This window comes from Thioclava indica (assembly GCF_000714545.1).
Classification (GTDB): Bacteria; Pseudomonadota; Alphaproteobacteria; order Rhodobacterales; family Rhodobacteraceae; genus Thioclava; species Thioclava indica.
The window spans coordinates 57,672-112,673 of record NZ_AUNB01000040.1; the positions used below are offsets into that span (position 1 = coordinate 57,672).

Sequence of the window (55,002 nt, forward strand, 5' to 3'; positions counted from 1 at the left end):
GTGACCTGCGCATGAAGTTGCGACCAAGTCAGCGTTTCGGCCTTATCCTTGGGACCAGAGAGGATCTGGAAAGTAATCGCGGGTCGGTCGCCATGCGTCGCGCAGGTCTCGCTGAGGAAGCCATACATCGTGGTCGCACGTTTGCGCGCCTCCCACGGCTTTTCGGCCTCAACGGCATCGCGGTCGGCGATCGTTGCAAATCGTTGTTGCATGTTAGTCCTCCCCTTAGCGCTACCGCTCCTCTTGCGATCCCGCCCGCGCAGGATGCGGCAAAATCTGCATCAACGGCAAGGGGGAGCGCGAATTGATACGTCACGTCATTGTCTTATGACGTGGGGAAACGCGCGGGGCTTTTCAAGCAAAAGGGCGCCCCGCAAGGCGCCCTGTCGCATCGATGTGATCAAAAGGCGATCAGACCTTGGGGATGCGCAGCACCTGACCGGGATAGATCTTGTCGGGATGGGTCAGCATCGGCTTGTTGGCCTCGAAAATCTTGGGATACAGATTGGCATTGCCCAGTGTTTTCTTGGCAATCGCCGACAGCGTGTCGCCCTTCTCGACGGTGTGGAACACGGCATCGGCGGTGTCGCCGTCATCCTCGGTTTCCACCGAGCCGACACCATCGACATTGCCCACGGCAAGAATGATCTTTTCCTTGGTCTCGGCGTCAATCGCCTTGCCCTTGACCACAACCTTATCGCCGTCCACCGCCAGATCGACGCCCGAGGCATCCAGCCCCAGACCCTTCAACTCAGCCTTGAGCGCGTCTTCCTTGGGGGCCTCAGCCGCCGCCGCTTCTTTGCCAAACAGCGATTTGCCCGCGTCTTTTACAAAATTCCAAAGACCCATTGGTCCCTCCATTCACTAGCCAACTGGTCTTGCCAGTCTTGCGCACAGGATGCCTCAAGGCCGCCCCCAAGGACAGGGGAAAAAGGCGCGCTCTTGCCTCAGAACGCGCCTGCGCGCTACATCCCGTCGGTGAATTGCAGCCGCGCCAGTTCGGCATAGAGCCCGCCCTCAGCCACAAGGCTGTCATGGCTGCCCTGCGCCACGATCTTGCCGTCCTCGAACACCACGATCCGGTCGGCCTTTTTCACAGTCGCCAGACGGTGTGCCACGATCACGGTCGTGCGGGTGCGCGCCAGTTGATCGACCGCCGACTGCACTTCGCGTTCCGAGGCCGCATCCAGCGCCGAGGTCGCCTCGTCCAACAGCAGGATCGGAGCATCGCGCAGGATCGCCCGCGCAATCGCGATGCGCTGTTTCTGCCCGCCCGACAGCATCACGCCGCGCTCGCCAACATAGGTGTCAAACCCGTCGGGCAGCGCGCTTAGGAAGTCATAGGCATGCGCCGCGCGCGCTGCTTCCTCGACTTCATGATCACTCGCATCGGGACGCCCGAAGCGGATATTTTCACGCGCCGAAGCCGCAAACACCACCGGATCTTGCGGCACCAGCGCCACCGCCTGACGGAAATCATGGCGCGCCATTTCGCGCAGGTCATAACCGTCGATCGTGACCTTGCCAGTCTCGGGATCCCAGAACCGCTGGATCAGTTGGATAACCGTCGTTTTGCCCGCCCCCGAAGGGCCGACAAGCGCCACCGTTTCGCCCGGCGCGATTTCCAGATCGACGTGATCCAGCGCAGACACCTCAGGCCGCGAGGGGTAGTGGAAACTCACATTATCAAACCGGATCGCGCCTTGCGCCGGCATCGGCAGCGGCACCGGATGCGCGGGATCGTTGACGGTATCTTCGGTTTGCAACAGCTCCACCAGACGCTCGGTCGCGCCCGCCGCACGCTGCAATTCCGACCAGATTTCCGACAACGCGCCGACCGATCCGGCCACCATCACCGCATAGATCACGAACTGCACCAGCTCGCCCACCGACATCTCTCCGCCGCGCACATCGCGCGCGCCGATCCACAGCACGCCGACGACACCCGCGAACACAAGGAAGATCACGATCACCGTCATCACCGCGCGCGTGCCGATGCGCTTTTTGGCAGATAAGAACGCCTGCTCGGTCACATGGCCGAAATTGTGCCGCGTGATCGCCTCATGGGTAAAGGCCTGCACGGTTTGCGCCGCCAAAAGCGCCTCGGATGCCGAACCAGACGAATTCGCGATCCAGTCCTGGTTCTCACGCCCCAGCGTGCGCAAACGCCGCCCCAATACGACAATCGGAATAACCACAAGCGGCACCACCAACAGCACCAGCCCCGTCAGCTTGGCCGAGGTAAACAGCAACATGATCATGCCGCCGATCAGGATCAGCACGTTGCGCAAAGCGACCGACACGGACGAGCCGATCACCGACAGGATCAGCGTGGTATCAGTGGTGATGCGCGAGATGATCTCACCGGTCAGGATGCGTTCAAAAAACGCGGGCGACATCGAAATCACGCGGTCAAACACCGCCTTGCGGATATCGGCCACGACCCGTTCGCCAAACCGCGTCACAAGGTAATAGCGCGCCCCCGTCCCGATCGCGAGCAGCGCCGCGATCAGCAACGCGGCGGCGAAATACTTATCCAGCAGTGCCGCGCCTTGTTGGAACCCGTCAATCACCCGGCGCACTGCCAAAGGCAGGATCAGCGAAATCGTCGCGGTCGCGATCAGCGCCAACAGCGCCGCCACCGCATAGCCCTTGTAGGGGGTCACAAATGGCGCCAGCCCCTTGAGCGCGCCGATCTTTTTGGTCTTGGGCCGGTCATCCGCCGGGCCGGTGGGTCTGCGAGCCATGAATTCCCCCTCGTTTGCGCCATCGGGTGTAGGGGCAGCGCCGTTAGGGGGCAAGCCTCGATTGGGCCACTATCCCTGCGCGGGGGCGCGCGATGCCCTCACAACCGCTCACATTCCGGTGGTGATTGCGAGCGGGTGTGGTGCGGGCGGCCGGACTTGAACCGGCACGGCCTTTCGGCCCAGGGAGTTTAAGTCCCATGCGTCTACCATTCCGCCACGCCCGCGCTGCCCTTGGCTAGCGCGGCGCGCAGGCGGAGGCAAGTCTCAACGGCCCTCAAATTGCGGCGGGCGTTTTTCAAGGAAGGCCATCACGCCCTCGCGGAAATCATGGCTTTGACCCAAGCTGCCTTGCAACTCGGCCTCTAGTTCAAGCTGGGTGGGCAGATCATTGGCGTAGCCCTCGCGCAACGCGCGCTTGACCGCGCCATAAGCTGCGGTCGGGCCGTTGGCCAGATGGGCAGCCCGCGCGCGCCAGTGGTGATCGAAATCGACCTCGGGCACGGCTTCCCAGATCATGCCCCAATCGACCGCCTGACGGGCGGAGATCTTATCGGCAAACAGCGCCAGCCCCATCGCGCGCGCAAATCCCACCTGACGCGGCAGCCAATAGGTGCCCCCCGCGTCCGGCATCAGCCCAATGCGCGTAAACGCTTGCAAAAACACCGCCGAGTCCGAGGCAATGACCACATCCGCCGCCAGCGCAAGGTTCGCCCCTGCCCCCGCCGCCGCGCCGTTCACAGCGGCAATCACCGGCAAGCGGCAGTCATAGATCGCGCGCAGCATGGGTTCGTATTCGTCGCGCAAGACCCGTTCCAGATCGAGCCCCGCCGCTGCCGCGCCATCGCCCAGATCCTGCCCAGAACAAAACGCCCGCCCCGCGCCGGTCAGCACGATCACGCGGGCCTCGGCCTCGGCGCGTTTCACCGCTTCGAGGATTTCGGCGCGCATCTGGCCGTTCAGCGCATTCATCACCTCTGCGCGGTTAAGCGTGATGATCGCGACGCCCGCGTCGTTTGTGTAGCTGATCGCCTGATAAGACATGACGCGCCTCCCTTTTCCTGTTCGCGCCACGATAACGGGCGGGCGCGAAAGGAAAAGGGGAACGGTGCGTCACATTGAACGGGCTTACTCGCCCATCAATTCCTTGAGCCGCGCCTGTTCGTCGCTGGAAAGCGCGGGCGATGCTGGCCCCTCGCTCGCTTTGCGCCGCGAGCGAATGTAGAAAAAGCCCCCGATCAGCGCCAGAAACAGCGCGCCCGGCCCAAGATACCACAGCAGCAGGTTCGCTCCGGTTTTTTCCGGCTCAAACAGCACGTATTCGCCGTAGCGGTCGGTGACGTAGTCGATCACCTGCGTGTCCGTGTCGCCCGCTTGCAGACGGTCGCGCACGAGCATCCGCAAATCCTTGGAGACGGCGGCATTGGAATCGTCGATGTTTTCACCCTGACAGACCGGGCAGCGCAGCACTTTCGAGATCTCGCGGGCGCGCGCCTCAAGTGCGGGGTCTTTGAGAACCTCGCTGGGCTGGACCGCGTAGATTGGCGCGGCCCAGATAAGCAAAACTAAACTGAGAACGAGTTTCTTAAGCATTGCTTATTCCGCCGGGGTTGCATGGGTCGGCGCAGGGCTGGCCTTGCGTGCCCCCGCCGCGACGCGGTAGCGCCGATCCGAAAGGCTGAGCAAACCACCCAGCGCCATGATGATCGCCCCCGCCCAGATCCAATCCGCGAACGGCTTGATATAAGTGCGCACCGCATAGCCGCCATCCTGTTGCGGATCCCCGATCACCAGATAGATGTCACGCAGGAAGGTGGTGTGAATCGCGGCCTCGGTCGTGGGCATACGCTGCACCGGATAGACGCGTTTCTCGGGATGCATCGTGGCAATCAGCTTGCCGTCCTGTTTGACCGTCATCGTGCCGGTTGAGGACATGTAGTTCGGCCCCTGCACTTCTTGCACCTTGTCGAGCGTAATTTGATAGCCGTCCACGGTGAAGGGTTCGCCAAGTTTGGCCACGCGGATATTTTCGACCGAGCCTGCCATCAGCAAACCAATGCCGATAAAGGTGATGCCAAGACCGGAATGCGCGGTGGCCTTGCCCCAGTCGGCGCGCGGCAGACGGCGCAGACGCGACGGGGTGCGGCCCGCGCGGGTCCACAGCTCGGTTGCAGCGCCCAGCACCAGCCAGCTTCCAAGGAAGGTCGCGATCAGCGCCATCAGCGAGTTGCCCGATTCCAGCGACCACGCCAGACCGCCAATCGCCAGCGCCAGCACGAAGGCCGGAACGAGGTTGCGCATAGTGCGGCCAAGGCGCGCGCGCTTCCACGGCATCATCGCGCCAATCGGCAGCACAAGCGCCAGAATGATCATGAACGGCGTAAACGCCTGATCAAAAAACGGCGCCCCGACCGAGAGTTTGCGACCAAAGAACATCTCGGCCACCAGCGGCCAGACCGTGCCGACGAACACCACCAAAGCGGCGACAGCCAGCAAGATATTGTTTACCACCAGCGCCGTTTCGCGCGAGACCATCGAGAACACGCCCTTGGCCTGCATCGAGGTCGCGCGGAACGCATAGAGCGTCAGCGCCCCGCCCACGAAGAAGGCCAAGATGCCAAGGATAAAGATGCCACGCGAGGGATCAGAGGCAAAGCTGTGCACCGAGGTAATCACCCCCGAACGCACGATAAACGTCCCGATCAGCGAGAAGCCAAAGGCCATGATCGACAGCAAAATCGTCCAGCTTTTCAGCGACTCGCGCTTTTCCACGACAACCGCGGAATGCAGCAGCGCTGCGGCCAGCAACCACGGCATGAACGAGGCATTCTCGACCGGATCCCAGAACCAGAAGCCGCCCCAGCCAAGCTCGTAATAGGCCCACCACGAGCCCAGCGCGATACCGATGGTCAGGAACACCCAAGCCGCCAGCGTCCACGGGCGCACCCAGCGTGCCCAAGCCGCATCAACGCGCCCCTCAAGCAGGGCGGCAACGGCGAACGAAAACGCCATCGAAAGACCAACATAGCCGAGATACAGAAACGGCGGGTGAAACGCGAGACCGGGGTCTTGCAGCAGCGGGTTCATCCCCTCACCGTTAAAGGGCGGCTCGGCGAGGCGCGTAAACGGGTTCGAGGTGAAAATGATAAACGCAAGGAAGGCCACGCCGATCCAGGCTTGGACTGACAGCACACGCGCACGCAAGCGCGGCGGCAAGGCCCCCCCGAAGAACGCGGCAGCAGCCCCGAACAACGCAAGGATCAGCACCCAGAGCAGCATCGAGCCCTCGTGGTTGCCCCAAACGCCGGTCACCTTATACAGCATCGGCTTGTCGGTGTGGGAATTGGCCCAGACCAGTTTCAGCGAGAAATCCGACACCACAAACGCGTGGGTCAACGCAGCAAAGCTGGCCACAAGCAGCAGGAATTGCGCAATTGCGGCAGGATCGCCCACCGCCATCCAGCCGCGCCAGCCTTTATGCGCGCCTACCAGTGGCACAATGCCCTGCACCAGCGCTACACCAAGTGCCAAAATCAGGGCAAAATGGCCAAGTTCATTGATCATCGGGAATCCTCCTGTCGCGTCGGCAGCATAGAGGCAAGTTCGGCTGCGGCCAAGGAGGATGCGCGCCGATGTCGCAACTTGTCACGACTCCGTGAGTGGCCGCTCTTGGCAGGGCGCGCTATGTGACTTTATCCACCTCGTTTATCACCGTGCCATTGCGGTCTTTTCAATGGGTCTTTTGGCGGCGACGGGGCGGATATGGAAGAAGGAAATGTGATGCGTGCGATTATGATCGGATCGGCTCTGACTTTGGCGGCATTAGCCGGATGCAAGGCTGAAACTCCAGACCCGCTTGAGGCGCTCGCGCCCAATGTGATCTGGAAAGTGACCGAGATCGGCGGGGCTGCGGTGCCCTCCACGGTCGAAGTCACGCTGACCCATCCCAGCAAGGGGCTGATCGCGGGCAATTCGGGCTGCAACCGCTATAACGGGCGGATCTCGACGCAAGACGGGCGCGTCCGGGTTGGCGAGTTGGCGGGCACGCGGATGATGTGCCCCCCCGATGTGATGGACGTGGAAGGTGCGTTCCATTCCAATATCGCGCGCGTTGACGCGGTGAAAATGGTTGGCGACAAGCTGCAACTGCTGGAAAATGGCACGCCGGTGATCATCGCCGAACACTAGAGGAGACGGGCGGCGGCGCCGTCGCGAACGTGCCAAGTTCTTCTTGACCGGCGGGGCGGGCGTGGCACACTCGCGCCCATGTTTCCGCTGCGCGATCATAACCCCTCGGGCAAAACACCTTATGTGACTTGGGCGCTGATTGCGATCAATTGCGCGGTCTATGTGATGACCGCCGATTGGGGGCTGGATATGCGCGGGTTCTGGTTGCGCAACGCGCTGTGGCCGGGGGCTGTGACGCAGGGCGAGATGCTGCCCGGGCTGGTGAGCCATATGTTCCTGCATGCGGGAATTTTGCATCTGGCCGGGAATATGCTGTTTCTCTGGGTGTTTGGCGACAACCTTGAAGACCAGTTGGGCCATGTCATTTTTGCCGCCTTCTATCTGGCCTGTGGGCTGGTCGCCGCCCTTGCGCATGTGGTGACCGATCCCGGTTCAATGGTGCCGATGGTGGGGGCCTCGGGGGCGATTGCGGGGGTGATGGGGGGCTATGTGTTGCTATTCCCGCGCGCGCGCATCGACGTGATGTTTTTCTTTGTGCTGATCTACAAAATCTGGCCGGTGCCTGCTTGGGTGGTGCTGGGGCTGTGGTTTGCCCTTCAGGTCGGCAGTGAAATCATCGCCGGAACCAGCGGCGGCGTTGCGCATATGGCCCATATCGGGGGCTTTGTGGCGGGGCTTGCGCTGTGCATCCCGCTGTGGTTGGTCTTGGGTGGGCCGAGGTTCTGGACCCGCACCCACGGCCACCCGCCCCACCCCGCAAGCCGCATCGGGCAAACCCCGATCCCCGTTGTCAGGAGAGAGCGCTAATGTTGCCCGATATTCAAACGCCCCACCGGCTGAGCTGTCATTGCGGCGCGGTGGAGATGGCGGTCACGCTTAGCGATGGGTTGGCGACGGCGCGGCGGTGTGACTGCTCGTTCTGTCGGCGGCGCGGGGCGGTGGCGGTCAGCGCGCCCCTTGATGGTATCCGGATCTTGAAGGGGGCCGAGAACCTGACGCTCTATCAATTCGGCACGATGACGGCGAAGCATTATTTCTGCAAGACTTGCGGGATTTACACCCATCATCAGCGCCGCTCGAACCCCAATGAATACGGGGTGAATGCCGCCTGTCTTGAGGGGGTGAATCCGCGTGATCTGGACCCGGTGCGTTGGGCCGATGGCGTCAATCACCCGCGTGATCGGACCGGATGAAATCGGCGGCGCGCTCGGCGATCATGATCGTGGGCGCGTTGGTATTGCCCGAAACCAGTTTCGGCATCACCGAGGCATCCACCACCCGCAGCCCCGCGATCCCACGCACGCGCAGCTGCGGATCGACCACCGCCATGTCGTCGCGCCCCATCTTGCAGGTGCCCACGGGGTGATAGATCGTATCGGCACGCGCACGAATATCAGCCATCAGCGCCGCGTCCGATCCGTCATGGGAATACAGCTTGCGCCCGCGCCACGGGGCGAGTTCGGGCGCGTCTGTGATGGTTTCCAGCAGCCGCGCGGCGCGCAGCATCAACGCCTGATCGCGCGGGTCTTGGAGGAAAGCCGGATCAATCAGCGGCGCGGCGCGCGGGTCAGCACTCGCAAGGCGCAGCGTGCCGCGCGATTTCGGGCGCAGCGCGCAGATATGGGCCGACCAGCCATCGGCGAGATGGGGTTTGCGCATATGCTGATCGACGATGCCGACGACGAAATGGAGTTGCAGATCAGGGCGGTTGAGGCTGGGATCCGAGCGCAAAAACGCCCCGCCCTCGGCCATAGGGGAGGCAAACAGCCCCTCGCCATGCTTGCGCCAGCTTGCCGCCGCGCGCGCCATCCGCATCAGCCCGCGCGGGTTAAGGCCAACAACATCGCGGCGCGGCGAGGTGTAGCTGATAATGTAATCTAGGTGGTCATGCAGGTTCGCGCCCACGCCGGGCAGATCAAGGATCGGATCAATCCCGTGTTCGCGCAGATGATCGGCGGGGCCGATGCCCGAGAGCATCAAGAGTTGCGGCGAGCCGAACGCACCCGCGCTGACAATCACTTCGCGCCGCGCCGTGATGTGCTGGCGCTTGCGCCCTTGGCGCACCAGCGCCCCGGTGGCGCGGTCGTCCTCGATCAGGATTTTCTCGGCCCGCGCAAGCGTCATCACCGTCAGGTTGGGGCGCGCCATGACCGGATGCAAATAGGCGGCGGCCGCCGAGCATCGCTCGCCCTTGCGCGGCCCGTCCCAGAACTGCGTGACCTGATAGAGCCCCGCGCCTATCTGCTCGGGGCCGTTGAAATCCGCATTGGGCGGGCATTGCACGGCACCGCAGGCCTCGACGAAAGCACGCGAGATCGGGCGCGGGCGGCACTGATCGCCCACTTGCAGCGGACCTTGATCACCATGCAGATCGGACGCGCCGTGCATGTTGCGCTCGCTCGCCAGAAACCACGGCTTGCAACTGTCCCAATCCCAGCCCTCGGCCCCCATCTCGGCCCAGTCGTTGTAATCCTGCGGCTGGCCGCGCAGATACAGCATCGCGTTGATCGCAGACGACCCGCCAAGCCCGCGCCCGCGCGGCTGAAAGCCCCGCCGCCCGTTCAGGCCAGCCTGCGGCGTTGTGTGAAATGCCCAGTTGTGGATTTTCGGGCGTCCCGAGACAAGCGCGGCGACCAGCGCGGGTGCGCGAACAAAGATGTCACGCGCCTCACGGCCCGCCTCGATCAGGCAGACGGTGACGGTTGGGTCAGCCGACAGCCGCGCAGCCAGAACCGCGCCCGCCGAGCCTCCGCCCAAGATCAGGTAATCAAAACGCAAAAGGCCCCTCCCCTTATGGGAAAGAGCCTATCGCGTTTTTCCAAACGGCAAAGGGTGACGCAGCGTCTCTAGCCGCGCAGGCTGCCGCCCGTCGCCTTGGCGACCTTGTCGATGATCTTGGCGCTCACCGCCTCGATCTCGGCATCGGTCAGGGTCTTGTCACTGGGCTGCAAGCGCACCGAGAGCGCGATGGATTTCTTGCCCGCGCCCATCTGTTCCTCGGCCTTGGCACCGGTGAACTGGTCAAACACCTGCACGCTGTCGATCAGCTTTTTATCCGCACCAAGGGCAGCGTTGACAGCGGTGATCGCCTCGACTTTCGCGTCTACGACAAAGGCAAAATCGCGCTCCACCGCTTGCAGATCAGAGCTGCTCAGCGCGGGGCGAGTTGCGCCTTTCTTCTTCGGGAAAGGCACGTTTTCCAGCCAGATCGTAAAGGCGACAGCGGGGCCTTTGACGCCCATTTCGCGCAACGTCTTGGGATGCACCTCGCCAAAGCTGGCCAGCACATTCGGGCCAAGCGCCAGCGTGCCCGCGCGACCGGGATGCCACCAAGCGTCAAGCTTGCGATTGATCTGCGCGCGCGCAGGCGCCCCGATGGCGGAAAGTGCGGCCTCAAGATCGGCCTTGGCGTCATACAGATCGACCGGGCGGCGCGAGCCCCACGGATCACGCGGACCGGCCTGACCGACCAGCAGACCCGCCGCTTGCACCACCTGTTCACCCGGCTCGCCACCACTGAAGGCAGGGCCGACCTCGAACAGGGCCAGATCCGAGAAGCCGCGTGCCTGATTGCGTGCGGCAGCCTGCAAGAGACCGGGCAGCAGATCGGGGCGCATATGGGTCATTTCCGAGCTGATCGGGTTGTCCAGCTTCGTCGCATCCGCGCCACCGCCGAACAGCGTGGCCGAGGCCGCGTCGATAAAGGAATAGGTCACACATTCATTGTAACCAAGGCTGGCAATCATGCGCCGCGCCATGCGGGTGCGCACCTGCATCGGCGTCAGGATCGGGTCCGGCACACCGGAGGTTTCGCGCGCCATCGGTGTGCCTTGCAGCTTGGTGAGCGAGGCGATGCGGGCCACTTCCTCGACCAGATCGGCCGCGCCCAGAACATCGGGACGCCAGCTTGGCGGAGTCGCCATATCGCCGTTCAGCGTAAAGCCCAGCGCCGTAAGCGTTTCGCGCTGCGTGGCCTCGGGGATGTCCATGCCGACCAGCGAAATCACCCGCGCGGGGTCCAGACGATAGGCGCGCGTGGTGTCGGGCACCGCGCCATCCATCGCAATTTCCGAGGCTTCACCACCGCACAGATCCAGCACCATCTGCGTCGCCAGTTCCAAGCCCGGAAGGGTGAACTCGGGGTCGATGCCACGTTCAAACCGATAGCGCGCATCCGAGTTGATTTTCAGCGCGCGGCCCGTGGCTGCAATGGTGATGGGCGTCCAATAGGCGGATTCCAGAAAGACATCGGTCGTGGTTTCATCCGCGCCCGAGGCCTCGCCGCCCATAATCCCGGCAAGGCTTTCAACGCCGTTATCATCGCAAATTACCATGTCGCCCGCGCGCATCGTGTAGGTTTTCTCATCCAGCGCGAGAAATTCCTCGCCGCCCTTGGCAGGCTGGATGCGCAGATCGCCTGCGACCTTGGCCATGTCGAACACATGCAGCGGGCGGTTCAGGTCATAGGTAAAATAGTTGGTGATATCGACCAGCGCGGAAATCGGGCGCAAGCCAATCGCGCGCAGGCGTTTTTGCAGCCACTCGGGGCTGGGGCCGTTGGTGACGCCGCGAATGACGCGACCGGCAAATAGCGGGCAGCCCGTTTCCTTGAGCGCGGGATCAATGCTGACCGAAACGGGGCTGGGGAAGCCGCCGGGCACGGGCTCGACCTCTAGCGGTTTGAGCATCCCCAAACCGCGCGCGGCCAGATCGCGCGCAATGCCGCGCACGCCCAAAGCATCGGGGCGGTTGGGGGTGATGGCGATGTCGAACACCGGGTCCACGGCCTCGGGGCGGTTGGCGGCCAGCCAGTCGGTGAACTTTTGCCCGACCTCGGCCCCCACTGAATCGGCGGGCAGCTCGATGATGCCGTTATGCTCGTCGCTCAGCTCCAGCTCGCGCTCGGACGCCATCATGCCGTGGGACTCGACGCCGCGAATTTTACCAACGCTCAGCGTCACATCAATGCCTGGCACATAATCGCCGGGCTTGCACAGCACGACGGTGATCCCCTCACGCGCATTGGGTGCCCCGCACACGATCTGCTTTTCGCCCTCATCGGTCAGCACCGTGCACACCCGCAGACGGTCTGCATCGGGGTGCTGTTGGGCGGCGGTAACGCGGGCCAGCGTAAAGGCGGCCAGCTTGGCGGCGGGGTCGATGACCTCTTCGACCTCAAGCCCCAGATCGGTCAGCGCATAGGCGATCTCATCGACGGAGGCCGTGGTATCAAGGTGATCCTTGAGCCAGGAGAGTGTGAATTTCATGGGCGTCCCTCGGGGTTACTTGCGCTGCGCGAGCTCCTTGTAATCGCCCATGCGCAGAAGTTTCAACTCCCGCCAGAGCCGGATCGAGGGTTTTGCGGCGAAAAGCACCGATCCGATAAGGAAAAGCCACGTTCCCGGGATCATCAGGCTTTCGAAGAAGAAGAAGATCGAGCCGACGATGAAACAAAACGCCGCGCCGAAATCGACCACGGTGTAGGCGATCTCGGTATAGGCGTAAAAGCGACGCTGTTCGGGGGATTGCTCGTGCGCGGGGGTGTCGAAGATGAGGTTTTGCTCGGTCATGGGCTTCCTTTTTGTGGTGGGTTTGGTGGGGAAGCGTCGGGAGGGGGGCGTAGGTTCCTATTAGTTCTAACCGCAGGTTAAATTAGTCTCTACGCGGAGCGTAAGGAAATTAATTACTTCGCAAGATCACGTTTCATTGCAGCAACGAGTTTCTCCCGCATTTCCCAAACGTCGTCCCGTTTCACAACCGATCGCCGAGTAACGATACCCGTGTTGTGTTTAACTTCGAGCGACACTCGACGTACTAACAGACAGGCCAAATCGAAGACCTCTCGTTCTCCCAATATCTCTAGCTGCCCGAGTACGCCTGTCAGTCGGCGAAACTGAGCCTTTTTATCTGCACCCTCGCGAATCTCACGCTCGAGCAAGAAGTCTTCGAGATGAGAGAGAAACTGTCCGTAACTCTCGCGCTTGTCTCTATTCCAGTCATTCACTCGATCAAAACGTTTCTGACGAGGGTAGGCTACGTACGCGATCCACAATGCTGTGCCAGAGGCTATTACTGCCGCCAACACAGTTAGCGAACCCTGAAGGACCCTCGGATCGAGTTCCTTCAGCCACTCCATTACCGGCTCAACCCACCAAACACCGTCGGCAGGTCCAGCGCATTGAACCCGTAATGCTTCAGCCAGCGCAGGTCGCTTTCAAAGAACGCGCGCAGGTCGGGGATGCCGTATTTCAGCATCGCCAACCGGTCGATGCCCATGCCAAAGGCAAAGCCTTGCCACTCATTGGGGTCGATCCCGCCCGCTTCCAGCACTTTGGGGTGCATCATCCCCGAGCCGAGGATTTCCATCCAGTCGTCACCCTCGCCGATTTTCAGGCTGCCGCCCTTCCATGAGCAGCGGATATCGACCTCGGCCGAGGGCTCGGTGAAGGGGAAATGCGAGGCGCGAAAGCGCAGCTCGACCCCGTCCACCTCAAAGAACGCCTTGCAGAATTCTTCGAGCACCCATTTCAGGTTCGCCATGGAAATATCGCGGCCAATCGCCATGCCCTCAACCTGATGGAACATCGGCGTGTGAGTCTGATCCATGTCCATGCGGTAAACGCGGCCCGGCGCGATCACGCGGATCGGCGCGCCCTGATCCAGCATCGCGCGGATCTGCACCGGCGAGGTATGAGTGCGCAGCACATGCGGCGGGCGGTTATCGCCCTCGGCGCGGTTCATGAAGAACGTGTCATGTTCCTGCCGCGCGGGGTGTTCGGGCGCGATGTTGAGCGCGTCGAAATTGTGCCAGTCATCTTCGATCTGCGGTCCCTCGGCCACGGCAAAGCCCATATCGGCGAAGATCGCGGTGACCTCATCCATGACTTGGCTGACCGGGTGGATGGTGCCCTGACGCCGCGGACGCCCCGGCAGCGTAACATCAAGCCATTCCTCGGCCAGGCGCGCATCCAGCGCCGCATCGGCCAGCGCCGCCTTTTTGGCGCGCAGGGCGGCGTCGATCTCATCCTTGAGAACATTGAGCGCCTTGCCCGTGGTCTGGCGCTCCTCGGGCGTCATCTTGCCCAGCTCGCGCATTTTGAGGCTGATTTCACCCTTCTTGCCCAAAGCGGCAAGGCGGATTTCCTCAAGCGCGGCCTCGTCACTGACCCCGGCCACGGCTTTCAGGTATTTTTCGCGCAGATCTTGCATGTCTTTCCCGCCAAATTCTTTGGCCTAGGGGTTAGCCGCAGGGCGGACCGTTTGCAACCTCGCCTTTATAAGAAGAGGGGCGCTGCCCCCGGCCTGCGGCCATTCACCCCCGGGATATTTCCAACACCTGGAAGCCGGAATGCGTTTGCCCTTCCTCTTGATCGAAATATCCCGGGGGTGAATGGCCGCAGGCCAGAGGGGGCAGCGCCCCTTGCCCAGCGCCCACGCGAGATAAGGGGGCAACGCAAAAGGCCGCCCCGAGGGAGCGGCCTTTCGCAATTTCGATAACGGTGGTCGCGCTTAGGCGGCAACAGCCGTTGCGGCTGCGGCCTTGGCCTGCTCCACGATGGCGGCGAACGCCTCGGGCTCGTGCACGGCGAGATCGGCGAGAACCTTGCGGTCCACTTCGACGCCAGCCAGAGCCAGACCGTGGATGAACTTCGAGTAGCTCAGATCGGCATCGACCAAACGCACGGCGGCGTTGATACGCTGGATCCAGAGCGCGCGGAAGTTACGCTTGCGCGCCTTGCGGTCGCGGGTCGCGTATTGGTTGGCCTTGTCGACCGCCTGCGTGGCGGTGCGGAAGTTGCGCGAGCGCGCGGAGTAATAGCCTTTCGCCTTTTTCAGCACTTTCTTGTGCGAGGCGTGGGTGACTTTACCGGATTTAACGCGTGACATTGTTCAAGTCTCCCGATCAGCGATTGTAAGGCATGTATTTCTTCACGATCTTCGTATCCGCCTCGCACAGCACCATGGTGCCTGCGGTGTCGCGGATGAATTTCGTGGAGCGTTTGATCATGCCGTGGCGCTTGCCGGCGTGACCGACTTTGATTTTGCCGGTGGCGGTGAACTTGAACCGCTTTTTCGCAGCGGATTTCGTCTTCATCTTGGGCATTTACAGCTCCTTTTCAGGGTGTGGAAGCGCGACTCGGCATGCCACTTGGGCCGGACGCGCGGTGGTCGAGCGCGCCTGATAGACGCGCAGGCTGCGCTTGGCAAGGCCAAACTTACGAAATCACAGACTGAACCGCAGCGCGCAACCTAGTTGAACACCCGCGCGACCGTGCGCGCCACTGCATCGGGGATGCGTTCGATCGTGTAGCCGTCGGGTTTGGCGTAAAACGCAAAGACAATCAGCCCGCCCGCCATCAGCACGGCAACTGCGGCGGCGCGGGGCGGGCGATGATCTGAGAATGCCGAGATGACGGCCGGGATCGCGAAGATCGCGATCACCAGACCGATTGTCAGGATCAGATCGGTATCAAGCCCGGCCAAATCCATTCCGTGCCCTTTCGTTTCACTCCCCTACGGGAAGTTTACTCAGGGTCGGTGCGATAAATCAATCTTTCATCGCAAGGGGCGACGCGCAGAATGTTCGTTGTGCCCTGCACGTTAAAGGGCACACCGGCGGTGACGATGATCTGCTGCGTCTCATCGGCAAAGCCGAAATCGCGTGCCGCGCGGGCAGCGTTGACGACGGCCTGCTTGAAACGCTCCAGCTCGCCGCAATGCACGGCATGCACGCCCCAGGTCAGGGTGACACGGCGCAGCGTGGCATCGATCGGCGAGAGCGCGATGATCGGAACGCGCGGGCGTTCGCGCGCGGTCAGCGCAACGGTGGCGCCCGACTGGGTATAGGCGCAAATCGCCGCGATATCGGTGGTCTCTGCGATCTCGCGCGCGGCGGCCACGATCCCGTCAGCAACGGTCTGGCGGTCGGCATTGCGCGAGGCTTCGATGATTTCACGATAGATCGTGTCTTTCTCGACCGAGATCGCGACGTTGTTCATCGTCTCGACCGCCTCGACCGGATAGCGCCCGGCTGCGGATTCCGCGCTGAGCATGACGGCATCTGCACCCTCATAGATCGCGGTCGCTACGTCAGAGACTTCGGCGCGCGTCGGCATCGGGCTTTCGATCATGCTTTCCAGCATCTGCGTCGCCACGATTACCGGCTTGGCGGCAGCGCGACATTTACGGATCAGCTGTTTCTGGATCGGCGGCACAGCCTGCACCGGCAGCTCGACCCCAAGATCGCCACGCGCGACCATGATCCCGTCAGACACCGCCAGAATGTCATCAAAGCTGCGCACCGCCGAGGGTTTCTCGATTTTGCTCAGGATCGCGGCGCGGCCTTTGGCCAGATCGCGCGCTTCGGTGACGTCTTCGGGGCGCTGCACAAAGCTGAGCGCCAGCCAGTCCACGCCCATCTCGCAGGCAAATTCCAGATCCTTGCGGTCCTTGTCCGACAGCGCGGCCACCGGCAGCACCACGTCGGGCACGTTCACGCCCTTGCGGTCGGAAATCGTGCCGCCCACGGTGATGGTGCAATTGGCGTAATCGCTGCCGCAGTCTTCGACGCGCATGCGGATCTTGCCGTCATTGACCAGCAATTCCGAGCCCGACTCGAGCGCTGCGAAGATCTCGGGATGAGGCAGGCGCGCGCGGTGATTGGTGCCGGGCACGTCATCAAGGTCAAAGCGGAACGCATCGCCCTCTTCAAGATCGGCAGCACCGGCAGCAAATGTGCCCACGCGCAGCTTCGGCCCCTGAAGGTCGGCGAGAATGGCGATCGGGCGCGAGAACTCGGCCTCGAGCTTGCGGATGATGGCGTGACGGGCGCGATGCTCGTCATGGGTGCCGTGGCTCATATTGAGGCGGAACACATCGGCACCGGCGACGAACAGCGCCTTGATGCTTTCATAGTCCGAAGAGGATGGGCCCAAGGTGGCCACGATTTTAACATTGCGAAGGCGTCTCATGCGTCCTCGTCTCCTGATCAAATTGGTGTCATTTCGTGGGCCAAGGAGGGGTATGGCGCAAATTGTCGCGGCCTGCAACTGGCCCTTGGGTCAAGTTTCGGTCTAATTGGGGCGATATCGAGCAAGCGTGAAGAGAAGATGACGGATCAATCCCCTTATAGCATTACCCGCCCGGAGCACCCTTCGCGTTGGCTTGTCACCTGCGATCATGCCCGCAATACCGTGCCCGATTGGGTGGCGGGGGGCGATTTGGGGATCGCGGCGACGGATATGGCACGCCACATCGCCTATGACGTGGGTGCGCTGGGGCTGTCCGAGGCGCTGGCCAAGCAGTTGGACGCACCGCTGATTGCGTCGGATTTCTCGCGTCTGGTAATTGATCCCAACCGCGGCGAGGACGATCCAACACTGGTAATGCAGCTTTACGATGGCACGATCATTCCCGCCAATCGAGTGGCGACGCCCGCGCAGATCGAGGCGCGGCTGGAACGGCTCTATCGCCCCTATCATGACGCCTATGCAAAGCTGGCCGCGCAGCGCGACGACACGGTGATCTGCGCCGTTCATTCCTACACGCCCCGCCTGCGCGGGCGGGCGCTGCGGCCTTGGCAGGTCGGGGTGCTGCATGCCCCCGCCGATAGCCGTCTTGCGCTACCCCTGATCGCGCGGCTTTGTGCGGAATCCGATCTGTGCGTGGGCGATAACGAACCCTATCTGGGGCATCTTGAGGGCGACTCGATTGACCGCCATGCGCTGCAAAAGGGGCGCCCTAACGTGTTGATCGAACTGCGCAACGATCTGATCGAAACACCAGCGCAGCAGGCGAAATGGGCGGCGCGGCTTGCGCCGATTTTGCAACAGGTTCTGGCCGAAAGCGGGCTATAGGCGGCAGCAATGCCCACGATTAAACGGGCTTGTTTCGCATCGAGGAACGTGACCTCACAGGCCTCACAAGCGTTGATAGAACCGTGACGCCCCCTCAATACCTTTGATGAATTTCAAGGGGGCCTAGGGGCAATCACCCTCATGGTGGCACTTTTACTTTTGGCATTTCTACCGCTCGCGCTGGCCTTCAGCATGGGCGATGACGACGATGACAATCATGATAGCTCTGACGACTTGGCGGGCGATGACACGATCACCGGCACCGATGGCACCGACAGCGTAACGGGCCTCGCAGGGGATAATCGCATCTTCCTTGAAGGCGGCGATGATCAGGGGGAGGTCACGCTAGCCATCGAAGATGATCTGGATGGCGCAGAGTCGTTCGAGGACTTTCTGGATATCTATGAAAACTCGGGCCTGTTTGGCGCAGTTGGCGGCACTGGCGACGATTATATCGACGGCGGCCACGGAGATGATGCGATCTTCGGCTCGCAGGGCGATGATACGCTATGGCTTGAGGGCGGCGACGATGGCAACGTGCTGGATGAAAGCGCAGCCGATTTCATCTTCTCTGGCAATTCGATCGCCCTTTCGATCTCTTTGCTCGAAGCCAATGACTTCTTCGGTGGCGTAGGCGGGAATGGCAACGACTATATCGACGGGGGCAGCGGAGACGATTCTCTGTATGGCGGTGCGGGCGACGACACTTTGCGCGGCAATACCGGCGATGACATAATTTTCGACAATCTCGGGAGCGACACCTTCAACGGCGGATATGGCGATGACGCGCTCGTCGCGTGGGACAATTATCAGGGATCTTCTGACATCGTGAATGGTGGCGCGGGCGATGATATTTTGTTCATTGATGACGCCGATCAGGCAACGGGCGGCGCGGGTTGGGACAGCTTTTTTCCTCTCGCCAAGCAAGGGCGATGGCGTGGGCCAAGCTGTGACGATCACAGACTTCAATCCGACCCCTTCCGGGGATAGCGAAAACGGGGAAGCGGGCGAGTCCGTCTTGTTCGAAGTCGCCAGTTATAAAGACAGCGACGATTTCACCATCGGGCAGACCGGCGCGGATGTGACCATCTCGATTTGGGGCAAGTCGGTGGCGGTGCTGCAAAATACTCAGCTTTCGGATCTGCAGCCGACGTCGGTCTTGTTGGGTGTCGGCTCTACCCTGAACACCTCATCGCCCGAAGTCTATCTGCCGCGCAAAATCTGATCCCTCGGCGTCCCGAATCGGCGATCTTTAGCGGGTGAAATCAGCACTGGTTTCGCCCGCTTTTGCCTTGCTTTCGCCACTTCGGTTTTGGCTTTGATGCACCCGCTTTACCAATCCCGCCGCCCCGCCGAGATTGGTGAAGCAACGGTAAACAATCACGCCCCAATGCGCACACAAACGCCTTGTCGGTTGCGCCCGTCGCCCACAAACTGCCGCTAACATCCGGGAGTTTGCAGCTATGTTCGCCTTGTTTCTTGCCGTCACGATCGCGCTTGCCCTGTTGGGCTGGGCCGAGTTCGCGCCCCGTCGCGCGGGCAAGGTGGCGCAGGCGCAAGAGGCCACTGACGCTGCGCAAGACAATGACCAAAGCGACGCCCCCAAACCTGCGCGGCGCAAGCGGGTCACGCTGGCGCTGCCCCGTTTTAAGTTGCCCCGCTTCAAGCTGCGCCTGTTCAAGCGCGCAGACACGTCTGAGCCCGACGAGACACTTTCCGATCTGAGCGCGCCCGACGAGACACTTTCCGATCTGAGCGCGCCCGTCGTGCCGCTTGATGAGTTGCGTGAGCCTCCCCGTGAAGACGCAGCGCAGACCGCGCCGCAAACGCCCCCCGTGCCCGATGATCCAGATGCCGATGTGATGGCGCGGATTGAGGCGATGCTCGAGGCCCCCGAGGTGGCGAGCGAGACGCAAGACGACCTGCCCCGCATCCCGAATTTCGCGCCCGGCGATCAGATCGCGCTAGAGATTGACGGCCCTACCCCGCATGCGCGTGAAATCCGCTTTGAAGCCGATCCCACGGGTCGCCACGCGATTGCGCTGATCGCGGATGAGCCGATCTTGCTGATTGAAAACACCGACCCGACGACGCTTACGCCTGCGGTCCTGTCGTTCCGCGCACACGCCGCCTGAATAAGGCAAGGCGCGTGCTAGAAAAGCCCCGGCTGGGCTGGCCGGGGCTTTTTGATGTCTGGCGATCAAGGGCCGATCAGATCGCGGCTTTGAGACTTTCCTCAAGGTAGATTTCGCGCAGACGCGCTGCAACGGGGCCGGGTTTTCCCGCGCCAATCGCCACGTTGTCGACCTCGACCACCGGCATCACAAACGCCGAAGCCGAGGTGAAAAACGCCTCATCGGCGGCTTGCGCTTCGGCGATGGTATAGGGGCGCTCCTCGATCTCCATCTGCGCCTCGGCGGCGTATTTCAGCAGCGAGGCGCGGGTGATCCCGTGCAGGATATCATGGCTAAGCTGGCGCGTGATGATCTTGTTGCCCTTGACGATATAGGTGTTGTTCGAGCTGCCCTCGGTGACAAACCCGTCCTCCACAAACCACGCATCATTCTTGCCCGCTGCTTCGGCGGCCATCTTGGCCATCGACGGATACAGCAACTGCACGGTCTTGATGTCGCGGCGATGCCAGCGCAGATCGGGCAGCGAGATCACCTTGATGCCGGTCTTGGCTTTGGGATCATCGGCGAGGTTCGTTTTGGCCTGCGTATAGAGCACCACGGTCGGCGGCGTGCCCGCGGGCGGGTAGTGGAAATCGCGATCGCCCGCATTGCCGCGGCTGATCTGCAAATAGACCAGACCCTCGTCGATATTATTGCGCGCGATCAGTTCGCGATGGATTTCGATCCATTCTTCGCGGCTCAGATCGCAGGTCATCTCCAACTCGCTGAGCGAGCGGGCAAGACGGTTCATATGGCCTTCGAACTCCAGGATTTTGCCGCCCAGCACCGAGGTCACCTCATAGACCGCATCGCCCATCACAAAGCCCCGGTCAAAGATCGAGACCTTGGCCTCTTCCTCGGGCAGATACGCCCCGTTCAGATAGACAGTCCGGCTCATTTCGATCTCCTTACTCAGCCCCAAAGCTCTGGCTCTGGCGGGTCCATTTCGCTGCCTTTGTAGTGCAACGCTGCGCTGCGGTCTTCGGCCAGAAGCAACGGCCCGTCAAGATCCACGAAATCGGCGCCCTGTGCGACCAAGGCGGCGGGGGCCATCGCAAGGCTAGACCCGACCATGCAGCCGACCATAACGTCAAAGCCCTCGGATCGCGCCAATGCACGCAGGGCCAAGGCTTCGGTCAAACCGCCGGTCTTGTCGAGCTTGATATTGATGACGTCATATTTGCCGCGCAAATGGGCCAGACTTTCGCGGTCATGGCAGCTTTCATCAGCGCAGATCGGCACGAGGCGCTCGATACCCGACAGCGCCTCATCGCCCGCCGCAGGCAGGGGCTGTTCGACCAACACTACGCCGAGCGCATGCAACTCGGCTTGCAGATCAAGGAAGGTCTCCATCTGCCAGCCCTCATTGGCATCAATGATGATGCGCGCCTCAGGCGCGCCTTCACGCACCGCGCGCAAACGCGGCAGGTCATCGGGCGTGCCGAGCTTGATCTTCAAAAGCGGACGATGGGCCTGCGCGGCAGCCGAGGCGCGCATTGCCTCGGGCGTATCCAGCGACAGCGTGTAGGCGGTGATCAGCGGCTCGGGGCGCGCCAGACCGGCGAGTTCCCAAACCGGTTTTCCCGCGCGCTTGGCCTCCCAATCCCACAAGGCGCAATCGACCGCGTTGCGCGCCGCCCCTGCGGGCAGCGCCTCTTGCAGCTCGGCGCGCGTGATGCCCGCAGGCAGGCTTTCGATCTGGGCGGTGACGCTCTCAAGACTTTCGCCGTAGCGCGCATAGGGCACACATTCGCCCCAGCCCTTCGCGCCATCGCGTTCCACCGTGGCGGTCAAGACCTCGGCCGCCGTTTTAGAGCCGCGCGCGATGGTGAACACCTGCGCCAATTTGAACGTGTCGTGCTGAACGCGGATCATCTGCGCCCCTTTCATCTAGCCCGAAATACTCCCGCCGGAGGCTCCTGCCCCCGGCCACCTGCGCATCCGATCAGATTGCAGCGAGCGCGTCCACCAGTTTGCCCGCGCCAAAGCGGAACGGGTCGGTGGCGGGCAGAGACATTTCGGTCTCGACTTGGGCCAGATAGGCGCGCGCTTCATCCTCGGGCATCTTTTGCGTGTTCACCGAAATGCCCACGACCTGACAGTCAGGATTGACCACCCGCGCAAGGCTCAGCGCCATATCGCGCAACGCTTGCAGCGAGGGCAGCGCATAGCCGGGCAGGCCGCGCATATGCGTGCGCGTCGGCTCATGCGACAGGATCAGCGCGTCGGGCGCGCCGCCATGAATCAACGCCATCGTCACGCCGGAATAGGAAACGTGGAACAGGCTGCCCTGCCCCTCGATCAGATCCCAGTGATCGGGGTCATTGTCGGGCGTGAGATATTCGATTGACCCGGCCATGAAATCGGCGATCACCGCATCCAGCGGCACACCGTCGCCGGTGATCAGGATGCCGGTCTGCCCGGTTGCGCGGAAGCTGGCCTTCATGCCGCGATCCAGCATTTCGCGCTCCATGCAAAGCGAGGTATACATTTTGCCGACCGAGCAATCCGTGCCCACCGCCAAGCAGCGCTTACCGGTGCGTTTCTCGCCATTGGCAATCGGATATTTCACCGCCGGGATCCGCACGTCATGCAACTGGCGCCCACAGGCCTCGGCCACCGCGACCAATTCAGGTTCGTCGCGCAGCAGGTTGTGCAAGCCAGAGGCAATATCAAGCCCCTCTTCAAGCGCCTGAACCAGCACCTTTTTCCACGCCTGACTGATCACGCCGCCCCGGTTGGCAACCCCGATCACCAGCGTTTTGCAGCCCGCCGCGATGGCCTCGGCCAAGTCCATGTCGGGAATGCCCATATCGGCTTGGCACCCGTCCATCCGGTATTGCCCGATGGCAAATTCAGGACGCCAATCCTTGATCCCTTGCGCAACTTTTGCGGCCAGCGGGTCGGGCGCGTCGCCAAGAAACAGCAGATAAGGGGTGTCGATCAAGGCCATTGGGGTCTCCTGTTGCAGGTTCGAGAGCGATAATAGGGCGCAGCTGGGGGATTTCTTGGGGATTTTCTTGCAACAAGCAAGGCCATGCGCAATATTATTCGCCTATTTCGCCAGCGCGCCGAAGATTTTCCCGAGGCGCCTAAAAACCATGCTGCATCGCGGCTGACGATTCTGCACGCGCAAAATCGCCTTGCAAGGCGACGCGCAACAATATACCCAATCCGCAACTAGAAACGTAACTTCCTTGCGAAAGGGCCTGCGATGAGCTTCCGCCTTCAACCCGCCTCCCCTGCCCGCCCGAACCGTTGCCAATTGTTCGGCCCCGGCTCTAACACCAAACTGTTTCCCAAAATGGCAGCGTCAGCCGCCGATGTCATCAACCTTGATCTTGAGGATTCGGTTGCGCCCAACGACAAGGCGCAAGCGCGGCGCAATATCATCGCGGCCAGCCACGACATCGACTGGAACAGCAAATATCTGTCGGTGCGCATTAACGGTCTGGATACGCCTTACTGGTATCGTGATGTGGTTGAACTATTGGAAGAGGGCAGCGAGCGGATCGACCAGATCATGATCCCGAAAGTGGGCTGCGCCGCGGATGTCTACGCCGTAGATGCGCTGGTCACCGCGATTGAGACCGCCAAGGGGCGCAAGAAAAAGATCAGCTTTGAGGTGATCATCGAAAGTGCTGCCGGTATCGCACATGTCGAGGAAATCGCGGCCTCCAGCCCGCGTTTGCAGGCGATGAGCCTTGGCGCTGCCGATTTCGCCGCCTCGATGGGGATGCAGACCACTGGAATCGGGGGCACGCAGGAAAACTATTACATGCTGCGCGAGGGCGCGAAATACTGGTCGGACCCGTGGCATTGGGCGCAAACCGCCATCGTCGCCGCCTGTCGCACGCATGGCATTCTGCCCGTTGATGGCCCGTTTGGCGATTTCTCCGATGATGAGGGCTTCCGCGCACAAGCCCTGCGCTCGGCCACGCTTGGCATGGTTGGCAAATGGGCGATCCACCCGAAACAGATCGCATTGGCCAATGAGGTATTCACGCCTTCGGACGCTGCCGTGAACGAGGCCCGCGAAATCCTTGCGGCGATGCAAGACGCCACCGCGCGGGGCGAGGGCGCGACCGTTTATAAAGGCCGTCTTGTTGACATTGCCTCAATAAAACAGGCAGAAGTGATCGTCAGACAGGCTGAGATGATTAAAAATTAAACCATTTTAAAACGAATCGCGCTATAGTGCGTTATAGTGATGAGATCCCGGAGCGCTGGGGAGGGGAGGCCCGAGCGCATGAGGGTATAGGAACGCCCCGGCCCAAAGCTGGGGCGTCTCCGTCTCTCACCCCTTGTTTTCTCCGAATAGCGTGACGCCGGTCAGCCTTTCAGCGGAAACCGGATCTCGGTCACCAGATCCTCGGGCGCGGTGTTGCTGGGGTCGTTCAGATAGACCTCATACATTGCCAGATCGCGGTGTCTCTCGCTCGAATTCGGATACCATTCGTCAATCAGCCAGCGATAGGCATCGGGCAACAACGTGTAAGGCCCCTTCACACGCAAGACCGCGTTACGCCCTGAAGGATAACGGATTTCTTCCAGCGGCGGCACCATCGCAAAGCCCTCGGATACGACAAAACACGCATGCGAGCGCAGATTTTCGGGCGCAACCTCACGCGGGTCGTCATGCCCGATCATCGCGCCCCCCTCGACCTCAACCCATGAAGGTTCGGGGATCAGCGCAGCCAACTCCCGAAAGATCGGCCCGATTGTGGGATAGGGTCCGCGATGCGCCAGCCCGGCCAAACGCACCGAAGGGATATGTTTCAATTCAATCTCAAACGCCATAGCGCCCCCAATCTTACTGTTTCATACGCGCTCCTGAGATCAGCCTAGCAGCCGGACGCGACTTCGCAACCGCGGCATTGACCCGCGCGTGCGGTTGCATTTCCCCAACGCGCGCTTCATAGAATGGGTCAAATTGCGACACTAGGGTGATCCATGACCTATCTCGAATTTGAAAAACCGCTCGCCGAAATCGAAGGCAAAGCCGAAGAGCTGCGCGCGCTGGCGCGGAAAAACGAGGAAATGGATGTCGAGAAAGAGGCCAAGGCCCTCGACAAAAAAGCCGATACGATGCTGCGCGATCTTTACAAAGATCTCAGCGCCTGGCGCAAGTGTCAGGTCGCGCGCCATCCCGAACGGCCCCATTGCCGCGACTATATTGACCAGCTTTTCACCGAATACACTCCGCTCGCAGGGGATCGCAATTTTGCCGATGACCATGCGGTGATGGGTGGGCTGGCACGTCTGAATGATCGTCCGGTGATGGTGATCGGCCATGAAAAAGGCCATGACACGACCAGCCGGATCGAGCGGAATTTTGGCATGGCGCGCCCGGAAGGCTACCGCAAGGCGGTTCGTTTGATGGATATGGCCGCGCGGTTCGGACTGCCCGTCGTCGCGCTGATCGACACGCCCGGCGCCTATCCCGGCAAAGGTGCCGAGGAACGCGGCCAATCCGAGGCCATCGCGCGCTCTACCGAGAAATGCCTGCAAATCGGCGTGCCGCTGATTTCGGTGATCATCGGCGAAGGCGGCTCGGGCGGCGCTGTGGCGTTTGCGACCGGCGACCGCGTCGCGATGCTGGAACATTCGGTCTATTCGGTGATCTCGCCCGAGGGCTGCGCCTCGATCCTGTGGAAAGATGCCGAGAAAATGCGTGAAGCGGCCGAAGCGCTGCGACTGACTGCGCAAGACCTGAAAAAACTGGGCGTGATTGACCGCATCATCAAAGAGCCGATGGGCGGGGCGCAACGCGATGCCAGCGCGGCGATTACCTCGGTTGGCGCGGAAATAGAGCTGATGCTGGGCGAGTTGGACGGGCTAAAGCCTGCCGATTTGATCGCAGCGCGGCGCAAGAAATTCCTCGACATCGGCACCAAAGGGCTGGCGGCGTAAATCGCGCCCTGTCCCGCTTATCACTCTGAAAACAGCTGATTACGCGGCAGGTTCGCCCTGCGGTGCGACGAACCCGGCCTCTGCCATGAGCGCGTCCGACTGCGTTTCGACCCGCTCTTGCAACTCGCTCAGCACGCCGGGCGCGGACAGGCCGGCGGGGATCGGGGGCATGAATTCGACCACGCCAACCCCGGAATGAATCGGCCAGCCGCGCTTGCTCCAGAACAGGCCGACATTGGTGGCGACCGGGTAGACGGGCAGGCCCGTGGCATCCGCAATCACCCCGATCCCCTGCTTGTAGCGCCGCTTTTCTCCCGGGCGGGTGCGCGTGCCCTCGGGATAAATGATAAGCTGGCCAAGCCCTTCTTTTTGCGCCTTTTTCACGCCCTCAAGCATCGCTTTCATCGCCTCAGACCCGCGCGAGCGGTCAATCGGAATGCAACCGGCTTGCAGCGCATACCAGCCCATGATCGGCACATTCATGATCTGCTTTTTCATGATGAACGAACGCTGCGGCATGTGATGGGCGATGATCAGAATGTCGAAAAAGCTTTGATGCTTGGCCCCGACCAGACAGTCGCCCTCGGGCATCTCACCGCGCAATTCATAGCGCAGGCCAAGATAAAACCGCGCCGCCGCTAGCAGATGCCCCGACCAGACCGAGGCCACCTTATGCGCCCCGACCCGGCCGCGGGGCAGTTGGAAAATCAGCCCCCAGATGCCGAAAACCAGCGTCGCCAACGCGATATGAACGTAAAACACCGCAGCACGCACATAGCTGAACCACGTGATCCTGCCGGGAAGATGGGATTTTACAGCGTCGTTCATCAGCGAATTCTCCGAAGCATGCGGGCGGCGGCAAAACGGGTTGCGCCATAGGCGACAATCGCAGCCACCGGCGGAATAATCAGCGGCCAGAACCAGCCCCAGCCGCTAAAGCCGAGCCCCGTCAGAAAGCCCCCCGCCTCATTGGCCGAGGGCAGCGCGGCCATCGCCGCCATTCCCAATAGCACACCCAGCCCCGCCCCTGCGAGACCGCGCAGCGTGAAACGGCGCACGAAAGCGCGTGCGATGAACGTATCGCGCGCGCCAACCAGTCGCAGCGTGGCAATCACCTGACCATTGGCGGCCAAGGCAGCCTGCGCGGCCAGCGTGATCATCCCCGCCATCGCACCGAAGATCAGCACCAGCGACATCAACCCCAGCAGGCGCAGCCGTTCAGCTGCCGCCACCAACGGACGGCGCCAACGGGTGTGATCGTCAAACACCGCACCGGGGGCCTCGGCCTGTAGACGCAGGCGCAGCCCTTCGGAATCGATGCCCGTGTTGGTTTCGGTCACGGCGATCAGCTTGGGCAGCGGCAGCGCATCGACCGGCAAATCAGGGCCGAACCACGGCTTGAGCAGGTCTTTCATCTCGTCATTGCCCAGCACCCGGTCACTGGCCACGCCGGGCGTCGTTTTGAGCACCGCCAGAACGGCGGCGACCTGCGCCTCCATCTGATCGGGCGGGGCCGAAATGCGGATCGTGGCCGAGCGCGCCAGACTATCGGCCCAGCGATCCGCCAGCCGCCCCGTCGCCAGAGACAGCGCCAGCGCAAACACCGCCAGAAACGCCATCGCGGCGGCGGTCAGCAGCGTCAGCCGCGCGGTAAAGCCGGTGGGCGGAACGACACGATCCGCGCCAGGGCGTTCGGATTTCAGCAAGGACAACGGTGCGCGCATCACAGATCGGCCCCCGCATGTTGCAAGCGACGATTCGCGATGCGCAAAACCCGCGCCGAAACCTGCGCCTTGGCTTGCCGGATCAGGTTCAGATCGTGCGTGGCGATTACCACCGTTTTGCCCATGCGGTTCAGCTCCGTCAGCAACGACAAGAGACGTAGCGACATCTCCCAATCAAGGTTGCCCGTCGGCTCATCGGCCAAAATCACATCGGGCGACATGATGATTGCGCGCGCCAGCGCCGCGCGTTGCCGCTCGCCTCCGGAGAGCTGTGCGGGCAGCGCCTCGCGGCGATGTTTCAGCCCGACCCAGCCCAGCAATTCATGCAGCTCGCCCGCATTTACGGGGCGGCGCGACACCGTCATCGGTAGGGCCACGTTTTCTTCAACCGAGAGATGTTCGAGGAACTGGCAATCCTGATGCACGACACCGATACGCTGGCGAATTCCGGCGATATCGTCGCGCGTCATACCTAGCGCATCCTTGCCAAACAGCGTCAGTTGCCCCGTTGAGGGCAGCAATTCCGCGTAGCATAGCTTGAGAAATGTCGTCTTCCCGGCCCCTGACGGACCAGTCAAAAAATGAAACGATCCGGGCGCCAAGCTAAGCGACATGTCGCTTAACAGCTCTTTGCCGCCATAGCTCATCGCCACATGTTGCAGTTTGATCACGGCCAAGCCCTCTATTTTGTGCGCTTCATCGGCCCTATGTGACCAAAATGCTTGGACTTTCGTCCTGCGCTTGCTACAACATAAAAAAGCGGTTGGCCAGAACAGCAAAACGTCAACACGGGCAGGGACAGGATTTAAGATGCGCTTGGTTTGCCCCAATTGCGGCGCTCAGTATGAAGTGGATGACGCGGTCATCCCTCCGAACGGTCGTGATGTGCAATGTTCGAATTGCGCACATAGCTGGTTTCAGCCCTCTAAAGCCATGCTTGACGCCGAGGCTGCAACGCCCGAACCCGATCCGGTTCCCGAAGATTGGGACGCCGAAGGGTGGGAAAGCGCGGCAGATACGCCGGTCGCTGATGCGACTGCACCCGAGCCCGAGCCCGAGACTGCACCGGTCGAAGCAGGCTCAACCGAAGATGCGCCAGATGTAGAAGACGCGTTTGAGGAGAGCGAAGAAGAAATTGATTGGGATTTCGACGCTGAGGAAGGCGCCGAGGAAAGCGACGACACCACCGATCCCGAGACAGACGAAATCGCGCCGCTCTCTGAAGTTGCGGTTCAGGCCGATATGGAAGCCCATAGCGCCGCCGTTGAGTCCGAGCAAACCGAGGCCGCACAGGATACGCAGCCCGTCGAAGACGATGCGCAAGATAAAGACGACACCGATGTCGCGATTGCCTCGCTTTTGGCCGCCGGAGCGGCGGGGGACGCCATTGGCGCGGCCCCGAAAGCGGGTGTAACGCCGCGCAAGCCGCTGGATGACAGCCTGCTGTCCGTGTTGCGCGAAGAGGCCGAACGCGAGGCCGCGTATCGCCGCGCCGAGGGCGTCAGCGAGATGCAGGTGCAAGACGAAATGGCGCTGGATGGCGCACCCGAGGCGAGCGAAGCCCCGATTACGCCCGCAGCTAGGCTGGCTGAGCAGCGCCGTTCGGTGCCAGATTTCTCGGATCTCAATGATCCGGATGCCGAGGACGAAGATCGCGTCGCGGATCTCAATGGCAGCGAGCCCGATGATGCAGCGCGCACGCGCGGGCGCGAACGTCTGCCCAATATAGACGAGATTAACGACACGCTCACCGCGACCACAGATCGCACGGGGGAAACGATTGCGGAAAGCTCGCCCGAGATGGCGGCGCGGCGGCGGTCGGGGTTCTCGCGCGGGTTTGTCTTTATGCTTCTGCTCGCGGCAATATGTGCGCTGGCCTATATTTTTGCGCCTCAAATCAGCGCGCGCGTCCCGGCTGCGGCCACCCCGATGGCGGGCTATGTCGCGACGGTCGATCAGGGGCGGGTCTGGCTGAATGATCAGATGAGCGCGATCACCGAGAAGTTGCAAGGCGATCAGACGAGCGCACAGTAAGCCCGTTTGTGCCTTGCAAAATCAACGATTCAAAGTCGATTTAATGCCCCGCAATTGCCTTAGCCGGCATTGCCAAACTGATCGAGCAAACGCTTGAGATAGTCGAGTTCTTCCTCGGGGCGCAGCCTTTCGCCTGAACGCCGACGGATCTCATCAAGCAGGTTTTGCGCGCGCCGATACACGTCCTCGCCTTGCAGCATTTCGCGATCGGTGCCGAGTTGATTGCCATCGCCTTGCGCGCGCCCCAGCGGATCGCGCGCCATGCCGTTAGGACCATTCTGCCCTGGAGTTCCGGCCTGCCGACCGCTTTCGCCGGGCTGACCCTGCTGGCGCGCCTGCTCGCCCCGCATCGCTTCACCAAGCGCACGCATCCCCTCGCGCAGCGCCTCAATAGCGTCGGCCTGACGGTCGATGGCGGTGCTGTTATCGCCTTCACGCAGCGCTTGTTCCGCCTCATCCATCGCGCGACCGGCATCGCCCAGACGTTTGTCAGCCTCTTCACCCGCCTCGCCGCCATAGCCCGGAAGCAGACCTTTCTGGCGGTCCAATTCGCGGCGCAAATCGCGTTGGCGCTCGGCAAGGTTTTGCCCCTGCGTGCCGCCCTGTCCGCCTTCAAGCCCGGGCTGGTCGCCTTGGCCTTGACCGTCGCGCTGCGCCTGACCTTCTCCGCCCGGTCCGGTGCCTTGCTGATCGCCCGGCTGGTCGCCCTGACCTTGCTGGCCCTGGCCTTGTTGACCTTGGCCCTGTTGACCTTGCTGGCCTTCTTGTCCTTGGCCTTGCTGGCCCTGTTCGCCTTGCCCCTGTTGGCCCTCGCCTTGCTGACCCTGCTGACCTTGCTGGCCAGACTCAGCTTGGCGCTGGCGTTCTTCGGGGCTGATGAACTGGTCCTGAAGGTCGCGGAAGGCCTCGTCCGACAGATCCTGCTGTTCTTTGAGCGTGTCCTGCAAATCGCGCATCGCCTTGCCACCCGGCGTGTCGCCCTGCCCGCCCTGGCCCTGCGTGACCTTGAGGTTCTCCATCATCCGCGCGAGCTGATCGAGCAGTTCCTGCGCCTCGGCCATCCGGCCCTCTTCCATCAGCTTCTGGATCTGGTCCATCGTCTGTTGAATCTGGTCGCCGGTGATCTGCTGGCTCGGCTGGTTCTGGTCACCAAATTGCGGGCCGTCTTCCTGATCTTGCGCGCGCTCGGCCAGCATCTTGATGTAGTTGTCGGTCGCCTCTTTCAGCTCTTGCATGAGCTTGGCGATCTCGTCTTGGCTGGCCCCGTTTCGGATCGCCTCGGACAGCTTTTCCTGCGCCTTTTGCATCGCAGCCAACGCATCAGCCAGCCCGCCATCCTCGACCAGTTCGGCCATTTTCCACAGCGCCTCGGCGATCTCATCGCGCACCTCGGGCGTCAGGCTGGCATCCTGCAGCCGCCCGATCACAAGGCGCATCATCAGATAGACTTCCTCGCGCTTGATAAAGCCCTCATGGCGGTTGGTCAGCGCGCGCAGCAGATCGGCGTCATAACCCGCATTGCCGCGCGACCACAACAGATCGCGGCGCACCTCGATCAACGCCGCCGCCAGCGGATCGAAGAAACGCTTGCCCGGCAGCACCATTTCCTGCACGGGCGATTTGCCGGTTTGGCCACGCCCATCCTCGACCTCAAGCGTCAGCTTGACGGGCAGGTTCGCCCACGGGTGTTTAGCCGCGTCCTCGACCAGATTTTCGGTGAAATCGGCGCGCGTTCCGGTGATCGGCATCGGCAGATCGTAGATCAGATCGGGGCGTTTCTCGGGCGCGATGGCCAGACCGTAGCGACGATCGACCTTGGCCAGATCCAGCGAAATCACCGCATGTCCGCTGGTCACGGCGTAATCATCCTGTGCGTGGAAGGGTTGCGAAAGCTTGCCATCCGCGCGCCGCTCGGCGATCTTTTCCAGCGTGACCGAGGGCGCACTGTCGCCTGCTACGACCACGCGAAACGCGCGCCCCGCAGGCCCTTCGAGCGAGATCATACCGCTGCGCACGGCCTCAAATTCATGGGTTTCGATGCCCGCACCCGCCTGCGCCGCACCCTGTTCGGGCAAAGCTGCGGGGTTCGAGACGTTTTCGGAAAACCCGATCGCGCCCGTCGCACCATAAAGACGGATCGAGAACCGGGTGCCCTCGGGCACGCTTAGCGTATCGCCTTCGACCTTGTTAAGATACAGCCCCGGCTTGCCGGTATAGCGCGGCGGCGAGGCCCAGCCTTCCCAGCTTGGCCCCATCGCGGCCTCGGCGCTACCGGATGTGCCGGGCATCCCCTCGTTCGGGTGCCAAATGCGTTGCGGCACACCGAAAATCACCGCCACCACCAGCGCCGTCAGCGCGGTCAGGCGCAGCGCGTAAGGATCGCGGCGCGCCAGATCCGGGTCGGGGCGCGGCGCGCGTGCGCCCGAAGCCGCCTGCGCCATACGCCGCAAATGCGCCGCCCAAAGCGCGCGGGCTGCCGGATCATCGCCGCCCAGCGCCATCTCATCATCCAACGCCGCAAGCGGGCGGCCGGGTAGCGTTGCGTCAAGACGCGCAATCGCCTCGGCGCGGCGCGGCCAGCGCATCTTCCACGCGCCCCAGCCAAGCGCGGCGAGGATAGCAATCAGGGCGACAAGCCAGAACCAGCGTGCCATCGCGCCAAGCTCGGCGGGCAGCGCGAACGCCTGCGCCGCGCCAATCAGCGCCAGCAGCGACAGCAGCGGCCAAAAGGCGCGCAGGCCGCGTTCGACCACCATTCCCGCATGGGTCAGCGCAATCGGACGCGCCAGCAGCGCCAAAGGCCCCTGCCCTGTCCGATCCGCGCGCGGTGCACGCGTTAAGCCTTTGGCAAACCAGCGTTTAACCGGCATGTCTCCCTTTCAGGGGCCGCTGATTCCCGCCCATCGGGTCAGAGCCACTCGGGTATGCTATCGCGCGCCAGCATTTCTTCAAAGCTCGGTCTTGCCCGAATGAGAGCAAATTCGCCGCCCTGCACCAAAACTTCGGGGATCAGCGGGCGCGAATTATACTCTGACGACATCACCGCGCCATACGCGCCAGCCGAGCGGAACGCGACCAGATCCCCCGGCGCGAGCGGCGTCATATCGCGCGCCTTGGCGAAAGTGTCGCCGGTTTCACAGACCGGACCCACGATATCATAGGGTGCAGATTGCGTGCCGGGCTGAGGCTCGATCACCGGGACGATATCGTGATAGGCACCATACATCGACGGGCGCACGAGGTCATTCATCGCCGCATCAAGGATCAGGAAATCACGCCCCTCTCCTTCCTTGAGATAGATCACCGAAGTGACCAAAACCCCGGCGTTACCCGCAATCAGCCGACCCGGTTCGATCTCGATCTCGCAGCCCAGATCGCCCAGCGCACGTTCGATCACCTGACCGTATTCGATGGGCAAGGGCGGTGCGGAGTTCGAGCGTTCGTAAGGAATGCCAAGCCCGCCGCCCAGATCAAGACGGCGGATATCGTGGCCATCCTCGCGCAGGGCCAGCGTCAGGTCGCGCACCTTGGTAAATGCGGCGTTAAAGGGTTCAAGGTCCGTCAGTTGGCTGCCGATATGCACATCGACGCCGACCACGTCGATGCCGGGCAGTTTCGCCGCCAGCGCATAGACCGCGCGGGCCTTGGCAATCGGAATGCCGAACTTGTTTTCCGACTTTCCTGTCGCGATTTTCTCATGCGTCTTGGCATCAACATCGGGGTTCACGCGCAACGCAATCGGGGCTGTGACGCCCATCTTTGCGGCGATTTGCGAGATCGCCTCAAGCTCGGGTTCGCTCTCGACGTTGAACTGGCGGATACCGTTTTCCAAGACGTAGGTGATTTCTTCGCGCGTCTTTCCGACGCCCGAAAACACCACGCGATCACCGGGCACACCAGCGGCGCGCGCACGGCGATATTCACCGCCCGAGACCACATCCATGCCCGCGCCCAGATCACCCAGCAATTTCAGCACAGCAAGGTTGGAATTGGATTTGATCGCGAAACAGATCAGGTGGTCGGTCCAGTTCAGCGCCTCCTGGAACAGCTTGAAATGGCGCGTCAAAGTCGCTGCCGAATAGACATAAAACGGCGTGCCAACGCTGGCCGCGATTTCGGGCAGGGGCACGTCTTCGGCATAAAGAACGCCGTCGCGATACAGAAAATGATCCATGATATCTTCCGGTTACTGGGTGGTGACCTGATCGGGCGGCGTGGGTGGACCATCGACGCCACAGGCGGTCAGGGCAAAAAGAGAGGCCATCAGAAGGGCTGCGATTTTCATCCCAAAATCTCCTTCCAGCGCGCGACCTGTGCGCGCACCTGCTCGGGCGCGGTGCCGCCATACGACATGCGCGAGGCCACCGAATTATGCACGCCAAGCACGCCAAACACGTCTTTGGTGATCGCAGGATTGACCGATTGCATCTGCTCCAGCGTCAGATCGGGCAGATCGCAGCCCGCATCTTCCGCCATCGCCACGAGCGAGCCGGTGACGTGATGGGCGTCGCGGAACGGCAAGCCTGCCTCGCGCACCAGCCAATCGGCCAGATCAGTCGCGGTGGAGAACCCGGCCGACGCGGCGGCCTCAAGATTGGCCTGATGCACCGTCAGATCACCGATCATCCCCGCCATTGCCGCGAGCGCCAGCATCAGGTTGTCGGCAGCATCAAAGACCTGCTCTTTATCTTCCTGCATGTCCTTGGAATAGGCGAGCGGCAGGCCCTTCATCACGGTAAACAGCGCCACCGAAGCCCCAAGGATGCGCCCGATTTTGGCGCGGATCAGCTCGGCTGCGTCGGGGTTACGCTTTTGCGGCATGATGGAGCTGCCGGTTGACCATTTGTCCGACATTGACACAAAGCGGAACTGCGCTGACGACCAGATCACCAGCTCTTCGGCAAGGCGGCTAAGATGCACGGCACAAATCGTCGAGGCCGACAGAAATTCCAGCGCGAAATCACGGTCTGACACCGCATCAAGGCTATTCGCCATCGGACGGTCAAAGCCCAAGCTGGCCGCCGTTGCGTGGCGGTCGATGTTGAAGCCCGTGCCCGCCAGAGCCGCCGCCCCCAAGGGACATTCGTTCATCCGCTTGCGCGCATCCTCAAAGCGGGATTTGTCGCGCGCAAACATCTCGACATAGGCCATCATGTGGTGGCCAAAGGTCACGGGCTGCGCGGTTTGCAGATGGGTGAAACCGGGCATCACCCAATCCGCACCCTCTTCCGCGCGGGTCACCGCCACACGGATCAGCGCATCCAGCGAGGTGATCGCGGCGTCGCATTGCTCGCGCACCCACAGCCGGAAATCGGTGGCGACCTGGTCGTTGCGCGAGCGCGCCGTGTGCAAACGCCCCGCCGGCTCACCGATCAGATCCTTGAGCCGCGCCTCGACATTCATGTGAATATCTTCGAGCGCGGTGGAAAACGGAAAATCACCGGCCTCGATTTCTGACAAAACCGTGATCAGCCCTTCCCCGATGGCCTGCGCATCCTTATCACTGATGATACCTTGTGCGGCGAGCATCGCAGCATGAGCCCGGCTGCCACGGATATCTTGGGCATAGAGCCGCTGGTCGTAGCCGATGGACGCATTGATCGCCTCCATGATAGCGTCCGGCCCCGCGGCGAAACGCCCGCCCCACATCGCGTTGGAGGCTTGGGTATCTTTGGTGGCGTCAGTCATGGTTCGAGCCCTTTTTCGGAGGCAATATGTTACGGTTTCTTGTCCTTTATACGGCGCTGGCACTGGGTGCAAATGCTGCGCAGGCCGCCGATCTGAATGCGCTGAAAGAAGGATCGATGGAATCGCTGGTCACCTATTCCAAACCGCTGCCGATGCCGCCGTTTTCCTTTACGGATGATCAAGGCGGCGAGCATTCCTTGGCAGAGTATAAAGGAAAGGTCGTTTTGGTGAATTTCTGGGCGACGTGGTGCCCGCCTTGCCGCGAAGAAATGCCCTTTCTCAACACACTCGAAAAAGAGTTGGGGGGAGATCATTTCGCTGTGGTGACGATTGCCACGGGCGGGTCGAATTCGCCCGCAAAGGTTGGCGCATTCTTTGATAAAGAAAAGCTGGACGCCTTGCCGCGCTTTTACGACGAGGCAGCTTTTGCGTCACGCGCGATGGGCGTGCTTGGGCTGCCGGTGACGGTGTTGGTCGACAAGGACGGCCATGAGGTCGGGCGCATGATTGGCGGGGCGCAATGGGACTCCCCCGAGGCCAAAAAGCTGCTTGAGGCGATGATCAAGGGCTGAGGCAAAGATCGGCGGAGCGTGCGCGCTTCTCGTGCGCTCACCGGTTTGCGTGGCTTGACCTAGAATGACTGCCGCGACATTTTCAGTTGAATGCGTGTCGCCGAGACCAAGGCGACATTACAATTCTGGTGCCGTAAGTCCCTTAAATCATAAGCACAATCCCGCCCTACTTACGCCGCTTTGGATTGGCGCAAATAGCGTGTCATCGACTGCTCAATCTCTTCCGAGAGGCGCATAATGGATTCCAGACGTCCCTTGATATCGTCGTGAAAGCCGTCGAGTTGGTCAATCGTCGCGCTTAGCCCGCCCGAATTGTCGCGCATCCGCCCGCACTCGACCCGGCCCAGCACGCGGATGGTATCAAGCCCCAGCATCTGGCGCCGGATCTCGCGGCTTTGCTGTGTTAGTTGGCCAGCAATCGTGGCAGCTTTTCCCATCGCCACGCGCGCGTCGATTGACGCTTTTTGCTCAAGCTCATTTAGCAATTCACGCTCTGTCGCCCAGTCGATGCCTTCAACCGGATCCGCCTGCACGAATTTCGCGTTCATCTCGGATAACACACGGCTGCTTCCCAAAAGAAACAAAGCACGCGCTACCTCGCGCGACATCTGATCGCAAATATTCCCCTCCCCAGCGACGAAGCTGCGCAAACGATCTGAAATCACCACAGACGACGCTTTATAATTCTCTGAAATTGCCGAAACCGGCCCGCCAGAGGGTTCCAACCGCGACGCGACGATGCGCATGTTATTGGGGACCGATTGCAGCGCCTCGAAACTGCGCAGTAAGCCGACCTGCTCCTTCGTGGCGCGCTCCATCGCGGTGTTCATCTCGGCCAAGACTTGGGTGCGCGGATCTGCGGTGCGGCGCAATTGACGGTCGCGCGCAGCCAATTCATGTCCCAAAGCATGGGCCATGAAATTGGTATAGCTCGAAAAACCGTCCGCTTGCGCGCCCATGCGCAGCATTCCGGCACTTTCCTCGGGGTCGATTTTTTCAACCCGCTCGCGTTCCGAAAAGGTCGCATAGAATTGTTTCATCTTGTCAGACAAATCACTGACCGGCTTCAACCGCACGGATAAAAAACCGCCATCAATCGGCAAAATCACGGCAAAAACCCAATACCAGCCGCCCGATTTGGACCGATTTTTGACGTAGGCGCCCATGGGATAGCCTTTTTGGATCGCATCCCACAGGATTCGGAACACAGCGCGCGGAGTTTCCGGATGGCGCACGATCTTATGAGGCGCGCCCAGCAACGCGCCCCACTCATAGCCCGAGACCCGACGAAACACCTCATTACCCGCAATAATTACCCCGCGTGAATCGGTGCGTGAATAAAACAGCTCTTCAAGCTTAAAGGGCTCTTCTCCGGCATGGCGGTCTGCCGTCTCGGCTTGGTGGCTCATCTAATCCTCGGATGCTGCGACTCAAGTCAGACTAGCGCGCGGAGCTTACTCAATCGTTTACGAAAACCCGAAGCCGAGGGCGGATTAACCATGCTGATAAAGAGAGGCGCGTTTTTACGGGTTATTAGCGCCTTTATCGCAATTTAGGCGATGTTGGTGATGGAGTGGAACATGACAAATCGCGAAAAGCCAGATCACGAGCCGATCAACGCGGAACTGCGAAGCCCGCTTGCCTATGCCGTGGCAGAGCAGGACCGACAGACGATTGCCCTCGTGCGCGATGCGATTGCGCGCCGCGATGTTTTGCTGGCCTATCAGCCTGTCGTGCAAACTGCGCGCCCCGATCAACCGGCGTTTTACGAGGGGCTGATCCGGGTACTGGATGAGACCGGTCGCATTATACCTGCCAAAGATTTCATCGAAACCGTCGAGATGACCGAACTGGGCCGAAAACTGGACTGTTTGGCGATCGAGATGGGACTAGAAGCGTTGATGGAAAACGAGGGGCTGCGCCTTGCGATTAATATGTCGGCGCGTTCCATTGGCTATCCGGCCTGGATGAAGGCGCTCAATCGCGGGCTGGCGATCGACGAGACGGTCGCAGATCGCCTTATTCTGGAAATCACCGAAAGCTCGGCCATGCATATGCCCGAACTGGTAACCGTCTTTATGGAGGATTTACAGGCCCGTGGGGTCAGCTTTGCGCTTGATGATTTCGGCGCGGGCTACACATCATTTCGCTACCTGCGCGAATTTTATTTCGACATTCTCAAAATCGATGGGCAGTTCATTCGCGGCATCGCGCAAGATCCCGACAATCAAGCCCTGACCAAATCTCTTCTCGATATTGCGCGCCATTTTGAGATGTTCACGGTCGCGGAATCTGTCGAAAATGCACAAGATGCCAAATATCTTAGCCAGATCGGCGTGGAATGCTTGCAAGGCTTTTATTACGGCGCCCCGACAGTTAACCCGCCTTGGCGCCCTCTCTCGCAGGCGACGCGAAGAAGCGCCTGATCTGTGCATATCGACGCCCTAAAAACACGGCAAAGCGCCATCATCGTCGCGCAACAAAATTGCGCGACCATTCCCTTTCGCAAGCCGTTTCGACTTGACCTGCCCCACGTATCCGCCATGCTGCGCGCTAGCAGGTGGGCGCGACCGCGCGCACTTTATTTCGTGATGAGGAGGATCCCATGACCAATGTCGTCATCGTCTCGGCTGCGCGTACAGCCGTCGGCTCGTTCAATGGTGCGTTCGCGAACGTTCCCGCCCATGATTTGGGTGCGGCCGCGATTGAAGCCGTGATTGCGCGCGCAGGCATCGACAAAGGCGAGGTATCAGAAACCATTCTCGGTCAGGTTCTGACAGCCGGTCAGGGGCAAAACCCCGCTCGCCAAGCCCATATCAATGCCGGCCTGCCCATCGAATCCGCCGCGTGGTCGATCAATCAGGTCTGCGGTTCCGGCCTGCGCACGGTTGCCCTTGGTGCGCAACATATCCTGCTTGGCGACGCGAATATCGTTGTTGCCGGCGGTCAAGAAAGCATGTCGCTCAGCCCCCATGTCGCGCATCTGCGTGCGGGTCAGAAAATGGGCGATATGAAGATGATCGACTCGATGATCAAGGATGGTCTGTGGGACGCGTTCAACAACTATCACATGGGCCAGACCGCTGAAAACGTTGCCAACCAATTCCAGATCTCACGTGAGATGCAGGATGAATTCGCGCTGGCCAGCCAAAACAAAGCCGAAGCCGCGCAAAAGGCAGGTAAATTCGCCGATGAGATCGCGCCTTTTACCGTCAAGACCCGCAAGGGCGAAACGGTGGTCGATCAGGACGAACATATCCGTCACGGCGCGACACTTGAAAGCATGCAGAAACTGCGCCCCGCCTTCACCAAGGATGGCTCAGTAACCGCAGGGAATGCTTCGGGGCTTAATGACGGGGCCGCGATGGTGCTGCTCATGACCGAGGAAGAGGCGGCGAAACGCGGCCTGACGCCGCTTGCGCGCATCGCCTCTTATGCAACGGCCGGTCTGGATCCCTCGATCATGGGCTGCGGGCCAATTCCGTCTTCGCGTAAGGCGCTGGAGAAAGCGGGCTGGAAGCCGGACGATCTGGACCGGATTGAGGCAAACGAGGCCTTCGCCGCGCAAGCCTGTGCCGTGAACAAGGATATGGGCTGGGATACCTCAAAGGTGAACGTCAATGGCGGCGCGATTGCGCTTGGCCACCCGATTGGGGCTTCTGGCGCGCGCATCCTCAACACTCTGCTGTTTGAGATGAAACGCTCGGGCGCGAAAAAAGGGTTGGCCACCTTGTGCATCGGCGGCGGCATGGGCGTCGCGATGTGTATCGAAGCTATGTGAGCGAAATTTATCCGTTATTTACAATCGGGGCGCGCAACTTTGTTGCGCGCCTCTTTTCTTTTCGGTAACACCATTACAACGGGTTTCAATTGGAGGAGTAAACATCATGTCCAGAGTTGCACTGGCCACCGGCGGATCACGCGGCATTGGTGCCGCGATTTCGGCTGCACTCAGCGAGGCTGGCTACACCGTCGTCGCCAACTATGCTGGCAATGATGAGGCGGCAGCGAAGTTCACCGAGGAAACCGGTATCAAGACCTACAAATGGTCCGTTGCCGATTATGACGCCTGCGCAGCCGGAATCGCGCAGATCGAAGACGAGGTTGGCCCGATCGACGTGCTGGTCAACAACGCCGGGATCACCCGCGATGCACCGTTTCACAAGATGACGCGCGAGCAGTGGAGCCAAGTCATCGACACCAATCTGAGCGGCGTGTTCAACATGACCCACCCGCTTTGGACCCGGATGCGCGAGCGCAAATTCGGTCGCATCGTCAACATCTCGTCGATTAACGGTCAGAAGGGTCAGTTCGCGCAGGCGAACTACTCAGCCGCGAAGGCGGGCGATCTGGGCTTTACCAAAGCGCTGGCGCAAGAAGGCGCGCGCGCCAATATCACCGTGAACGCCATTTGCCCGGGCTATATCGGGACCGAAATGGTGATGGCCGTGCCAGAGAAAGTGCGCGAATCGATCATCGCGCAAATCCCGGTCGGCCGTCTCGGCGAGCCGAAGGAAATCGCGCGCGCAGTGGTGTTTTTGGCCTCCGATGATGCGGGCTTTATCACTGGCTCGACGATCACGGCCAATGGCGGGCAGTATTTCGTCTAATCCCCTCTTGGCATTGCGCATCGAGGCCCGCATCTTGCGGGCCTCTTTTATTGGCGGGCACATGACACCTAACAAGGCGACGTTCATCGGGTTTACAGCTGTGCTGCTATGGTCGCTTCTGGCGCTGTTCACGGTCGGCTCTGCCCCCGTACCGCCCTTGCAGCTCAACGCAATGTGCTTCGCCATTGGCGGCGTGATCGGCGTGATCTGGCTAACTGTCACCGGCAGCTTGCACCAACTGCGCCGGGTGCGCTGGCCGATCTATCTGGCGGGCACGGCGGGGCTGTTTGGCTATCATTTTCTTTATTTCTCCGCGCTGCGTCTGGCGCCCCCCGCACAGGCCGGGTTGATCGCCTATCTCTGGCCGCTGCTGATCGTGTTGTTTTCCGGCCTTCTCCCCGGCGAGCGGTTAAACATCTGGCATATTATCGGTGCGTTGGTGGCGTTCGCGGGTGCGACCCTGATCCTTGGCAAAGGGATCGCGGGCGATGCCAGCGCGCTGCCGGGCTATGCTTTGGCGGGGCTGTGCGCGCTGACATGGTCAAGCTATTCGCTGCTGTCGCGCCGCTTTGACGCCGTGCCGACTGCGGCGGTCGCGGTCTATTGTCTGGCAACGTCGGTTTTGTCGGGGGCCGCGCATTTCGCGCTGGAAACGACGGTCTGGCCGCACGGCGCGCTGGGTTGGGCGGCCGTGCTGGGCCTTGGGCTTGGGCCGGTCGGACTGGCCTTTTATACTTGGGATCTGGGCGTGAAACGCGGAGACATTCAACTGCTTGGCACGGCGTCCTACGCGGCCCCGCTGGTCTCTACATTGGTTTTGGTGGTGGTGGGGATCGCCCCGGCAAGCCCCGTTCTGCTGATCGCAGCCATGTTGATCACAGGTGGGGCAGGTTTGGCGGCGATGGGGGCGGCACGCGCGCGGCGCCCCGTGATTGAAACCGAGCCGCCGCGACGGGCGGCCCGATAATTTTGAGAGGGGCCCTCAGGCCTGTTCAAGACGGTGAATTTGTTCTTTTAGTCGGAGCTTTTGCTTCTTCATGCGCGCGATCTCAAGGTCGTCGGTAGCGGGGCTTCGCGCCGCACGTTCTACCTCCGCCGCCAGAGATTCATGTTTCCTGCGAAGTTCGGTGATATGCGAACCAAGCGACATGGCAGTCTCCTCTCTTGTTGTCAGCCCGTTGATTGCATCACAGCTTTTGAGTCGTGTCACGAGTTTGTCGTAAAAAGACGGGCAATCAGCAGTTTTATCGCGAAGTCTTGCGAAAAGCTTAACGGCGAATGAGCAATTTTTGACCACCGCGCAGGATAGCGTGCGCAATTTCTGAAAAATCTTCCGCATCGCGTGTATGCTGTGGTGCGCCATGCACGATCAGGGGGGCAAGCAGTTCCAGCGGCGCGCGCGCCCCTTTGCGAGCCTGCACGATCACGCGGCGCGCCGGACGCCCGATGCGCGGCGCGATCGGCAAGACGGTGATCGCGCCTGCACGCCCTTGCAGACCTGCCAGAATATCGCCCAGCCGATCAACCTGCTGGATCAGCGTCACCATGCCATCGGGGTGCAAGCGACGCAGCCCGGCATCCAGCCACAGCGCCAGCGGCGTGACCTCTCGCAGCGCGTGTTCGCGTTCGCGATCCGTGGCGGGGGTGCCGCTTTGGGGCACGAAATAAGGCGGATTGGCAATAATATGATCAAAGCTGCGCGCACGCAGATCGGCGGGCATCTCGGCCAGATCGCCTTCGATCACCTCAAGGGTCATCGCGTTGCTTTGCGCATTGGCGCGCGCCAAAGCAGCGTAGCGCGGCTGCACCTCAAGTCCGGTCTGGCGCAGCCCTGCCACCCGCGCGCCCAGACACAGGCTGGCCACCCCTGCCCCGCAGCCCAGTTCCAACACCGATTGCCCCGCGCAGGCATCGCAAGCCGCCGCTAAAAACACCGCATCCATCGCTGAACGATAGCCCGCCTTGGGCTGCGCGATGCGCAAACGCCCGCCCAGAAACCCGTCCTCGCTTAGCTCGGCAGGCGCAAACATCAATCCGGCCCGATCTCATTGTCGCGCAGAACGGCTTGGGCAAGGAACAGCTCGCCATCGCGCACCATCAAACGGCGCGGCAATATGCCCAATGAGCCCTCCAGAACGCTCATATGGACGTCCATCTGGAAGGCTTCTATACCCTCGCCCTTGAGCAATGATGCTGCAAAAGCGAGTTTGACAGGGTCGGTACTACGCAATAGCTCTTTCATGTCCCTCCCATACGGCCCCGAGCGCGGGCTGTCGAGATGGGGCCAGAGCGGAAGGATGACAATGAGCCTTGATGACAAGACGGAAAAACCGCATGAGCGGCTGGCCAAAGCGCTGGAAGCCGATCTGAGCGCAACCGATGCGCTGATCGTGCAGCGTATGGCGTCGGAAAATGCGCCGCGCATTCCTGAAGTGACCGCGCATCTTGTGGGGGCTGGCGGCAAGCGGCTGCGACCGATGCTGACGATCGCGGCGGCGCGGTTATGTGGCTATCAGGGCAGCCTGCATCACAATCTCGCGGCGGCGGTCGAGTTCATTCACACCGCCACCCTGCTGCATGATGATGTGGTCGATGAAAGCAAACAGCGCCGGGGGCGGCCCACCGCGAACCTGCTATGGGACAACAAATCCAGCGTTCTGGTGGGCGATTACCTGTTTGCGCGGTCCTTCCAGTTGATGACGGACACGCAAAACCTGCGGGTGCTGTCGATCCTGTCCAACGCAAGTGCCGTGATCACCGAGGGCGAGGTGCTGCAACTGAGCGCTGCCGAAGACCTCGCGACGACCGAGGACACCTATTACAAGGTTGTGCGCGGCAAGACGGCGGCGCTGTTTTCGGCCTCAGCCGAGGCCGGCGCGGTGCTGGCCGGTGCGTCTGAGGAGCAGATTTCGGCGCTGCATGATTATGGCGAAAGTCTGGGAATTGCGTTTCAGGTGGTCGATGATCTGCTCGATTATCTCAGCGATGCCAAGACGATGGGCAAAAACGTCGGCGATGACTTCCGCGAGCGTAAACTGACGCTGCCGCTGATCAAAACCATCGCCAAAGCCAATGACGAAGAGGGCGCGTTCTGGAAGCGCGTGATCGACAAAGGCGATCAGCATGAGGGTGATCTGGAACACGCTTTGGGCCTGATGAAGGCACATGGCGCGCTGGAAGAAACCCGTCAGGCTGCTATCGGCTGGGCCGATCGGGGCCGCGCGCGTCTGTCGGTGCTACCCGCCGGAGATCTGCGCGATATGCTGGATGATCTTGCCGATTATGTCGTGGCGCGGCTGCGCTAAAGGCGGTTTTGGCGGGTCGGCGGCTGCGACATAAAGGATAGCGTCGGTCTGACATTTTAAGGACCAGTTTCTTGGCGAAACTGGTCCTTTTCATTGGCGGTGTAACTCGGGGGCAGCGCGCCCTAGACGGTATCGAGGTAAAGCTCGCTCTGTTCCTGTTCGGACAGTTCTGCCATGTAGCGCAGTTCTTGGCGTTTGGTCATCGCGAAATTCTCGATCAACTCGCGTTCAAAGATACGCCCGATCATCTCACTGCTGGTGAAGGCCTCAATCGCGGCCCCCCATTCGGTGGGCATTTGCGGCAAATCGAGCGCATAGGCATTGCCCTTGATCGGTGCGGGCGGCTCTTTGCCATCCTTGAGGCCCTCAAGCGCGGCCCCCAGAACGGCGGCAATCATCAGATAGGGGTTCACGTCGCCCCCGGCCACGCGATGCTCGATGCGGCGCGCAGAGGGGCCAGAGGCCGGGATACGCAGCGCCGAGGTGCGGTTCTCATAGGCCCAAGCGATGCCTGTCGGCGCGTGGGCATCCGGCACCAGCCGGTCATAGCTGTTCTCGTGAGGCGCAAAGACCAGCGTCGAGCCTTCCATTGCGGCCAGACAGCCCGCCACCGCATGGCGCAGCTTGTCCGAGCCTTTCTCGGTGCCGTCGTTGAAGATGTTCTTGCCCGCGCTATCGAGCACCGAGAAATGCATATGCATGCCGTTGCCCGACCACTCGTCATAGGGTTTGGCCATGAACGAGGCCGCAAAGCCGTGACGACGCGCCAACCCCTTGACCAGCATCTTGAACAGCCACGCATCATCAGCCGCCTTGAGCGCATCATTCTGGTGGCTCATGTTGATTTCGAACTGGCCCGGGCCTGCCTCGGAGATCGCGGTATCGGCGGGGATATCCATCGCCTCGCAGGCATCATACAGCTCGGTGAAGAAGATATCGAACGCATCAAGCGCGCGCAGGGACAGCACCTCACCGCCCGAGCGGCGCTTGCCAGAACGCGGACTTGGTGGCACGCGCAACTGCTTGCCGGAATCGTCGATCAAGAAGAACTCCAGCTCGGTCGCGACGACGGGGGTCAGGCCCATCGCGGTGTAGCGTTCCGCCACCCGTGCCAGCGCCTGACGCGGATCGCCCGCATAGGGCGTGCCATCCATGTGAAACATCCAGATCGGCAGCAGCGCGGTGGGGGCCTCAAGCCAGGGCATCGGCATGAAACCACGCTCGGTCGGCATCAACAGCCCGTCGCAATCACCCGATTCAAAGACCAGCGGGCTGTCTTCGATATCCTCGCCCCAGATATCGAGGTTCATCACCGAAAACGGAAATCGCGTGCCTTCGGAGAATACCTTATCGGCGAAACGCGCGGGCAGCCGCTTGCCTCGTGCCACTCCGTTAAGATCTGCCGCAGCGACGCGGATCGTGCGCACATCGGGATGATCGTGCAGCCAGTCCATAACTCACCTGATGATTTGCGGCCTGAAACGCATCTTTGCGCGCCGCTCTTGCGGCAGATGGCGGTTCAGGCGGCGGTTGATAAAGCCAAAGAGTGTGATCACCGACAGCGTGAGCAAGATGAAATAGAAAGCCGCGATCGGATAGGGAATGAAGGGGTTAAACGTCTTGTCGGCGAAGTATTTCGCATAATACAGCGCGTCACCCTCTTGGCGAAACGCCGGAAAGCCCGAGAAAAACACCAACGTCGTGGCGTGAAACAGGAAAATCGCCTCGTTGGTATAAGACGGCCAGGCAAGCCGCAGCATGGTCGGCCACGTCACCCGGCGAAACTTGTTCCAGCCCGACAGCCCATACGCATCCGCCGCCTCAAGATCACCCTTGGGCACCGAGCGCAGCGCACCGTAGAAAATCTCGGCGGCATAGGCAGAGGTGTTGAGAAACAGCACGAACAGCGCCCCGGCCCAAGCCCGCGTCATCCAGTCGGTATCCACCGTGATGCCCAGCACCGGAATGCCCGCGCGCGGCAGCATCGAAAGCGCCTCATAGGCGAGGAAAAACTGGATAAACAGCGGCGAGCCCCGAAAGACGAAGATGAACCACTCGGCGGGTTTGCGGATCAGCCGCGTTTCGGTGTTTTTAGCCAGCGCCAAAGCGGTCGCCAGAAAGAACCCGCCCAGCAGCGCGAGCACGCCGAAATAGATGTTCCACACCATGCCCGAGCCGATCAGCGTGAATTGCTGGCACATCGTGAAATCGCTGCGCGGCAACAACCGCTCGCCCACGCCAACCGAGCGCAGGCCATAATCGGCGATGGTCTGAAGACAGCTCATATGTCGGCCTTTCGCAGCGCTTCACCGCCCGCCGTCGCCTGCCCGAAGGACAGCTTGCGATTGATGCGGGTCAGCACGATCTCGGAAAGTTTGGTCATCACGAGATAGAACACCAACAGCACGAGGAAATAATAGACCCGCCAATCGGGATGGGGATAGGCGTAAACGGTGGATTTCGTGGCGCCCAACTCGCGCGCCCAATAGACGATATCCTCGATCCCCAGCAAGAACAGCAGCGGTGTGGCCTTGATCAGGATCATCCACAGATTGGACAGGCCGGGCAGCGCATAGGTCCACATTTGCGGGATCAAAACGCGGCGCGTGACTTGGGCTTGCGTCATGCCATAGGCCTCGGCGGTTTCAAGCTGGGCGCGCGGCACCGCCTGCATCGCTCCATAGAGAACATTGGCCGCAAACGCGCCAAACACCACCGCAAAGGCAATCACCGCCAGCGAAAATCCGTAAATCTCGTGATAGATCTGGGGCGCGGAGTTCAGCGGCATTTTCGCCGCCGCGCAGACGTGAAACTCGTTGCCCGCAAACACCGGTTGGTTCCAGTCGGGGCATTTTATCCGGTTGCGCACATATTCGATCCCCTCATCCATCGCGATTGGAACGAAGAGGAAAAAGATGATGTCAGGCACGCCGCGCACCATCGCGGTATAAGTGCGACCGATCCAGCGCAGCGGGGTGATACGCGACCGCGCCGCCAGCGCCCCGCTAAAGCCGAACAACAACGCCACCGGGGCGGTGACGGCCAACAGCACCAGCACGATCCCGAACGAGCCATAAAACAGCATCTGCTTGCCCGTGGTGAGGTAGCAGAGCATCCATGACAGGCCATGAAGGGATGAGGGATCAGCGCAGCTTGAAAACATCTAAAGGTTTGGGGGCAAACCGCGCGGCCTGCCCCCTGTCCGATCAGTTCTTGAACGTCATCGAGTCAGCCCCGAAGTATTTCACGAGCAGCTTGTTCAGCGAGCCATCCGCTTTCATCTTGGTGATGCCATCGTTGAACTTGTCTTTCAGCGCGGTGTCGGATTTGCGCAGACCGATGCCGATACCATCGCCAAGCGAGACATCCTCACCCACAAACTCGAAACCGTCGGTTCCCGCAAACGGCTTAAGCGCGTCCTTATCGGCAAACACGGCATCTGCCTCACCGTTTTTCACAGCGGCGATGGTGTCATCCAGCGTGGCATATTCCGCCAGCGTCGCGCCGGTTTCGGCCACATGGGCGGCCTGAATCGTGCCGGTCTGGGCTGCGACAACGCCGCCTTTCAGGTCCGCATCAGGCGTGAGCGACAGGTAGGCCGAGGCCGCAGGCGGATAGTAAGCTTGCGTGAAATCAATCGATTGCTTGCGTTCATCCGTGATCGACATACCCGCCATGATCGTGTCGTAGTTGCCCGACAGCAAGTTGGGGATGATCGAATCCCAGTCATTGGTGACCCAGGTGCAGGTCAGACCTTCCATTTCGCACAGCTTGTCGCCCAGCTCGCGCTCGAAACCCGCAACCTGACCGTTATCGTCGATGAAGTTATAGGGAGGGTAAGCGCCCTCGGTCCCCATACGCACGGTTTCAGCAGCAGCGACACCGGCACTCAGCACAAGAGCGGCAGCCGTCAGGATCAGTTTTTTCATGTTATTTCCCCTGTCATTGGACTTGGTTGGTTTCACGCCGGCGCGGTGGCCGACAGGAACTGTTGCAGGCGCTCCGATTTCGGCGCGCCAAACAGGGCCTCTGGCGGGCCCTCTTCTTCGATCTTTCCCATATGGAGAAAGACCACATGGTCTGACACATCGCGCGCCAGCCGCATATCGTGGGTCACGAGGATCATCGTGCGATGCTCGCCCGCGAGATCCTTGATCACCTTGACCACCTCTTGCTGCAACTCGGGATCAAGCGCAGAGGTGGGTTCGTCAAACAACAGCGCCTTGGGCTCCATGCACAGCGCACGCGCAATCGCGGCGCGTTGCTGTTGACCGCCCGAAAGCTGCGCAGGATAGGCGTCGCATTTGTCGCCAATGCCAACCTTGTCGAGCAGCGCGCGCGCGAGCGGTTCGACCTCGGCCTTGGGGTGCCCCAGCACGGTGACCGGCGCCTCCATGACGTTTTGCAGAATCGTCATATGTGCCCAGAGATTGAACTGCTGGAATACCATCGACAGATTGGTGCGAAACCGCGTGACCTGTGCGCGATCGGCGGGGCGACGGGACTGGCCCTGCCCTTTCCAAAGCACGCCCTCACCCTCAAACAGGATCTCGCCCGATTGGCTGTTTTCGAGCAGGTTGGCGCAGCGCAGCAATGTGGATTTGCCTGATCCCGACGAGCCGATGAGCGAGATCACCTGACCGCGCAACGCCTTCAGAGAGACGCCCTTGAGCACCTCAAGAGAGCCGTAGCTCTTGTGAAGATCGCGAATTTCAATGACGGGCGCATCTTGCGATGCTGGGTCTGTCAGGGGCACGCTTGGCAGCTTCTCTTTGTCCGTTTGGTCAATCTGGCGCGAAATTCATACGGATTGCAACGGGGTCATGACAGTTGACCCAAGGAAAAGCGACGAAAACACAGGCAAATGGCGCAAAAACAGGCGCGGCATGCGCAAGGATCAGTTGCGCCGCGCCTCGACCCGCTGACGCGCCAGCGCCGAATCAACATCATTCACACCGAGTAGCTTTGAGGCCAGACGGATCAACGACTCCTCGTGGGACTCGCGCACACCGTCGGCCAGCGCCACGTCCCAGAGTGCCTCGATCACGCCGGTGCGGTCCTCATAGGCGACCTTGTCTTTCAGCGCGCGGGTGAAGCGCACGGTGTCGGGCGCGCCGGACTCAACCTCTTCGGCGTGATGGCGCAGCTCGGTTGCCTCGCGCGTCGACAGCCCGTTGCGCGCGGCCAGAACGCGGTCAATGCGCACCTTTTCCTCATCGTCATAATCCCCATCCGAGCGCGCAAGACGCACCAAAAGAGCGGCCAAAGCCAGCTCGCGCTCGTCCGAGGCCAGCGGATCAAGCGCGGGGGCGGGATCATTCAAGATATTGAGCAAGCGTCCAAACATGAGAGTACAGATAACCTCGAAGTTGAAAAGAGCAAGTCACGACGGGGTCACACAAACGCAACCCCGTCCTCAGGCTTAGCCGACTTTGACAACCATCTTGCCGAAATTGCGCCCTTCCAACAGATCATAAAGCGCATCCGGCGCGGCCTCGAGCCCGTCAACCATTTGTTCTTTATACTGGATTTTTCCATCTTCCAGCCAGCCCGTCATCTCGCGCGCAAATTCCTGATACAGCGAAATCGGGAAGCTGTCGAAGATGATGAAGCCCTGCACCTTAACCTTCATGCGCAAGATCGTGGACAGGATTTGCGGCCCGTGATCGGGTCCATCGGGCAATCCGGTGAGGTTATACCACGCCACCATCCCGCAAACAGGCATCCGCGCGAACGGGTTCAGCAGCGGCAAGACACCATACAGCACCTTGCCCCCGACATTCTCGAAATAGACGTCAATTCCCTCGGGGCAGACGGCAGCAAGCTGATCGGCGAAATCCTCGGCGCGGTGGTCGATACAGGCATCAAAGCCAAGCGTTTCGACCACATGCGCGCATTTCTCGGGCCCGCCCGCGATGCCCACGACGCGACAGCCTTTGATCTTGGCGATTTGCCCGACCGTCGCGCCAACCGGCCCTGACGCTGCTGCAACAACAACCGTCTCGCCCGGTTTCGGCTCGCCGATCTGCAACAATCCCGCATAGGCGGTGTAGCCCGGCATCCCCAGAATCCCCAGCGACCACGAGGGGTTTTGCGGCTCATTCCCAAGATTCAGCACCTGCGTGCCATCGGACACCGCGTAATCCTGCCAGCCACTTGGGGCGAGCATAAAATCCCCCGCCTTGAACCCGTCGCAGTCGCTTTGCATCACCTCGGCCACGACCTGCCCCGTCATGACGCCGCCAATCTCGACCGGAGTGGCGTAGGATTTCGCCGCACTCATCCGTCCGCGCATGTAGGGATCAAGCGACAGATAGACCGTGCGCAGCAACATCTCGCCCCCGCCCGGCTTGGGGATGTCACCCGTTTGAAGGCGTAGCGTTTCGCCATCAGGCGCGCCCTCGGGACGCTTGGCAAGAACGATCTGGCGGTTGGTAGAGTCTGATTGCGACATGGCTCGGGTCTCCTGTTTCCAGCCCATAGCTAGGAGGCACCCGCGGAAAAGAAAGGGGGGCGCTGCCCCCTCTGGCCTCCCGGCCATTCACCCCCGGGATATCTCGATCAAGAGGAAGGGCGAACGCATCCCGGCTTCCAAGTGTTTAAAATATCCCGGGGGAGGCCGCAGGCCGGGGGCAGAGCCCCTGATTAGCGTGACGCTTTTTCGGCGATGCCGGAGGTGCCTTGGCGGCGCTCGAGTTCGGCAAGCACTTCGGACAATGGCACATCGCGCGCGGCCAGCATGACCAGTAGGTGATAAAGCACGTCGGCGGATTCATAGACCAGGTTCTCGCGGTCGTTCTTGACGGCGGCGATGATCGCCTCGACCGCCTCTTCGCCGAATTTCTCGGCGGCCTTTTCGGGGCCTTTGGCCAGAAGTTTCGCGGTCCACGAGCTATCGGGATCGGCGGCTTTGCGCGCTTCAATCGTGGCAAAAAGTGTTTCTAACGTGTTCATCACAGCCTCACAGCAATGCCCGCATCGGCCATGTGTTGTTTGGCCTCGCGGATCGTGAATTCGCCGAAGTGGAAGATCGAGGCGGCTAGCACGGCGCTCGCCCCGCCTTGCGTCACGCCCTCGACAAGATGATCGAGCGTGCCAACGCCGCCGCTGGCAATCACGGGCACATCAACCGCATCGGAAATCGCGCGCGTCAGCGGCAAGTTGAAACCGGCGCGCGTGCCGTCGCGATCCATCGAGGTCAACAGGATTTCCCCCGCCCCTTTAGCCGCGACCGTGCGGGCAAATTCCACCGCGTCGATGCCAGTGGGTTTGCGCCCGCCATGGGTAAAGATCTCCCAGCGGCCCGGCGCGACGGTTTTGGCATCAATCGCGCAGACGATGCACTGGCTGCCAAAGCGATCTGCTGCCTGCGCGATCACGTCTGGATCGGCCACAGCCGCCGAGTTGAACGAGACCTTATCCGCCCCCGCCAGCAGGAGCGCGCGCACGTCCTCATGGCTGCGCACGCCGCCGCCCACGGTGAGGGGCATGAAACACTGCTCGGCGGTGCGGGTAACCAGATCAAACATCGTACCGCGGTTTTCATGCGTGGCGTGGATGTCGAGGAAACACAGCTCATCCGCGCCCGCTGCGTCATAGGCTTTGGCGGCTTCGACCGGATCGCCCGCATCAATCAGATTGACGAAATTCACGCCCTTGACCACGCGCCCGTCGGCCACGTCGAGACAGGGGATGATGCGGGTTTTCAGCATGGTGCGGGGCTCCTTTGGCGCCTTATTAACCTGCGCTGGCGCAAAGGCAAAGAGGGCTTGGCGCGCGCGCCGTGTCACCATGTCACGGAGAAAGCAGGGAATACCGCGATTGGAAGAGTCGCGATTGTGCTATAACATTTACGTGAACGAAACTTCAGAAGGGAGAGACGGTCATGATGATGCGCAAACTTACAATAGCGGCGGCTCTGGCTTGCATGGCAAGCGGGGCACTGGCGGATGACACCAAGGGCTTTGTCGGGCTGAACTATGTTTTCGGTGCACGCAGTAGCGGTTTTGAGGGCGTTCTCGGCGCGATGCGCTATGACATTGACGCGGATGGCGACACGAATGGCGCGAAACTGTCACTGCATCTGGGCTTTGGTCAGGGTCCGGTGACGGGCAAGATCAAATTGACCGGCCTGACAGGCAATGATGACGTGATGGGCGAACTGGGCATGGGCTATGGCAGTCAGGGCTTCTTTGGCACGGGCGGCCTTTGGGGACAGCATTGGAATGTCGGGGGTGACCTCTATTTCAACGGCGACTGGAGTGGCTATGTCGGGTTGCATTCGCTTGAGTTGGATCGACCAGCCAGCGTGTCACCTGTGATCACGGAGCCAGACGGCGAAGAGACCGGGGGCGATGACAGCCCTAATGGGTCGTTCGGTGACGACGAAGGTCCCGTCTGAGACGGATCAAACTCGCGCAGGGCGGAGGGTCAAGCACCCACCGCCTTGCGCACCATGTCCCAGTAAATATCCTCGACCATCGGGCGGCTTAGCCGTCCGCCTTCGCGAAACCATGTGGTGACGCCGGTCAGCATGGCGATGATCGCCATCGTCGCCAGTTTTGTGTCGGGAATTAGGAAGGTGCCCGCCTGCTGGCCCGTCTTGAGAATATCTTCCAGCTCGGTTTCATAGGCGCGCCGCTGGCTTTCGATCATCGCGAAATTCTCGGGGCCAAGGTTGCGCAATTCCATGTAGCTAAGAAATACCGCATCGGCGCGGCTGAGGTTAAAGCCGATGTGAAAGCGCACGAATGCCTCAAGCGCCGCCATCGGGCCGGTCCCGCGCGGGGCCTCTGCCCAAGCCGCCAGCAGCTCGTCCATATGGGTCTTGAGCAGGTCAAACAGCAGCGCCTCCTTGTCGGGCGTGTAAAGATACAGCGCCCCCGCCTGCACCCCGACCGCCGCCGCGATCTGGCGCATCGAGACGGCAGCAAAGCCGTGACGAGCGAAAAGCTGCAACGCCTGCTCGCGGATTTTCGGACCGGTAATTTGTGAGTGTGAGCCAGTTTTGCGTGCCATGAGGCGAAGTTAACTGAACGTCTGTTCAGTATCAAACCCGAAAGCGCGGAAATCGGCGCTGGTGCTGTGGCGCGATGCGCCATATCTTGGCGACGATCTGACAGGAAACCCTATGCTGCGCACCCCTGCCCTTCTGACCCTCATCTGCCTGACAGCGGCGTGCGCGGGTGCGCCGGGTGAGTATCCCAAGCTGGTTCCGCTCGATAGCTTGCTAAGTAACGAGCCGCTGACCCCCAGTCCCGCCCCCGCGCTTGAGACGCGTGCAGATGCGCTGCGCGCGCGCGCGGACGCGCTACGCCGTGTCGATGTGGTGGATGAGACCGATCTAGGCGCGCAATAAGGGCGGCGATGCGCGCCGTTGCACGGGGCGCGCTTTCCCGCTAACAGGGCGCAATTCCGGTTTTACACGAGGTTTCCCATGTCTGCGCCAGCCCCTAGCGACCAGCCCCTGCGCCTTGGCATTGCGGGTCTTGGCACCGTGGGCATTGGTGTCGTCAAGATTGTGCAACGCCACGCTGATCAGCTGGCCGCGCGGGCAGGACGCCCTGTCGTGATCACCGCCGTCTCGGCGCGCGATCGCACCAAGAACCGCGATGCGGACCTGTCCAATTTCGCGTGGGAAAGCGACCCGGTGGCGCTGGCCATGCGCGAGGATGTCGATGTCTTCGTCGAGGTGATGGGCGGGCATGAAGGTCCGGCCAAGGACGCCACCGAGGCGGCACTGCGCGCGGGCAAAGATGTGGTCACCGCGAACAAGGCATTGCTGGCCCATCACGGGCAGGCGCTGGCGGAACTGGCCGAGGGTTTGGACCGCGCAATCCGCTTTGAGGCGGCTGTGGCAGGCGGTATTCCCGTCATCAAGGTGCTCACCGAGGGGCTGGCAGGCAACGGCATGCGCCGCGTGATGGGCGTGATGAACGGCACCTGCAACTACATTCTGACGCGGATGGAAGAAGCCGGTCTGCCCTATGAAACGGTCTTCGAAGAGGCCCGCCAGCTCGGCTATCTTGAGGCCGATCCAAACCTTGACGTAGGCGGGATCGACGCGGGCCATAAGCTGGCGATCCTCGCCGCGATTGCCTTTGGCACGCAGGTCAGTTTTGACAATGTCGTGCTGGAGGGGATCGGGCGGATCTCGATCGACGATATCCGGCGCGCGGGCGATATGGGCTATAAGATCAAGCTGTTGGGTGTCGCGCAGATGACCGGGCGCGGGCTGGAACAGCGCATGACGCCCTGTCTTGTGCCGGCTTCCTCACCGCTTGGGCAGTTGACGGGCGGCACCAATATGGTCGTGCTTGAGGGCGATGCCGTGGGCCAGATCGTGCTGCGCGGCGCGGGGGCGGGCGAAGGCCCGACCGCCAGTGCCGTAATGGGAGATGTGATGGATCTGGCGCGTGGTTTGCGGCTGTCGACCTTTGGCCAGCCCGCCGCGAAGCTGGTGCAGGCCACCCCAGCCGTCGCCCCGAACCCCGCGCCCTACTACCTGCGCCTGCAACTGGCCGACAAGCCGGGTGCGCTGGCGAAGGTGGCCGCCATTCTGGGCGAATCGGGCGTGTCGATCAGCCGCTTGCGCCAGTATGGCCATGCCGACACCTCGGCTCCGGTGCTGATCGTGACGCATAAAACCACGCGCGACGCGATAGATCACGCCATCGCCGCCCTGCCAGCCACCCGCGTCGTCGAAGGCGAGCCGGTCGCGATCCGCATCGAAGAGCTGTAAACCGCCTGAACCCTGCAGAGGCAGCAAACCGGCCCGACCGTTAGCGTTCACAGGGGTTGCCCTTGCGCGCTGGGCGGGGTTTATCTGTGCGCGGTGGCTATCGCCGAACGGCAAACAGGAAAAGAACATGACCCCTCCGAGTGATTTCAACGACCGTATGCTTTCGCTGGGCCTTGCCCGCGTCTCCGAGGCGGCCGCCCATGCTTCGGCAGATTTGATCGGGCGTGGCGATGAAAAAGCAGCCGATCAGGCGGCGGTGAATGCGATGCGTGAACAGCTTAACAAGCTCGACATCCGCGGCACCGTGGTAATCGGTGAGGGCGAGCGCGACGAAGCCCCGATGCTGTTTATCGGCGAAGAAGTCGGCGCGGGCACCGGCCCCGAGGTTGATATCGCGCTCGACCCGCTCGAAGGCACGACGCTGACGGCCAAAGACATGCCCAACGCGCTGAC

Annotated in this window: 60 protein-coding genes and 1 tRNA gene (2 of these 61 running past the window's edge); 20 read left to right on the forward strand and 41 right to left on the reverse strand. The window is 61.4% G+C overall.

What is annotated here, in order from left to right:
• The 7 genes from DT23_RS12280 to DT23_RS12310 all read right to left on the reverse strand — a co-directional run.
• Positions 1 to 212, reverse strand: partial view of an acyl-CoA synthetase gene (locus DT23_RS12280; protein WP_038131634.1) — the 5' portion only. 1,681 nt of this gene lie to the left of the window's left edge; 212 of the gene's 1,893 nt are visible here — the first part of the coding sequence; its start codon is at positions 210 to 212; its stop codon lies off the left edge, out of view.
• A gap of 199 nt (positions 213 to 411) precedes the next feature.
• On the reverse strand, positions 412 to 849 hold the full coding sequence (gene lysM / locus DT23_RS12285; RefSeq protein WP_038131635.1) for a peptidoglycan-binding protein LysM: 438 nt from the start codon (positions 847 to 849) through the stop codon (positions 412 to 414).
• Positions 850 to 965: 116 nt separating this feature from the next.
• Entirely contained in the window at positions 966 to 2,747 is a 1,782-nt protein-coding gene (locus tag DT23_RS12290; RefSeq protein ID WP_038131637.1) for an ABC transporter transmembrane domain-containing protein, read from the reverse strand.
• Between the two features lie 138 nt (positions 2,748 to 2,885).
• Positions 2,886 to 2,971 (reverse strand) — tRNA-Leu (locus DT23_RS12295).
• Between the two features lie 40 nt (positions 2,972 to 3,011).
• Entirely contained in the window at positions 3,012 to 3,788 is a 777-nt protein-coding gene (locus DT23_RS12300; RefSeq protein WP_038131639.1) for an enoyl-CoA hydratase-related protein, read from the reverse strand.
• Between the two features lie 84 nt (positions 3,789 to 3,872).
• Positions 3,873 to 4,337 (reverse strand): cytochrome c-type biogenesis protein, encoded by a 465-nt coding sequence (locus tag DT23_RS12305; protein ID WP_038131641.1) that lies wholly within the window; start codon positions 4,335 to 4,337, stop codon positions 3,873 to 3,875.
• Positions 4,338 to 4,340: 3 nt separating this feature from the next.
• Positions 4,341 to 6,308 carry a heme lyase CcmF/NrfE family subunit gene (locus DT23_RS12310; RefSeq protein ID WP_038131643.1) on the reverse strand — a complete coding sequence of 656 codons (1,968 nt, stop codon included), beginning with the start codon at positions 6,306 to 6,308 and terminating at the stop codon, positions 4,341 to 4,343.
• Between the two features lie 216 nt (positions 6,309 to 6,524).
• Here DT23_RS12310 and DT23_RS12315 point away from each other — a divergent pair, with 216 nt between their 5' ends.
• The 3 genes from DT23_RS12315 to DT23_RS12325 all read left to right on the forward strand — a co-directional run bounded on the left by DT23_RS12315 (position 6,525) and on the right by DT23_RS12325 (position 8,125).
• Positions 6,525 to 6,932 (forward strand): META domain-containing protein, encoded by a 408-nt coding sequence (locus DT23_RS12315; protein WP_162177240.1) that lies wholly within the window; start codon positions 6,525 to 6,527, stop codon positions 6,930 to 6,932.
• Positions 6,933 to 7,010: 78 nt separating this feature from the next.
• Complete coding sequence (locus DT23_RS12320; protein WP_038131645.1) at positions 7,011 to 7,739, forward strand: rhomboid family intramembrane serine protease; 729 nt, start codon at positions 7,011 to 7,013, stop codon at positions 7,737 to 7,739.
• Positions 7,739 to 8,125 (forward strand): GFA family protein, encoded by a 387-nt coding sequence (locus tag DT23_RS12325; RefSeq protein ID WP_038131646.1) that lies wholly within the window; start codon positions 7,739 to 7,741, stop codon positions 8,123 to 8,125. Before DT23_RS12320 ends, DT23_RS12325 begins: the two co-directional genes overlap by 1 nt.
• Here the strand turns inward: DT23_RS12325 and DT23_RS12330 are convergent.
• The 9 genes from DT23_RS12330 to pyk all read right to left on the reverse strand — a co-directional run bounded on the left by DT23_RS12330 (position 8,097) and on the right by pyk (position 16,903).
• Positions 8,097 to 9,710, reverse strand: a complete 1,614-nt coding sequence (locus tag DT23_RS12330; protein ID WP_038131648.1) for a GMC family oxidoreductase — start codon at positions 9,708 to 9,710, stop codon at positions 8,097 to 8,099. The two genes, DT23_RS12325 and DT23_RS12330, sit on opposite strands and share 29 nt — an antisense overlap.
• A 68-nt stretch (positions 9,711 to 9,778) precedes the next feature.
• Complete coding sequence (pheT, locus tag DT23_RS12335; RefSeq protein ID WP_038131649.1) at positions 9,779 to 12,199, reverse strand: phenylalanine--tRNA ligase subunit beta; 2,421 nt, start codon at positions 12,197 to 12,199, stop codon at positions 9,779 to 9,781.
• Positions 12,200 to 12,214: 15 nt separating this feature from the next.
• A complete protein-coding gene (locus DT23_RS12340) occupies positions 12,215 to 12,502 on the reverse strand; it encodes a YrhK family protein (RefSeq protein ID WP_051697264.1) in 288 nt (95 codons plus the stop codon).
• A 113-nt stretch (positions 12,503 to 12,615) separates the two neighbouring features.
• Complete coding sequence (locus DT23_RS12345; protein ID WP_038131650.1) at positions 12,616 to 13,068, reverse strand: hypothetical protein; 453 nt, start codon at positions 13,066 to 13,068, stop codon at positions 12,616 to 12,618.
• The gene (gene pheS / locus DT23_RS12350; RefSeq protein ID WP_038131652.1) at positions 13,068 to 14,141 is read right to left on the reverse strand and encodes a phenylalanine--tRNA ligase subunit alpha; all 1,074 of its coding nucleotides are present in this window, start codon (positions 14,139 to 14,141) and stop codon (positions 13,068 to 13,070) included. Before pheS ends, DT23_RS12345 begins: the two co-directional genes overlap by 1 nt.
• A gap of 300 nt (positions 14,142 to 14,441) precedes the next feature.
• On the reverse strand, positions 14,442 to 14,819 hold the full coding sequence (rplT, locus tag DT23_RS12355) for a 50S ribosomal protein L20 (RefSeq protein ID WP_038131653.1): 378 nt from the start codon (positions 14,817 to 14,819) through the stop codon (positions 14,442 to 14,444).
• A gap of 16 nt (positions 14,820 to 14,835) precedes the next feature.
• Positions 14,836 to 15,036 carry a 50S ribosomal protein L35 gene (gene rpmI, locus DT23_RS12360; RefSeq protein WP_038131654.1) on the reverse strand — a complete coding sequence of 67 codons (201 nt, stop codon included), beginning with the start codon at positions 15,034 to 15,036 and terminating at the stop codon, positions 14,836 to 14,838.
• 146 nt (positions 15,037 to 15,182) lie between these two features.
• A complete protein-coding gene (locus DT23_RS12365; RefSeq protein ID WP_038131656.1) occupies positions 15,183 to 15,422 on the reverse strand; it encodes a hypothetical protein in 240 nt (79 codons plus the stop codon).
• 35 nt (positions 15,423 to 15,457) lie between these two features.
• Positions 15,458 to 16,903, reverse strand: a complete 1,446-nt coding sequence (gene pyk, locus DT23_RS12370; protein WP_038131658.1) for a pyruvate kinase — start codon at positions 16,901 to 16,903, stop codon at positions 15,458 to 15,460.
• A 138-nt stretch (positions 16,904 to 17,041) separates the two neighbouring features.
• Here pyk and DT23_RS12375 point away from each other — a divergent pair, with 138 nt between their 5' ends.
• The 4 genes from DT23_RS12375 (at position 17,042) to DT23_RS12390 (ending at position 19,923) form a co-directional block, all read left to right on the forward strand.
• Positions 17,042 to 17,788, forward strand: a complete 747-nt coding sequence (locus tag DT23_RS12375; protein ID WP_038131659.1) for an N-formylglutamate amidohydrolase — start codon at positions 17,042 to 17,044, stop codon at positions 17,786 to 17,788.
• A gap of 141 nt (positions 17,789 to 17,929) precedes the next feature.
• Positions 17,930 to 18,778 carry a calcium-binding protein gene (locus DT23_RS12380; protein WP_051697265.1) on the forward strand — a complete coding sequence of 283 codons (849 nt, stop codon included), beginning with the start codon at positions 17,930 to 17,932 and terminating at the stop codon, positions 18,776 to 18,778.
• 28 nt (positions 18,779 to 18,806) lie between these two features.
• Positions 18,807 to 19,013 (forward strand): hypothetical protein, encoded by a 207-nt coding sequence (locus DT23_RS12385; protein WP_038131660.1) that lies wholly within the window; start codon positions 18,807 to 18,809, stop codon positions 19,011 to 19,013.
• A 238-nt stretch (positions 19,014 to 19,251) separates the two neighbouring features.
• The gene (locus DT23_RS12390; RefSeq protein ID WP_038131662.1) at positions 19,252 to 19,923 is read left to right on the forward strand and encodes a hypothetical protein; all 672 of its coding nucleotides are present in this window, start codon (positions 19,252 to 19,254) and stop codon (positions 19,921 to 19,923) included.
• A gap of 76 nt (positions 19,924 to 19,999) precedes the next feature.
• On the opposite strand, the gene DT23_RS12395 is transcribed toward DT23_RS12390, so the two are convergent.
• The 3 genes from DT23_RS12395 to dgcN form a co-directional block, all read right to left on the reverse strand.
• Complete coding sequence (locus DT23_RS12395; protein ID WP_038131663.1) at positions 20,000 to 20,860, reverse strand: D-amino-acid transaminase; 861 nt, start codon at positions 20,858 to 20,860, stop codon at positions 20,000 to 20,002.
• Positions 20,861 to 20,874: 14 nt separating this feature from the next.
• The gene (gene dgcA / locus DT23_RS12400; protein ID WP_038131827.1) at positions 20,875 to 21,837 is read right to left on the reverse strand and encodes an N-acetyl-D-Glu racemase DgcA; all 963 of its coding nucleotides are present in this window, start codon (positions 21,835 to 21,837) and stop codon (positions 20,875 to 20,877) included.
• A 70-nt stretch (positions 21,838 to 21,907) separates the two neighbouring features.
• The gene (gene dgcN, locus DT23_RS12405; RefSeq protein ID WP_038131828.1) at positions 21,908 to 22,909 is read right to left on the reverse strand and encodes an N-acetyltransferase DgcN; all 1,002 of its coding nucleotides are present in this window, start codon (positions 22,907 to 22,909) and stop codon (positions 21,908 to 21,910) included.
• Between the two features lie 267 nt (positions 22,910 to 23,176).
• Here dgcN and DT23_RS12410 point away from each other — a divergent pair, with 267 nt between their 5' ends.
• A complete protein-coding gene (locus DT23_RS12410) occupies positions 23,177 to 24,133 on the forward strand; it encodes an L-malyl-CoA/beta-methylmalyl-CoA lyase (protein WP_038131664.1) in 957 nt (318 codons plus the stop codon).
• A 161-nt stretch (positions 24,134 to 24,294) separates the two neighbouring features.
• Here the strand turns inward: DT23_RS12410 and DT23_RS12415 are convergent, their stop codons facing one another.
• Positions 24,295 to 24,762, reverse strand: coding sequence for an AraC family transcriptional regulator (locus DT23_RS12415; protein WP_051697266.1), 468 nt, complete (start codon positions 24,760 to 24,762; stop codon positions 24,295 to 24,297).
• A 153-nt stretch (positions 24,763 to 24,915) separates the two neighbouring features.
• On the opposite strand from DT23_RS12415, the gene DT23_RS12420 reads away from it, so the two are divergent.
• A complete protein-coding gene (locus tag DT23_RS12420; RefSeq protein WP_038131666.1) occupies positions 24,916 to 25,875 on the forward strand; it encodes an acetyl-CoA carboxylase carboxyltransferase subunit alpha in 960 nt (319 codons plus the stop codon).
• A 39-nt stretch (positions 25,876 to 25,914) separates the two neighbouring features.
• Here the strand turns inward: DT23_RS12420 and DT23_RS12425 are convergent, their stop codons facing one another.
• From DT23_RS12425 to DT23_RS12435, 3 genes are read right to left on the reverse strand one after another with little or no spacing between them, the layout of a single operon-like run.
• Positions 25,915 to 26,703, reverse strand: a complete 789-nt coding sequence (locus DT23_RS12425) for a lysophospholipid acyltransferase family protein (protein ID WP_051697267.1) — start codon at positions 26,701 to 26,703, stop codon at positions 25,915 to 25,917.
• Entirely contained in the window at positions 26,703 to 27,599 is an 897-nt protein-coding gene (locus tag DT23_RS12430; RefSeq protein WP_038131667.1) for a cell division protein FtsX, read from the reverse strand. Before DT23_RS12430 ends, DT23_RS12425 begins: the two co-directional genes overlap by 1 nt.
• Entirely contained in the window at positions 27,599 to 28,270 is a 672-nt protein-coding gene (locus DT23_RS12435; RefSeq protein ID WP_038131833.1) for a cell division ATP-binding protein FtsE, read from the reverse strand. Before DT23_RS12435 ends, DT23_RS12430 begins: the two co-directional genes overlap by 1 nt.
• A 139-nt stretch (positions 28,271 to 28,409) precedes the next feature.
• Here DT23_RS12435 and DT23_RS12440 point away from each other — a divergent pair, with 139 nt between their 5' ends.
• A complete protein-coding gene (locus tag DT23_RS12440; RefSeq protein ID WP_081847151.1) occupies positions 28,410 to 29,633 on the forward strand; it encodes a zinc-ribbon domain-containing protein in 1,224 nt (407 codons plus the stop codon).
• A 59-nt stretch (positions 29,634 to 29,692) separates the two neighbouring features.
• Here the strand turns inward: DT23_RS12440 and DT23_RS12445 are convergent, their stop codons facing one another.
• Genes DT23_RS12445 through argH form a run of 4 tightly spaced genes read right to left on the reverse strand, consistent with a single transcriptional unit; the run spans position 29,693 to position 35,321 of the window.
• Entirely contained in the window at positions 29,693 to 32,503 is a 2,811-nt protein-coding gene (locus tag DT23_RS12445) for a DUF4175 domain-containing protein (protein WP_051697268.1), read from the reverse strand.
• A gap of 38 nt (positions 32,504 to 32,541) precedes the next feature.
• A complete protein-coding gene (gene lysA / locus DT23_RS12450; RefSeq protein ID WP_038131669.1) occupies positions 32,542 to 33,807 on the reverse strand; it encodes a diaminopimelate decarboxylase in 1,266 nt (421 codons plus the stop codon).
• Positions 33,808 to 33,819: 12 nt separating this feature from the next.
• Positions 33,820 to 33,918: a lipoprotein gene (locus DT23_RS20045; protein WP_240473605.1), complete on the reverse strand. Its 99-nt coding sequence runs from the start codon at positions 33,916 to 33,918 to the stop codon at positions 33,820 to 33,822.
• On the reverse strand, positions 33,915 to 35,321 hold the full coding sequence (gene argH / locus DT23_RS12455; RefSeq protein ID WP_038131671.1) for an argininosuccinate lyase: 1,407 nt from the start codon (positions 35,319 to 35,321) through the stop codon (positions 33,915 to 33,917). The genes DT23_RS20045 and argH overlap by 4 nt, the downstream gene beginning before the upstream one ends.
• A 26-nt stretch (positions 35,322 to 35,347) precedes the next feature.
• Between argH and DT23_RS12460 the strand changes: the two genes are divergently transcribed.
• On the forward strand, positions 35,348 to 35,893 hold the full coding sequence (locus DT23_RS12460; RefSeq protein WP_038131673.1) for a TlpA family protein disulfide reductase: 546 nt from the start codon (positions 35,348 to 35,350) through the stop codon (positions 35,891 to 35,893).
• Positions 35,894 to 36,063: 170 nt separating this feature from the next.
• Here the strand turns inward: DT23_RS12460 and DT23_RS12465 are convergent, their stop codons facing one another.
• Positions 36,064 to 37,302 (reverse strand): PAS domain-containing protein, encoded by a 1,239-nt coding sequence (locus DT23_RS12465; protein ID WP_051697269.1) that lies wholly within the window; start codon positions 37,300 to 37,302, stop codon positions 36,064 to 36,066.
• Positions 37,303 to 37,473: 171 nt separating this feature from the next.
• Here DT23_RS12465 and DT23_RS12470 point away from each other — a divergent pair, with 171 nt between their 5' ends.
• The 4 genes from DT23_RS12470 (at position 37,474) to yddG (ending at position 41,470) form a co-directional block, all read left to right on the forward strand.
• Entirely contained in the window at positions 37,474 to 38,319 is an 846-nt protein-coding gene (locus DT23_RS12470; RefSeq protein ID WP_051697282.1) for an EAL domain-containing protein, read from the forward strand.
• Between the two features lie 179 nt (positions 38,320 to 38,498).
• Positions 38,499 to 39,674, forward strand: a complete 1,176-nt coding sequence (locus tag DT23_RS12475; protein WP_038131674.1) for an acetyl-CoA C-acetyltransferase — start codon at positions 38,499 to 38,501, stop codon at positions 39,672 to 39,674.
• Between the two features lie 106 nt (positions 39,675 to 39,780).
• Positions 39,781 to 40,503 (forward strand): acetoacetyl-CoA reductase, encoded by a 723-nt coding sequence (gene phbB / locus DT23_RS12480; RefSeq protein ID WP_038131676.1) that lies wholly within the window; start codon positions 39,781 to 39,783, stop codon positions 40,501 to 40,503.
• Positions 40,504 to 40,564: 61 nt separating this feature from the next.
• Complete coding sequence (gene yddG / locus DT23_RS12485; protein WP_051697283.1) at positions 40,565 to 41,470, forward strand: aromatic amino acid exporter YddG; 906 nt, start codon at positions 40,565 to 40,567, stop codon at positions 41,468 to 41,470.
• Between the two features lie 15 nt (positions 41,471 to 41,485).
• Here yddG and DT23_RS19110 read toward each other — a convergent pair whose 3' ends face one another.
• The 3 genes from DT23_RS19110 to DT23_RS12495 all read right to left on the reverse strand — a co-directional run bounded on the left by DT23_RS19110 (position 41,486) and on the right by DT23_RS12495 (position 42,745).
• The gene (locus DT23_RS19110; protein WP_081847153.1) at positions 41,486 to 41,653 is read right to left on the reverse strand and encodes a YdcH family protein; all 168 of its coding nucleotides are present in this window, start codon (positions 41,651 to 41,653) and stop codon (positions 41,486 to 41,488) included.
• Between the two features lie 118 nt (positions 41,654 to 41,771).
• A complete protein-coding gene (locus DT23_RS12490) occupies positions 41,772 to 42,533 on the reverse strand; it encodes a tRNA1(Val) (adenine(37)-N6)-methyltransferase (protein ID WP_038131677.1) in 762 nt (253 codons plus the stop codon).
• Positions 42,533 to 42,745 (reverse strand): putative signal transducing protein, encoded by a 213-nt coding sequence (locus tag DT23_RS12495; RefSeq protein WP_038131679.1) that lies wholly within the window; start codon positions 42,743 to 42,745, stop codon positions 42,533 to 42,535. The genes DT23_RS12490 and DT23_RS12495 overlap by 1 nt, the downstream gene beginning before the upstream one ends.
• A 61-nt stretch (positions 42,746 to 42,806) precedes the next feature.
• On the opposite strand from DT23_RS12495, the gene DT23_RS12500 reads away from it, so the two are divergent.
• Positions 42,807 to 43,808 (forward strand): polyprenyl synthetase family protein, encoded by a 1,002-nt coding sequence (locus DT23_RS12500; RefSeq protein WP_038131680.1) that lies wholly within the window; start codon positions 42,807 to 42,809, stop codon positions 43,806 to 43,808.
• Between the two features lie 122 nt (positions 43,809 to 43,930).
• On the opposite strand, the gene DT23_RS12505 is transcribed toward DT23_RS12500, so the two are convergent.
• The 9 genes from DT23_RS12505 to hisF form a co-directional block, all read right to left on the reverse strand.
• Complete coding sequence (locus DT23_RS12505; protein ID WP_038131681.1) at positions 43,931 to 45,262, reverse strand: glutamine synthetase family protein; 1,332 nt, start codon at positions 45,260 to 45,262, stop codon at positions 43,931 to 43,933.
• A 3-nt stretch (positions 45,263 to 45,265) separates the two neighbouring features.
• Positions 45,266 to 46,093: an ABC transporter permease gene (locus DT23_RS12510; RefSeq protein ID WP_038131682.1), complete on the reverse strand. Its 828-nt coding sequence runs from the start codon at positions 46,091 to 46,093 to the stop codon at positions 45,266 to 45,268.
• Complete coding sequence (locus DT23_RS12515; protein WP_038131683.1) at positions 46,090 to 46,971, reverse strand: ABC transporter permease; 882 nt, start codon at positions 46,969 to 46,971, stop codon at positions 46,090 to 46,092. Before DT23_RS12515 ends, DT23_RS12510 begins: the two co-directional genes overlap by 4 nt.
• A gap of 43 nt (positions 46,972 to 47,014) precedes the next feature.
• On the reverse strand, positions 47,015 to 47,737 hold the full coding sequence (locus tag DT23_RS12520; protein WP_038131684.1) for a transporter substrate-binding domain-containing protein: 723 nt from the start codon (positions 47,735 to 47,737) through the stop codon (positions 47,015 to 47,017).
• Between the two features lie 32 nt (positions 47,738 to 47,769).
• Positions 47,770 to 48,564 carry an ABC transporter ATP-binding protein gene (locus DT23_RS12525; protein ID WP_276202220.1) on the reverse strand — a complete coding sequence of 265 codons (795 nt, stop codon included), beginning with the start codon at positions 48,562 to 48,564 and terminating at the stop codon, positions 47,770 to 47,772.
• 141 nt (positions 48,565 to 48,705) lie between these two features.
• Positions 48,706 to 49,155 (reverse strand): tellurite resistance TerB family protein, encoded by a 450-nt coding sequence (locus tag DT23_RS12530; RefSeq protein ID WP_038131685.1) that lies wholly within the window; start codon positions 49,153 to 49,155, stop codon positions 48,706 to 48,708.
• A 75-nt stretch (positions 49,156 to 49,230) separates the two neighbouring features.
• The gene (locus DT23_RS12535) at positions 49,231 to 50,262 is read right to left on the reverse strand and encodes an NADP-dependent oxidoreductase (protein ID WP_038131686.1); all 1,032 of its coding nucleotides are present in this window, start codon (positions 50,260 to 50,262) and stop codon (positions 49,231 to 49,233) included.
• Positions 50,263 to 50,453: 191 nt separating this feature from the next.
• Positions 50,454 to 50,762 carry a phosphoribosyl-ATP diphosphatase gene (locus tag DT23_RS12540; protein ID WP_038131688.1) on the reverse strand — a complete coding sequence of 103 codons (309 nt, stop codon included), beginning with the start codon at positions 50,760 to 50,762 and terminating at the stop codon, positions 50,454 to 50,456.
• On the reverse strand, positions 50,762 to 51,520 hold the full coding sequence (gene hisF, locus DT23_RS12545; RefSeq protein ID WP_038131842.1) for an imidazole glycerol phosphate synthase subunit HisF: 759 nt from the start codon (positions 51,518 to 51,520) through the stop codon (positions 50,762 to 50,764). The genes DT23_RS12540 and hisF overlap by 1 nt, the downstream gene beginning before the upstream one ends.
• Before the next feature lie 173 nt (positions 51,521 to 51,693).
• On the opposite strand from hisF, the gene DT23_RS12550 reads away from it, so the two are divergent.
• Entirely contained in the window at positions 51,694 to 52,209 is a 516-nt protein-coding gene (locus tag DT23_RS12550; protein ID WP_038131689.1) for a hypothetical protein, read from the forward strand.
• A 29-nt stretch (positions 52,210 to 52,238) separates the two neighbouring features.
• Here the strand turns inward: DT23_RS12550 and DT23_RS12555 are convergent, their stop codons facing one another.
• Positions 52,239 to 52,826, reverse strand: coding sequence for a TetR-type transcription factor C-terminal domain-containing protein (locus tag DT23_RS12555; RefSeq protein WP_038131691.1), 588 nt, complete (start codon positions 52,824 to 52,826; stop codon positions 52,239 to 52,241).
• 112 nt (positions 52,827 to 52,938) lie between these two features.
• Between DT23_RS12555 and DT23_RS12560 the strand changes: the two genes are divergently transcribed.
• The 3 genes from DT23_RS12560 to glpX form a co-directional block, all read left to right on the forward strand.
• Entirely contained in the window at positions 52,939 to 53,166 is a 228-nt protein-coding gene (locus tag DT23_RS12560; protein WP_156023941.1) for a hypothetical protein, read from the forward strand.
• Between the two features lie 78 nt (positions 53,167 to 53,244).
• Positions 53,245 to 54,549: a homoserine dehydrogenase gene (locus DT23_RS12565; protein WP_038131694.1), complete on the forward strand. Its 1,305-nt coding sequence runs from the start codon at positions 53,245 to 53,247 to the stop codon at positions 54,547 to 54,549.
• 127 nt (positions 54,550 to 54,676) lie between these two features.
• Positions 54,677 to 55,002 carry the beginning of a class II fructose-bisphosphatase gene (glpX, locus tag DT23_RS12570; protein WP_038131696.1) on the forward strand. 640 nt of this gene lie beyond the right edge of the window, so only the first 326 of its 966 coding nucleotides appear in the window; it begins with the start codon at positions 54,677 to 54,679; its stop codon lies beyond the right edge, outside the window.

Bases quoted from the DNA above. Each gene is read 5' to 3' on its own strand.
- DT23_RS12445 (WP_051697268.1), bottom strand. From the start codon at position 32,503: ATGCCGGTTAAACGCTGGTTTGCCAAAGGCTTAACGCGTGCACCGCGC.
- DT23_RS12520 (WP_038131684.1), bottom strand. From the start codon at position 47,737: ATGAAAAAACTGATCCTGACGGCTGCCGCTCTTGTGCTGAGTGCCGGT.
- DT23_RS12310 (WP_038131643.1), bottom strand. From the start codon at position 6,308: ATGATCAATGAACTTGGCCATTTTGCCCTGATTTTGGCACTTGGTGTA.
- DT23_RS12560 (WP_156023941.1), top strand. From the start codon at position 52,939: ATGCTGCGCACCCCTGCCCTTCTGACCCTCATCTGCCTGACAGCGGCG.
- DT23_RS12490 (WP_038131677.1), bottom strand. From the start codon at position 42,533: ATGTTTGCGCCTGCCGAGCTAAGCGAGGACGGGTTTCTGGGCGGGCGT.
- DT23_RS12425 (WP_051697267.1), bottom strand. From the start codon at position 26,703: ATGAACGACGCTGTAAAATCCCATCTTCCCGGCAGGATCACGTGGTTC.
- DT23_RS12475 (WP_038131674.1), top strand. From the start codon at position 38,499: ATGACCAATGTCGTCATCGTCTCGGCTGCGCGTACAGCCGTCGGCTCG.
- DT23_RS12465 (WP_051697269.1), bottom strand. From the start codon at position 37,302: ATGAGCCACCAAGCCGAGACGGCAGACCGCCATGCCGGAGAAGAGCCC.
- DT23_RS12515 (WP_038131683.1), bottom strand. From the start codon at position 46,971: ATGTTTTCAAGCTGCGCTGATCCCTCATCCCTTCATGGCCTGTCATGG.
- DT23_RS12340 (WP_051697264.1), bottom strand. From the start codon at position 12,502: ATGACCGAGCAAAACCTCATCTTCGACACCCCCGCGCACGAGCAATCC.
- DT23_RS12495 (WP_038131679.1), bottom strand. From the start codon at position 42,745: ATGAAAGAGCTATTGCGTAGTACCGACCCTGTCAAACTCGCTTTTGCA.
- lysM (WP_038131635.1), bottom strand. From the start codon at position 849: ATGGGTCTTTGGAATTTTGTAAAAGACGCGGGCAAATCGCTGTTTGGC.
- DT23_RS12555 (WP_038131691.1), bottom strand. From the start codon at position 52,826: ATGGCACGCAAAACTGGCTCACACTCACAAATTACCGGTCCGAAAATC.
- DT23_RS12320 (WP_038131645.1), top strand. From the start codon at position 7,011: ATGTTTCCGCTGCGCGATCATAACCCCTCGGGCAAAACACCTTATGTG.
- rplT (WP_038131653.1), bottom strand. From the start codon at position 14,819: ATGTCACGCGTTAAATCCGGTAAAGTCACCCACGCCTCGCACAAGAAA.
- DT23_RS12325 (WP_038131646.1), top strand. From the start codon at position 7,739: ATGTTGCCCGATATTCAAACGCCCCACCGGCTGAGCTGTCATTGCGGC.
- pheS (WP_038131652.1), bottom strand. From the start codon at position 14,141: ATGCAAGATCTGCGCGAAAAATACCTGAAAGCCGTGGCCGGGGTCAGT.
- DT23_RS12375 (WP_038131659.1), top strand. From the start codon at position 17,042: ATGACGGATCAATCCCCTTATAGCATTACCCGCCCGGAGCACCCTTCG.
- yddG (WP_051697283.1), top strand. From the start codon at position 40,565: ATGACACCTAACAAGGCGACGTTCATCGGGTTTACAGCTGTGCTGCTA.
- DT23_RS12540 (WP_038131688.1), bottom strand. From the start codon at position 50,762: ATGAACACGTTAGAAACACTTTTTGCCACGATTGAAGCGCGCAAAGCC.
- DT23_RS12440 (WP_081847151.1), top strand. From the start codon at position 28,410: ATGCGCTTGGTTTGCCCCAATTGCGGCGCTCAGTATGAAGTGGATGAC.
- rpmI (WP_038131654.1), bottom strand. From the start codon at position 15,036: ATGCCCAAGATGAAGACGAAATCCGCTGCGAAAAAGCGGTTCAAGTTC.
- DT23_RS12420 (WP_038131666.1), top strand. From the start codon at position 24,916: ATGACCTATCTCGAATTTGAAAAACCGCTCGCCGAAATCGAAGGCAAA.
- DT23_RS20045 (WP_240473605.1), bottom strand. From the start codon at position 33,918: ATGAAAATCGCAGCCCTTCTGATGGCCTCTCTTTTTGCCCTGACCGCC.
- DT23_RS12460 (WP_038131673.1), top strand. From the start codon at position 35,348: ATGTTACGGTTTCTTGTCCTTTATACGGCGCTGGCACTGGGTGCAAAT.
- DT23_RS19110 (WP_081847153.1), bottom strand. From the start codon at position 41,653: ATGTCGCTTGGTTCGCATATCACCGAACTTCGCAGGAAACATGAATCT.
- DT23_RS12415 (WP_051697266.1), bottom strand. From the start codon at position 24,762: ATGGCGTTTGAGATTGAATTGAAACATATCCCTTCGGTGCGTTTGGCC.
- DT23_RS12380 (WP_051697265.1), top strand. From the start codon at position 17,930: ATGGTGGCACTTTTACTTTTGGCATTTCTACCGCTCGCGCTGGCCTTC.
- DT23_RS12565 (WP_038131694.1), top strand. From the start codon at position 53,245: ATGTCTGCGCCAGCCCCTAGCGACCAGCCCCTGCGCCTTGGCATTGCG.
- DT23_RS12505 (WP_038131681.1), bottom strand. From the start codon at position 45,262: ATGGACTGGCTGCACGATCATCCCGATGTGCGCACGATCCGCGTCGCT.
- DT23_RS12395 (WP_038131663.1), bottom strand. From the start codon at position 20,860: ATGAGCCGGACTGTCTATCTGAACGGGGCGTATCTGCCCGAGGAAGAG.
- DT23_RS12550 (WP_038131689.1), top strand. From the start codon at position 51,694: ATGATGATGCGCAAACTTACAATAGCGGCGGCTCTGGCTTGCATGGCA.
- phbB (WP_038131676.1), top strand. From the start codon at position 39,781: ATGTCCAGAGTTGCACTGGCCACCGGCGGATCACGCGGCATTGGTGCC.
- DT23_RS12390 (WP_038131662.1), top strand. From the start codon at position 19,252: ATGTTCGCCTTGTTTCTTGCCGTCACGATCGCGCTTGCCCTGTTGGGC.
- pheT (WP_038131649.1), bottom strand. From the start codon at position 12,199: ATGAAATTCACACTCTCCTGGCTCAAGGATCACCTTGATACCACGGCC.
- DT23_RS12500 (WP_038131680.1), top strand. From the start codon at position 42,807: ATGAGCCTTGATGACAAGACGGAAAAACCGCATGAGCGGCTGGCCAAA.
- lysA (WP_038131669.1), bottom strand. From the start codon at position 33,807: ATGGATCATTTTCTGTATCGCGACGGCGTTCTTTATGCCGAAGACGTG.
- DT23_RS12410 (WP_038131664.1), top strand. From the start codon at position 23,177: ATGAGCTTCCGCCTTCAACCCGCCTCCCCTGCCCGCCCGAACCGTTGC.
- DT23_RS12365 (WP_038131656.1), bottom strand. From the start codon at position 15,422: ATGGATTTGGCCGGGCTTGATACCGATCTGATCCTGACAATCGGTCTG.
- DT23_RS12470 (WP_051697282.1), top strand. From the start codon at position 37,474: ATGACAAATCGCGAAAAGCCAGATCACGAGCCGATCAACGCGGAACTG.
- hisF (WP_038131842.1), bottom strand. From the start codon at position 51,520: ATGCTGAAAACCCGCATCATCCCCTGTCTCGACGTGGCCGACGGGCGC.
- DT23_RS12535 (WP_038131686.1), bottom strand. From the start codon at position 50,262: ATGTCGCAATCAGACTCTACCAACCGCCAGATCGTTCTTGCCAAGCGT.
- pyk (WP_038131658.1), bottom strand. From the start codon at position 16,903: ATGAGACGCCTTCGCAATGTTAAAATCGTGGCCACCTTGGGCCCATCC.
- dgcA (WP_038131827.1), bottom strand. From the start codon at position 21,837: ATGATCCGCGTTCAGCACGACACGTTCAAATTGGCGCAGGTGTTCACC.
- DT23_RS12510 (WP_038131682.1), bottom strand. From the start codon at position 46,093: ATGAGCTGTCTTCAGACCATCGCCGATTATGGCCTGCGCTCGGTTGGC.
- DT23_RS12305 (WP_038131641.1), bottom strand. From the start codon at position 4,337: ATGCTTAAGAAACTCGTTCTCAGTTTAGTTTTGCTTATCTGGGCCGCG.
- DT23_RS12300 (WP_038131639.1), bottom strand. From the start codon at position 3,788: ATGTCTTATCAGGCGATCAGCTACACAAACGACGCGGGCGTCGCGATC.
- DT23_RS12530 (WP_038131685.1), bottom strand. From the start codon at position 49,155: ATGTTTGGACGCTTGCTCAATATCTTGAATGATCCCGCCCCCGCGCTT.
- DT23_RS12430 (WP_038131667.1), bottom strand. From the start codon at position 27,599: ATGCGCGCACCGTTGTCCTTGCTGAAATCCGAACGCCCTGGCGCGGAT.
- DT23_RS12315 (WP_162177240.1), top strand. From the start codon at position 6,525: ATGCGTGCGATTATGATCGGATCGGCTCTGACTTTGGCGGCATTAGCC.
- DT23_RS12290 (WP_038131637.1), bottom strand. From the start codon at position 2,747: ATGGCTCGCAGACCCACCGGCCCGGCGGATGACCGGCCCAAGACCAAA.
- DT23_RS12345 (WP_038131650.1), bottom strand. From the start codon at position 13,068: ATGGAGTGGCTGAAGGAACTCGATCCGAGGGTCCTTCAGGGTTCGCTA.
- argH (WP_038131671.1), bottom strand. From the start codon at position 35,321: ATGACTGACGCCACCAAAGATACCCAAGCCTCCAACGCGATGTGGGGC.